Annotated in this window: 55 protein-coding genes, 1 other RNA gene and 1 pseudogene (1 of these 57 running past the window's edge); 3 read left to right on the top strand and 54 right to left on the bottom strand. The window is 35.1% G+C overall.

From position 1 onward, the window contains the following. The 12 genes from floA to lepA all read right to left on the bottom strand — a co-directional run. A protein-coding gene (gene floA / locus CD118_RS06015) for a flotillin-like protein FloA (protein ID WP_016425210.1) crosses the window boundary here: on the bottom strand, nucleotides 1–610 show its 5' portion. Its footprint begins 389 nt before the window's first position; 610 of the gene's 999 nt are visible here — the first part of the coding sequence; it begins with the start codon at nucleotides 608–610; its stop codon lies beyond the left edge, outside the window. Nucleotides 611–629: 19 nt separating this feature from the next. After that, the gene (locus tag CD118_RS06010; RefSeq protein WP_050330784.1) at nucleotides 630–1,301 is read right to left on the bottom strand and encodes an NfeD family protein; all 672 of its coding nucleotides are present in this window, start codon (nucleotides 1,299–1,301) and stop codon (nucleotides 630–632) included. A 188-nt stretch (nucleotides 1,302–1,489) separates the two neighbouring features. Beyond that, the gene (rpsU, locus tag CD118_RS06005; protein WP_002471046.1) at nucleotides 1,490–1,666 is read right to left on the bottom strand and encodes a 30S ribosomal protein S21; all 177 of its coding nucleotides are present in this window, start codon (nucleotides 1,664–1,666) and stop codon (nucleotides 1,490–1,492) included. 308 nt (nucleotides 1,667–1,974) lie between these two features. After that, on the bottom strand, nucleotides 1,975–3,324 hold the full coding sequence (gene mtaB, locus CD118_RS06000; RefSeq protein ID WP_103356390.1) for a tRNA (N(6)-L-threonylcarbamoyladenosine(37)-C(2))-methylthiotransferase MtaB: 1,350 nt from the start codon (nucleotides 3,322–3,324) through the stop codon (nucleotides 1,975–1,977). A gap of 4 nt (nucleotides 3,325–3,328) precedes the next feature. Continuing rightward, a complete protein-coding gene (locus CD118_RS05995) occupies nucleotides 3,329–4,081 on the bottom strand; it encodes a 16S rRNA (uracil(1498)-N(3))-methyltransferase (protein WP_060829836.1) in 753 nt (250 codons plus the stop codon). 1 nt (nucleotide 4,082) lies between these two features. Continuing rightward, nucleotides 4,083–5,015, bottom strand: coding sequence for a 50S ribosomal protein L11 methyltransferase (gene prmA, locus CD118_RS05990; RefSeq protein WP_060829835.1), 933 nt, complete (start codon nucleotides 5,013–5,015; stop codon nucleotides 4,083–4,085). Between the two features lie 3 nt (nucleotides 5,016–5,018). Then, nucleotides 5,019–6,149: a molecular chaperone DnaJ gene (gene dnaJ / locus CD118_RS05985; RefSeq protein ID WP_016425215.1), complete on the bottom strand. Its 1,131-nt coding sequence runs from the start codon at nucleotides 6,147–6,149 to the stop codon at nucleotides 5,019–5,021. A gap of 110 nt (nucleotides 6,150–6,259) precedes the next feature. Then, on the bottom strand, nucleotides 6,260–8,092 hold the full coding sequence (gene dnaK, locus CD118_RS05980; RefSeq protein ID WP_103356389.1) for a molecular chaperone DnaK: 1,833 nt from the start codon (nucleotides 8,090–8,092) through the stop codon (nucleotides 6,260–6,262). Nucleotides 8,093–8,155: 63 nt separating this feature from the next. Continuing rightward, nucleotides 8,156–8,761, bottom strand: a complete 606-nt coding sequence (grpE, locus tag CD118_RS05975) for a nucleotide exchange factor GrpE (RefSeq protein WP_050330779.1) — start codon at nucleotides 8,759–8,761, stop codon at nucleotides 8,156–8,158. 42 nt (nucleotides 8,762–8,803) lie between these two features. Continuing rightward, nucleotides 8,804–9,793, bottom strand: coding sequence for a heat-inducible transcriptional repressor HrcA (hrcA, locus tag CD118_RS05970; protein WP_050330778.1), 990 nt, complete (start codon nucleotides 9,791–9,793; stop codon nucleotides 8,804–8,806). A gap of 103 nt (nucleotides 9,794–9,896) precedes the next feature. Further along, complete coding sequence (hemW, locus tag CD118_RS05965; RefSeq protein WP_060829833.1) at nucleotides 9,897–11,018, bottom strand: radical SAM family heme chaperone HemW; 1,122 nt, start codon at nucleotides 11,016–11,018, stop codon at nucleotides 9,897–9,899. 63 nt (nucleotides 11,019–11,081) lie between these two features. Further along, complete coding sequence (lepA, locus tag CD118_RS05960) at nucleotides 11,082–12,905, bottom strand: translation elongation factor 4 (RefSeq protein WP_103356388.1); 1,824 nt, start codon at nucleotides 12,903–12,905, stop codon at nucleotides 11,082–11,084. A gap of 299 nt (nucleotides 12,906–13,204) precedes the next feature. Between lepA and rpsT the strand changes: the two genes are divergently transcribed. After that, complete coding sequence (rpsT, locus tag CD118_RS05955; protein WP_016425221.1) at nucleotides 13,205–13,453, top strand: 30S ribosomal protein S20; 249 nt, start codon at nucleotides 13,205–13,207, stop codon at nucleotides 13,451–13,453. 329 nt (nucleotides 13,454–13,782) lie between these two features. Here the strand turns inward: rpsT and holA are convergent, their stop codons facing one another. From holA to CD118_RS05790, 32 genes and pseudogenes are all read right to left on the bottom strand, one after another. Beyond that, the gene (holA, locus tag CD118_RS05950; RefSeq protein ID WP_060829831.1) at nucleotides 13,783–14,757 is read right to left on the bottom strand and encodes a DNA polymerase III subunit delta; all 975 of its coding nucleotides are present in this window, start codon (nucleotides 14,755–14,757) and stop codon (nucleotides 13,783–13,785) included. A gap of 71 nt (nucleotides 14,758–14,828) precedes the next feature. Further along, complete coding sequence (locus tag CD118_RS05945; protein WP_240621909.1) at nucleotides 14,829–16,940, bottom strand: DNA internalization-related competence protein ComEC/Rec2; 2,112 nt, start codon at nucleotides 16,938–16,940, stop codon at nucleotides 14,829–14,831. A gap of 119 nt (nucleotides 16,941–17,059) precedes the next feature. Beyond that, nucleotides 17,060–17,524, bottom strand: coding sequence for a ComE operon protein 2 (locus CD118_RS05940; protein WP_050330773.1), 465 nt, complete (start codon nucleotides 17,522–17,524; stop codon nucleotides 17,060–17,062). Between the two features lie 713 nt (nucleotides 17,525–18,237). After that, the gene (locus CD118_RS05935) at nucleotides 18,238–18,876 is read right to left on the bottom strand and encodes a helix-hairpin-helix domain-containing protein (protein ID WP_103356386.1); all 639 of its coding nucleotides are present in this window, start codon (nucleotides 18,874–18,876) and stop codon (nucleotides 18,238–18,240) included. A gap of 50 nt (nucleotides 18,877–18,926) precedes the next feature. Then, the gene (locus tag CD118_RS05930; RefSeq protein ID WP_060829828.1) at nucleotides 18,927–19,652 is read right to left on the bottom strand and encodes a class I SAM-dependent DNA methyltransferase; all 726 of its coding nucleotides are present in this window, start codon (nucleotides 19,650–19,652) and stop codon (nucleotides 18,927–18,929) included. Continuing rightward, nucleotides 19,649–20,005 (bottom strand): ribosome silencing factor, encoded by a 357-nt coding sequence (gene rsfS, locus CD118_RS05925; RefSeq protein WP_016425228.1) that lies wholly within the window; start codon nucleotides 20,003–20,005, stop codon nucleotides 19,649–19,651. The genes CD118_RS05930 and rsfS overlap by 4 nt, the downstream gene beginning before the upstream one ends. 3 nt (nucleotides 20,006–20,008) lie before the next feature. Next, nucleotides 20,009–20,589: pseudogene (gene yqeK, locus CD118_RS05920) on the bottom strand (bis(5'-nucleosyl)-tetraphosphatase (symmetrical) YqeK); the annotation flags it as partial. Then, entirely contained in the window at nucleotides 20,567–21,148 is a 582-nt protein-coding gene (gene nadD / locus CD118_RS05915) for a nicotinate (nicotinamide) nucleotide adenylyltransferase (RefSeq protein WP_060829827.1), read from the bottom strand. The pseudogene yqeK and the gene nadD, both read right to left, overlap by 23 nt. Before the next feature lies 1 nt (nucleotide 21,149). After that, a complete protein-coding gene (gene yhbY / locus CD118_RS05910) occupies nucleotides 21,150–21,443 on the bottom strand; it encodes a ribosome assembly RNA-binding protein YhbY (protein WP_050330768.1) in 294 nt (97 codons plus the stop codon). Between the two features lie 13 nt (nucleotides 21,444–21,456). Beyond that, complete coding sequence (gene aroE, locus CD118_RS05905; RefSeq protein WP_060829826.1) at nucleotides 21,457–22,266, bottom strand: shikimate dehydrogenase; 810 nt, start codon at nucleotides 22,264–22,266, stop codon at nucleotides 21,457–21,459. A 13-nt stretch (nucleotides 22,267–22,279) separates the two neighbouring features. After that, the gene (yqeH, locus tag CD118_RS05900; protein ID WP_060829825.1) at nucleotides 22,280–23,380 is read right to left on the bottom strand and encodes a ribosome biogenesis GTPase YqeH; all 1,101 of its coding nucleotides are present in this window, start codon (nucleotides 23,378–23,380) and stop codon (nucleotides 22,280–22,282) included. After that, nucleotides 23,381–23,908 (bottom strand): YqeG family HAD IIIA-type phosphatase, encoded by a 528-nt coding sequence (locus tag CD118_RS05895; RefSeq protein ID WP_050330765.1) that lies wholly within the window; start codon nucleotides 23,906–23,908, stop codon nucleotides 23,381–23,383. 69 nt (nucleotides 23,909–23,977) lie between these two features. Further along, complete coding sequence (locus CD118_RS05890; protein WP_050345559.1) at nucleotides 23,978–24,664, bottom strand: 5'-methylthioadenosine/adenosylhomocysteine nucleosidase; 687 nt, start codon at nucleotides 24,662–24,664, stop codon at nucleotides 23,978–23,980. A gap of 586 nt (nucleotides 24,665–25,250) precedes the next feature. Next, the gene (locus CD118_RS05880) at nucleotides 25,251–26,489 is read right to left on the bottom strand and encodes an NRAMP family divalent metal transporter (RefSeq protein WP_050330762.1); all 1,239 of its coding nucleotides are present in this window, start codon (nucleotides 26,487–26,489) and stop codon (nucleotides 25,251–25,253) included. A gap of 3 nt (nucleotides 26,490–26,492) precedes the next feature. After that, on the bottom strand, nucleotides 26,493–27,251 hold the full coding sequence (gene pxpA, locus CD118_RS05875) for a 5-oxoprolinase subunit PxpA (RefSeq protein ID WP_060829823.1): 759 nt from the start codon (nucleotides 27,249–27,251) through the stop codon (nucleotides 26,493–26,495). After that, entirely contained in the window at nucleotides 27,241–28,611 is a 1,371-nt protein-coding gene (locus CD118_RS05870; protein ID WP_060829822.1) for an acetyl-CoA carboxylase biotin carboxylase subunit, read from the bottom strand. The genes pxpA and CD118_RS05870 overlap by 11 nt, the downstream gene beginning before the upstream one ends. A 13-nt stretch (nucleotides 28,612–28,624) precedes the next feature. Then, nucleotides 28,625–29,065 (bottom strand): acetyl-CoA carboxylase biotin carboxyl carrier protein, encoded by a 441-nt coding sequence (locus CD118_RS05865; protein ID WP_060829821.1) that lies wholly within the window; start codon nucleotides 29,063–29,065, stop codon nucleotides 28,625–28,627. After that, nucleotides 29,056–30,081, bottom strand: coding sequence for a 5-oxoprolinase subunit C family protein (locus tag CD118_RS05860; RefSeq protein WP_103356384.1), 1,026 nt, complete (start codon nucleotides 30,079–30,081; stop codon nucleotides 29,056–29,058). Before CD118_RS05860 ends, CD118_RS05865 begins: the two co-directional genes overlap by 10 nt. Next, complete coding sequence (pxpB, locus tag CD118_RS05855; protein ID WP_060829819.1) at nucleotides 30,071–30,805, bottom strand: 5-oxoprolinase subunit PxpB; 735 nt, start codon at nucleotides 30,803–30,805, stop codon at nucleotides 30,071–30,073. Before pxpB ends, CD118_RS05860 begins: the two co-directional genes overlap by 11 nt. 303 nt (nucleotides 30,806–31,108) lie before the next feature. After that, nucleotides 31,109–31,585, bottom strand: coding sequence for a transcription elongation factor GreA (gene greA, locus CD118_RS05850; protein WP_016425242.1), 477 nt, complete (start codon nucleotides 31,583–31,585; stop codon nucleotides 31,109–31,111). A 24-nt stretch (nucleotides 31,586–31,609) separates the two neighbouring features. Further along, the gene (gene udk / locus CD118_RS05845; protein ID WP_060829818.1) at nucleotides 31,610–32,233 is read right to left on the bottom strand and encodes a uridine kinase; all 624 of its coding nucleotides are present in this window, start codon (nucleotides 32,231–32,233) and stop codon (nucleotides 31,610–31,612) included. A gap of 3 nt (nucleotides 32,234–32,236) precedes the next feature. Then, nucleotides 32,237–33,505: a peptidase U32 family protein gene (locus CD118_RS05840; RefSeq protein WP_060829817.1), complete on the bottom strand. Its 1,269-nt coding sequence runs from the start codon at nucleotides 33,503–33,505 to the stop codon at nucleotides 32,237–32,239. Nucleotides 33,506–33,524: 19 nt separating this feature from the next. Further along, on the bottom strand, nucleotides 33,525–34,454 hold the full coding sequence (locus tag CD118_RS05835; RefSeq protein ID WP_060829816.1) for a peptidase U32 family protein: 930 nt from the start codon (nucleotides 34,452–34,454) through the stop codon (nucleotides 33,525–33,527). Continuing rightward, nucleotides 34,447–35,091, bottom strand: a complete 645-nt coding sequence (locus CD118_RS05830; RefSeq protein ID WP_103356383.1) for an O-methyltransferase — start codon at nucleotides 35,089–35,091, stop codon at nucleotides 34,447–34,449. The genes CD118_RS05835 and CD118_RS05830 overlap by 8 nt, the downstream gene beginning before the upstream one ends. Nucleotides 35,092–35,536: 445 nt before the next feature. Continuing rightward, nucleotides 35,537–35,854 carry a DUF1292 domain-containing protein gene (locus CD118_RS05825; protein ID WP_050330752.1) on the bottom strand — a complete coding sequence of 106 codons (318 nt, stop codon included), beginning with the start codon at nucleotides 35,852–35,854 and terminating at the stop codon, nucleotides 35,537–35,539. Between the two features lie 13 nt (nucleotides 35,855–35,867). After that, nucleotides 35,868–36,296: a Holliday junction resolvase RuvX gene (gene ruvX / locus CD118_RS05820; protein WP_050330751.1), complete on the bottom strand. Its 429-nt coding sequence runs from the start codon at nucleotides 36,294–36,296 to the stop codon at nucleotides 35,868–35,870. Continuing rightward, a complete protein-coding gene (locus CD118_RS05815) occupies nucleotides 36,289–36,561 on the bottom strand; it encodes an IreB family regulatory phosphoprotein (protein WP_016425249.1) in 273 nt (90 codons plus the stop codon). Before CD118_RS05815 ends, ruvX begins: the two co-directional genes overlap by 8 nt. A gap of 62 nt (nucleotides 36,562–36,623) precedes the next feature. Beyond that, on the bottom strand, nucleotides 36,624–39,254 hold the full coding sequence (gene alaS / locus CD118_RS05810) for an alanine--tRNA ligase (protein WP_103356382.1): 2,631 nt from the start codon (nucleotides 39,252–39,254) through the stop codon (nucleotides 36,624–36,626). Between the two features lie 243 nt (nucleotides 39,255–39,497). After that, a complete protein-coding gene (recD2, locus tag CD118_RS05805; protein WP_103356381.1) occupies nucleotides 39,498–41,891 on the bottom strand; it encodes an SF1B family DNA helicase RecD2 in 2,394 nt (797 codons plus the stop codon). 2 nt (nucleotides 41,892–41,893) lie between these two features. Then, a complete protein-coding gene (locus CD118_RS05800) occupies nucleotides 41,894–42,565 on the bottom strand; it encodes a tetratricopeptide repeat protein (protein ID WP_060829813.1) in 672 nt (223 codons plus the stop codon). A gap of 14 nt (nucleotides 42,566–42,579) precedes the next feature. Further along, the gene (gene mnmA / locus CD118_RS05795) at nucleotides 42,580–43,692 is read right to left on the bottom strand and encodes a tRNA 2-thiouridine(34) synthase MnmA (protein WP_103356380.1); all 1,113 of its coding nucleotides are present in this window, start codon (nucleotides 43,690–43,692) and stop codon (nucleotides 42,580–42,582) included. Continuing rightward, nucleotides 43,689–44,837, bottom strand: coding sequence for a cysteine desulfurase family protein (locus CD118_RS05790; protein ID WP_050330746.1), 1,149 nt, complete (start codon nucleotides 44,835–44,837; stop codon nucleotides 43,689–43,691). The genes mnmA and CD118_RS05790 overlap by 4 nt, the downstream gene beginning before the upstream one ends. Nucleotides 44,838–45,044: 207 nt before the next feature. On the opposite strand from CD118_RS05790, the gene CD118_RS05785 reads away from it, so the two are divergent. Then, nucleotides 45,045–46,055 carry an LLM class flavin-dependent oxidoreductase gene (locus CD118_RS05785; protein WP_050330745.1) on the top strand — a complete coding sequence of 337 codons (1,011 nt, stop codon included), beginning with the start codon at nucleotides 45,045–45,047 and terminating at the stop codon, nucleotides 46,053–46,055. Between the two features lie 127 nt (nucleotides 46,056–46,182). Here the strand turns inward: CD118_RS05785 and CD118_RS05780 are convergent, their stop codons facing one another. The 3 genes from CD118_RS05780 to cymR form a co-directional block, all read right to left on the bottom strand. Further along, a complete protein-coding gene (locus CD118_RS05780; protein ID WP_016425257.1) occupies nucleotides 46,183–46,377 on the bottom strand; it encodes a CsbD family protein in 195 nt (64 codons plus the stop codon). Between the two features lie 66 nt (nucleotides 46,378–46,443). Continuing rightward, entirely contained in the window at nucleotides 46,444–47,274 is an 831-nt protein-coding gene (locus tag CD118_RS05775) for an aldo/keto reductase (RefSeq protein ID WP_060829811.1), read from the bottom strand. Nucleotides 47,275–47,315: 41 nt separating this feature from the next. Further along, on the bottom strand, nucleotides 47,316–47,735 hold the full coding sequence (gene cymR, locus CD118_RS05770; RefSeq protein WP_050330743.1) for a cysteine metabolism transcriptional regulator CymR: 420 nt from the start codon (nucleotides 47,733–47,735) through the stop codon (nucleotides 47,316–47,318). Between the two features lie 110 nt (nucleotides 47,736–47,845). Between cymR and CD118_RS05765 the strand changes: the two genes are divergently transcribed. Then, entirely contained in the window at nucleotides 47,846–49,126 is a 1,281-nt protein-coding gene (locus tag CD118_RS05765; protein WP_103356379.1) for a replication-associated recombination protein A, read from the top strand. A gap of 288 nt (nucleotides 49,127–49,414) precedes the next feature. On the opposite strand, the gene CD118_RS05760 is transcribed toward CD118_RS05765, so the two are convergent. From CD118_RS05760 to CD118_RS05730, 7 genes are all read right to left on the bottom strand, one after another. Beyond that, nucleotides 49,415–50,182 (bottom strand): tRNA threonylcarbamoyladenosine dehydratase, encoded by a 768-nt coding sequence (locus tag CD118_RS05760; protein ID WP_060829809.1) that lies wholly within the window; start codon nucleotides 50,180–50,182, stop codon nucleotides 49,415–49,417. 80 nt (nucleotides 50,183–50,262) lie between these two features. Beyond that, nucleotides 50,263–50,454: non-coding RNA, 6S RNA (ssrS, locus tag CD118_RS05755), on the bottom strand. A 73-nt stretch (nucleotides 50,455–50,527) separates the two neighbouring features. Further along, nucleotides 50,528–52,297 carry an aspartate--tRNA ligase gene (gene aspS, locus CD118_RS05750; protein WP_060829808.1) on the bottom strand — a complete coding sequence of 590 codons (1,770 nt, stop codon included), beginning with the start codon at nucleotides 52,295–52,297 and terminating at the stop codon, nucleotides 50,528–50,530. After that, entirely contained in the window at nucleotides 52,297–53,568 is a 1,272-nt protein-coding gene (gene hisS / locus CD118_RS05745; protein ID WP_050346217.1) for a histidine--tRNA ligase, read from the bottom strand. The genes aspS and hisS overlap by 1 nt, the downstream gene beginning before the upstream one ends. A gap of 356 nt (nucleotides 53,569–53,924) precedes the next feature. After that, on the bottom strand, nucleotides 53,925–54,800 hold the full coding sequence (locus tag CD118_RS05740) for an N-acetylmuramoyl-L-alanine amidase family protein (RefSeq protein WP_060829807.1): 876 nt from the start codon (nucleotides 54,798–54,800) through the stop codon (nucleotides 53,925–53,927). Beyond that, nucleotides 54,797–55,249: a D-aminoacyl-tRNA deacylase gene (dtd, locus tag CD118_RS05735; RefSeq protein WP_050330739.1), complete on the bottom strand. Its 453-nt coding sequence runs from the start codon at nucleotides 55,247–55,249 to the stop codon at nucleotides 54,797–54,799. The genes CD118_RS05740 and dtd overlap by 4 nt, the downstream gene beginning before the upstream one ends. A 12-nt stretch (nucleotides 55,250–55,261) precedes the next feature. Beyond that, nucleotides 55,262–57,451: a RelA/SpoT family protein gene (locus tag CD118_RS05730; protein WP_103356378.1), complete on the bottom strand. Its 2,190-nt coding sequence runs from the start codon at nucleotides 57,449–57,451 to the stop codon at nucleotides 55,262–55,264. Nucleotides 57,452–57,671: the final 220 nt, after the last annotated feature.

The raw sequence follows: 57,671 nt of genomic DNA, 5'->3' as shown, positions 1-57,671 counted from the left end.
TTTTAGAAATATTATCAGGATTTTCTAAAACTTGTGTATGGTGCTCACTTGAACCAATCGTTGAAACGATACCTTCACCGACACGTGCAATAATTGTGTCTTCTCCAGCACCACCGACTAAGCGTGAAATATTTGCACGTACTGTAATACGCGCTTTCGCTTTTACTTCAATCCCGTTCATTGCTACACCTGCGATAAATGGTGTTTCAATAACTTTAGGGTTTACAGACATTTGGACAGCTTGTAAAACGTCACGCCCTGCTAAATCGATAGCAGCACCACGTTCGAATGGTAAATTGATGTCAGCACGTTGAGCGGCAATGTTGGCATCAACAACACGGTCTACATTACCTCCAGCTAGATAATGTGATTCAAGTTGGTTCGTTGTAAGGTGTAAACCGGCTTTATGTGCTTTGATTAATGGACCAATGACTTTGCGTGGTGATACACGACGTAAGCGCATCCCAACTAAAGTTCCAATGCCGACTTTCACACCGGCTGCAAGTGCAGATATCCATAATCCTACTGGTACAAATGAGAATAATATGATAAGTGCGACAATTATAAGTGCAGCGATGATAATAAATGATATAAATCCAGTTGTTAACATTGCATTCTCTCCTTTATATTTAGTTTTCTCTTACTACAACACGCGTACCTTCGACTTCAATAATTGTGACTTCAGAATCCTTATTGATAAAAGAACCCTCTGAAACAGCATCTATACGCTCGTGATTGTATATAATAATTCCTGAAGGTCTCAAATCGGTATACGTAATGGCTTTCTTCCCCACTAAGTCTGATCGATCGTTGTGAGAAGTATAGCCAGATTCTTTATTCGTTGAATCTTTTAAAACAACCTTATCAAAGATAGAAATACTCTTTTTAAAGAATTTCACTAAAATCACCCATTCAATTAATGTCAAAATTAGTGCAACGACAACATTGAGCAGCATCATCGGCAAATCATTACCCATCGTAATCAAGCTGATAATGATTAAAATCATACCTATGATACCAAGAACTGCACCAAAAACAAATAGTTCTATGATTACTAAAATTGCTCCAATTGTAAATAACATAATCGTAATCACAGATAAACTACCTTCTATGATAAAACCTAAAAATATAAGTAATAAAGCGAACAAGGCAATAATACCAGCAAAATTAATTTTTCGAGAATAAAGTTGATATAAAAAACCAAGAAAGACTAGACAGGTTAGTACTAACGAAATACTTTGTGTGGTTAACCATGAGCCAATATGCTCAAAGCCACTTTGATTTGTTACCTTATCAATCATATTCAAATTATGTATGACGAATTTAATTGTTCATACACCTCACTCTCTTCTTTGTAGTATACATGAAATTACAGCTGACATGTAGTAGTTATGCATTTTTATTTTTTAATGTTAAAAAGCCTAGAACACGATGTTCTAGGCTTTTATATATCATTATTTGAACGTTGAGGGAGTTCAACACAATGAAATTATCTGAATTTACGTTTACGAGCAGCTTCAGATTTCTTTTTACGTTTTACGCTTGGTTTTTCATAGAATTCGCGTTTGCGAACTTCTTGAATTGTACCGCTTTTAGAAACTGAGCGTTTAAAACGACGTAAAGCATCTTCTAATGATTCGTTTTTGCGGACTACTGTTTTAGACATCTGTATTTCCCTCCCTCCAAATATCAAAAAAACTTTTATTCATCAGTACATGGCTATGAACCATATACACAATAGTATAAATTAAATCTCTATTTCGGTCAATCTTCAAATTTACATTTTTAAAGATAAACGAAATCTTTTTTAATATACGATTACAAAGGATATAGAAGATAAAAGGATAGAAACATGCTATTTTGATAAGGATAACGTCCATTGAAAACTGTATAAACGAACAAGATATATACTAAAGTTTTTAATAATCTGTGGAAATCTATAAATTAATGTTAGTTTGATATAACTTACTTTAATTAAATAAGTACATGCTCGTGTTCGGAAGCGTTTGAAGCATGCGTAACCACACGTAATAAAGAACCTTGATTTATAGGATAGCCGGCCTTTGTAATTTTAACCTTACAAATATGACCAATTAAAGAAGTATCTCCTTCAAATTCAACTTTCATATAATTATCAGCATAACCAACCAATACATTGTCGTGCGACCCTTTTTCTTCAGGGATTACTTCTAATACGTCATTTTCAAATTGAGAAGCATACGTTTTTGCGAGTTGATTACTCAATTCGATTAACTTATGAACACGTTCGTTTTTGATTTCTTCATCTATTTGATCGTCCATACGGGCTGCAGGTGTCCCAATTCTCGGTGAATATGGGAAAACATGTAGTTCAGAAAAATGATGATTAACAATAAAATCATAAGTTTCTTGAAACTCTACTTCCGTTTCACCTGGAAAACCAACAATAACATCACTTGTTACAGCTAAGCCTGGTAGTGCTTCGTGTAATTTTTGAATACGTTCAGAAAAATGAGACATAGAATATTTACGACGCATACGTTTTAATACACTGTCTGAACCAGATTGAAGTGGCACGTGCAAGTGTCTCACCACTTTATGTGACTGTTTTAATACTTCTATTACTTCATCAGTCAGCTGACTTGCTTCTATAGATGAGATTCGGATACGTTCAAGGCCATCAACAGTTTCAAGATCTCTAAGCAATTGTGCAAGGTTATAATCTTTTAAGTCTTGTCCATAACCTCCTGTATGAATACCGGTTAAAACAATTTCTTTATAACCGGAATTAACAAGCTGTGTTGCTTGTTCAATTACTTTTTTAGGATCTCTTGAACGCATTAAGCCACGTGCCCATGGTATGATACAGAAAGTACAGAAATTATTGCACCCTTCTTGAATTTTTAAAGACGCACGTGTGCGGTCTGTAAAATATGGGACATCTAATTCTTCATAAGTACGATTTTTCATAATATTACTTACGCCATTAATAGGTTGGCGTTCTTTTTGATATTCGTTTATATAACCAAGTAATTTATGTCTGTCTTGCGTACCTACAACAATGTCAACACCGGGAATTTCCATAATTTCGGCAGAAGAAGTTTGTGCATAACATCCTGTCACACACACGACAGCTTCTGGATTACGTCGAATGGCACGACGAATCACTTGTCTACTTTTTTTATCGCCTGTATTTGTTACAGTACATGTATTAATTACAAAAACGTCTGCATTTTGTTCAAAATCAACACGTTCATAGTTTTCTTCTTTGAATAATTGCCAAATTGCTTCTGTCTCGTAGTGATTTACTTTACAACCTAATGTGTGAAAAGCAACTGTACTCATATACTCACCCCATCAATTCTATTTCATAACTTATGGCACTTAATGCATATAATGGTGCTGTTTCAGCACGTAAAATTCTTGGGCCTAAACCAATACAAGTTGCAACTTTTTCAAAAGCTGCCACCTCTTCATCAGAAAAGCCACCTTCAGGACCAAATAGCATTAAGACACGAGCACCTGGCTTTAATTGTTGAATCTTAGTCTTAAAAAATGCCCGTTCATTTTCTTTTGCAGATGCCTCATAAGCCATAAGCACACAATCATATTGATTTATCATACCATAAATGTCTTTTAAATTCGAGGTAAAGTTAACTTCAGGGATGATTTGACGATAGCTTTGTTCAGCTGCTTCTTTAACGATTTTTTTCCAACGTTCTACTTTTTTATCGGCTTTTTGCTTATTTAATTTAACAATAGATCGGTCCATTTGAGTTGTGATGAATGCACTTGCACCAAGCTCAGTCGCTTTTTGTAACAACCACTCATATTTATCGCCTTTAATAAGACCACTACAAATAGTGATAGAAATAGGCAATTCACTCGCTATATCAACTTGTGCCTGACATTCGATTGAAATGTCGCTATCAGATATTGCTATAATTTTACAGCGAAACGTTTGAGCATCTAAAAAATTAACGATAATCTCATCGCCTATTGATAAACGCATAACATTTTTAATATGGTGTATATCATTTTTATCTGTGATAAAAAAACGCTGATGAAGTTCAGCGTTTTTATGAATAAAGTATCTTTGCATATTAAATCTCCTTACGCGCTATAATGCAAACCCAACCTTCTTGTAACTCAGTGTTAATAATTGTAAAACCAGCTGCTTTCATTTGCGCTTGTATTTCATCACGCTTTTCTTCAATAATACCAGATGCAATGAAATAACCGTTAGGATTCAATCGCGCATAAGCGTCTGTAATCATTTTTTCGATAATATGTGCCAATATATTAGCAATGATAACGTCATATTGTTCTGTTTCATTGACCAATAAGTTGCCTGTGCCTGTTTGTATAGCGTCAAGACAATGATTTTTTTCGAAATTTTCTTGTGCAACTTTTACAGCCATTTCATCTAAATCAATTGCTTTAATTGCTTTAGCACCAAGTAAATAAGAGGCGATACTTAAAATACCAGACCCTGTGCCCACATCTATAACGCGATGTTCAGGTTGTATTGTTGTCTCTAAAGCACTTAAGCACATACTAGTTGTTGGGTGATCACCTGTACCAAATGCCATACCTGGGTCTAACTCAATATAGAGATGATCAGATGTACGGTCTACTGACTCCCAACTCGGCACTATATAGAAACGATTTGAAGCTTGAAACGGATGAAAATAGTTTTTCCACTCATTCTCCCAATCTGATTCCTGAATAGTCTTTTCACTTAAAGCTAGGATGGATTGATCAATTAAAGGCGCATGCGTAAATTGGGATTTAATATTTTCTTTTAAGGTTTCATCATATTGAAAATCATTAAAATAGGCTTTAATAATCATGTGTCTCTCAGGGTAGTCTTCTGGATTCAGTTCAAAAATCTCTCCAAATTGATCTTCGCGTTCTTTTGAAAGCTCTCCCGAATCTTCAATCGCAACACCACTTGAACCGGCTTCTTGAAGAATTTCAGTAACAACGGCTTCTGCGTCTTGGTTTACGGTTACAGAAAGTTCAATCCATGTCATTGACTAATCTCCTTTGAAAAAGCGACGTGCTTTATCTTTAAAATTAGATGGCTGTTCAGTAATATTTTCTCCTGATTCACTCGCAAATTCTTTTAAAATTTCACGTTGTCTTTCAGTTAAGCGTGTAGGCGTTTGTACACGGATATTTACAAATAAATCACCGTATCCGTAGCCATGTACATTTTTAATCCCTTTACCTTTAAGTCTGAACTGTTTGCCAGTTTGTGTACCTTCTGGAATGGTTAACATGACATGCCCATTTAATGTTGGGATTTTAACTTCATCACCTAATGCAGCTTGTGCAAATCCAATATCATGGTGATATAAAATGTCATCGCCTTCACGTTGGAACTTATCAGATGGTTTAACGCGGAATACGACAAATAAATCACCAGCAGGACCACCATTTTCACCTGGTGAACCTTGACCTGCTAAACGAATTTGTTGATCATTATCGACACCTTCTGGAACAGTCACTTCAAGTTTGACGTTTTTAATTTCTGTTCCTTTACCTTTACAAGTTGGACATGGTTCTTCAAATTCTTCGCCAGTTCCATTACATTCAGGACAAACTTTCTCAGTTCTTACACGTCCAAGTATTGTGTTTTGCTCTACTGTTATATGGCCTTTACCTTTACAGTATGAACAAGTTTTCTTTTTAGTTCCTGGTTTGGCACCTTCCCCACCACACGTATGACAAGTAACTTCTTTACGGATAGAAATTTCTTTTTTCGTACCGAATACAGCTTCCTCAAAAGAAATAGTCATTGTATATTGAAGGTCGTCACCTTTACGTGGGGCGTTTGGATCACGCTGTCTTTGAGCACCACCAAAAAATGAGCTAAATATATCTTCAAATCCGCCACCAAATCCTGAAAAGTCCTGGCCACCAAAACCTTGACCAAATCCACCTTGAGGTCCAGAATGACCAAATTGATCATAATTTGCGCGTTTATTATCATCGCTAAGTACTTCATAAGCTTCACTTATTTCTTTAAACTTAGCATCTGCGCCCTCTTCTTTATTAATATCTGGATGATATTTTTTTGACAATTTGCGGTAAGCCTTTTTAATTTCATCCTTGCTTGCGCTTTTGCTTACACCAAGAACTTCATAATAATCTCTTTTTGCCAATGCCATCTCTCCTTTATATGCAAATTATGATTAAAAAGGGGCTGGGACGATTGAATGTCCTAGCCCCTTTGAGCGACTTTTTACAGTCAATATATACTTAGTGACATGACCTATTTATGTGATTGATCGTCGTCATTTACTTCTTTAAATTCGCCGTCTTCAACTGTGCTTCCTTGTTGAGATGCATTGCCTTGACTAGCTTGAGCTTGTTGCTGTGCTTGCTCATATACTTTCATAGAGAGTTGTTGTACAACTTGTTCTAAAGCTTCTTTTTTCGCTTTAATGTCTTCGATATCGTTACCTTCTAAAGCAGTTTTAAGCTCGTCTTTTTTCGCTTCAGCATCTTTTTTATCATCTTCGCTTACGTTTTCACCTAAGTCTTTTAATGTTTTATCTACTTGGAATACAAGTTGATCTGCTTCATTTCTTAAGTCTACTTCTTCACGACGTTTTTTGTCAGCTTCAGCATTTTGTTCAGCATCTTTAACCATACGATCGATTTCTTCATCTGATAACGCTGAAGAAGATTCGATTGTAATGTTTTGCTCTTTATTTGTACCTAAATCTTTAGCAGTTACGTTTACAATACCGTTTTTATCAATATCAAAAGTAACTTCGATTTGAGGTACGCCACGTGGTGCTGGTGGAATATCAGTTAATTGGAAGCGACCTAATGTTTTATTATCAGATGCCATCGGACGTTCACCTTGTAACACATGAATGTCTACAGCGGGTTGATTGTCAGCGGCAGTAGAATAGACTTGAGATTTTGATGTTGGAATTGTTGTATTACGTTCAATTAAAGTGTTCATACGGCCACCCATGATTTCAATACCAAGTGAAAGTGGCGTAACGTCTAGAAGTACAACATCTTTAACGTCACCAGTAATTACACCGCCTTGAATTGCAGCACCCATAGCTACAACTTCATCAGGGTTAACACCTTTGTTTGGTTCTTTACCAATTTCTTTTTTGATTGCTTCTTGTACTGCTGGGATACGTGTAGAACCACCTACTAAGATAACTTCATCAATATCAGCTTTTGAAAGACCAGCATCTTGCATTGCTTGACGTGTTGGACCCATTGTTTTTTGAACAAGTGAATCTGCTAATTCTTCAAATTTAGCACGTGTTAATGTTGTTTCTAAGTGTAATGGTCCAGATTCTCCTGCAGAAATAAATGGAAGTGAAATTTGTGTTGAAGAAACCCCAGATAAATCTTTTTTCGCTTTTTCAGCTGCATCTTTTAAACGTTGTAATGCCATTTTATCTTGAGATAAGTCTACACCGTTTTCAGATTTAAATTGTTGAACAAGATAATCAATAATGACTTGGTCAAAGTCGTCCCCACCAAGTTTATTGTCACCTGCAGTAGCAAGTACTTCGAACACACCGTCACCTAATTCTAAGATAGAAACGTCAAATGTTCCGCCACCTAAGTCAAATACTAAAACTTTTTCATCTTTTTCTGTTTTATCTAAACCATAAGCTAATGCTGCAGCTGTAGGCTCGTTAATGATACGTTCAACTTCTAATCCAGCAATTTTACCAGCATCTTTAGTTGCTTGACGTTCAGCATCATTGAAGTAAGCAGGTACTGTAATAACAGCTTTTTCTACTTTTTCGCCTAAATAGCTTTCAGCAGTACTTTTTAGATTTTGCAAAATCATTGCTGAAATTTCTTGTGGTGTATAATCTTTGCCATCAATATTTTCTTTGTGATCAGTACCCATGTAACGTTTAATAGATTGAATTGTATTTGGGTTTGTAATTGCTTGACGTTTAGCAACTTCACCGACTTGTGTTTCTCCACCTTTAAAAGCAACTACAGATGGTGTTGTACGCGCACCTTCAGGGTTTTGAATTACTTTTGGTTCGTCTCCCTCTAAAACTGATACACAAGAGTTAGTAGTACCTAAATCAATTCCAATAACTTTACTCATAGTCTAATTCCTCCTAAATTTCAAACATTGTTATTTTTACATAAATGGTATTTTCAGTCAAAATTATTGATTTACTTTTACCATTGAAGCACGTAATACTCTGTCATTCAATTTATAACCTGGTTGTAACTCTTCTGTGATTTGTCCAGATTCATAATCCGGATGATCATCTTGAATTACAGCTTGATGATAGTTCGGATCAAATTGTTCGCCTTCTGTTTTGATACGTTCTAATCCGTTATCCTCAAGTGCTTTAGTAAGGCTATCATAAACCATTTCTACACCTTTTTTAAGTGAATTGAATGATTCATCATCACCTTCTATTTTTAAAGCGCGCTCAAAATTATCTAATGCAGGCAATACATCAGTAAGTACACTTTGAGCTTGATATTTCTTTTGAATTTGTGCTTCATTTTGAATACGTCGTTTATAATTTTCAAATTCAGCATACAAACGAAGATACTGTTCTTCTTTTTCATCTAGCTTAGATTTTAAAGATGCAATTTCTTCATCTCTTGGATCTACTGTTTCAGTCTCTTCGCTATTTTCTGAACTACTTTCATTTTCAGTTTGAACATCTTCTACAGGTTCAGAAGATAAATTTTCATTTCCATTCTGTTCCGGTTCAATTTTTTCTTCGTTATCACGAATGTCTTTTTCCTCTGACATTTTCAAACCTCCATTACGTATAAGCATGCGTGTATGCCTATTTTATGATATTCGACTAAGCAATTGTATCACGTTTTGATAACGCATTGCTGTAGGACCGATGACGGCGATATAACCATTCAAATCTTTTTCGATTTGATATGGGCTAGTAAGAATGGCTACACCATGCAAATTGTTCTCAATTTCAGTACCAATGCGTATATTGATTGGATGATTAGAAACTTTATGAATAAATTCTGTAATCTGCTCAGACTCAATATACTTCAAGATAGGTTGAATGGATGCTACATTTGATTCATTTAACCCTTCAATTAATTGATGTTTGCCACCTAAGTAGACATGAGATGATTCGTCTTTATTGCATTGTTCAATTAACTGATAAATATGCATGATTAAGTTGATTTCTTTATCATCAAAGCCTAACATACGATACATTTCAAAATGATGATTTTGGCCATCGTTGAGAAATGTATGAATACTTTGAGAAAGATAATTTGAAACTTTGATAATAGATTGATCATCAATGGTTTGCTGTGTGGAAACATGTAAATGTTTAACATGTCCAGTTTTATAAACCAGTACAACAATTAAATGATGAGGGTTTACCTTCATTAAATGTACATCTAAAATGGTGGACTTTGAATGATCAGGTCCTATTACAAGAGTTGTGTAATGTGTTTGAATTGAAAACACTTTTGCAAAGTTATCTAATGTAGATGAAATATCATAATGATGATTGACAAACATTTCATGTAAACTGAGATGACTTTGCTCATCTGAATCTAATGACGCCTCTAACAATCGATTGGCATATAGCCTAAACCCTTGTTCAGAGGGCACACGCCCAGAAGAAAAATGTGTTTTTTTAATTAAATCATTTTCTTCTAAAGACTTCATGTCGTTTCTAATTGTCGCAGGACTAACATCAACATTATGTCTTCGTATTAGTGTATTAGAACCGATTGGTTGTCCTAATTCAACATAATCTTCAACAATCGCATTTAAAATGCTTAATTGTCTTCGTGTAATCATGTTTTTCACCTCATTAGCACTCTTTTGTTTCAAGTGCTAACTATAATCTATCAAATTGGTCAAAGTAAGTCAATGTTAAAGCATCAAATATCAAAAAAAGATTTTACACCTGTATAAATGCTTCAAAGACTTCATTTCCTACTATTCGACCTTTATCTGTAAGCTTTATTTCCGTAGGTGAATTTTCAATGAGTCCTTGTTTTTCCAATTTTAAAATTTCTTTAGAATATACGTCTTCTAAACGTCGTTGATACTTCATTTGGAATGTATCTTTATTGACACCTTGGTTCATTCTAAGTCCTAAAAACATTTCTTCTTCAATCTGTTCTTGTTCAGTAGGTTCTGTTTCAGATAACCTTGGTTTCAAACCTTGGTTGACTTTTTTAATATAATGATTAACGGGATTTACATTTGTATATCTAATCCCGTCAATATAGCCACTTGCGCCAGCACCAAACCCATAATAACTTTCATTTTTCCAATAAACTTTATTATGTGCAGATTCATGATTGTCTTTTGCGAAATTAGAGATTTCATATTGGTGTAATTCACTTTTTTTGATTCGATTCATCAAGAAATTATACATTTCAGCACCAATATCTTCATTAGGAAGCTTTAACTTTCCTTTTCGATATTGGTTATAAAATTGGGTCTGAGGTTCTAAAATAAGTCCATAACTTGATAAATGATCAATATTCAAAGATAAAGCTTCATCAAGACTAGTTTGAAATTGTTTTAAAGTTTGACCCGGCAAATGATACATCAAATCTAAACTAATAGATGGAATGTCATAATATCTTGCATTTTCAACCGCTTGATAAATATCGGATTTTTGATGACTACGCCCTAAAGTTTTGAGTAAATCATCATCAAACGTTTGGACACCAAGTGACAAACGATTTACCCCATATGATTTGAGTAAAGCTACTTTTTCAGCCGTTAATTCATCTGGGTTAGCCTCAAAAGTGTATTCTCCTAAAATTTTAAATTGTTGTTGAATCGTTTCTAATAGGTATGTGAGTTGCTCTACTGACAAAGCTGTAGGGGTCCCTCCGCCTACGAACAAAGTCTCTAATGTAGAGGCATTTGATTGCTTTATTTCCTCTCTTAAGCATTGTAAATAAGCATCAACTGGTTGATTTTGAATGAAATATTTATTGAAATCACAATAAGTACAGATTTTAACGCAAAAAGGAATATGAATATATGCACTTTTCACTATCATCATGCCACCCCATAAAATATGCCCCCTAAACACCTTAATGTATGGGGAGCATATAACAAAATTTTATTCTTCATCCATTTTTAATACGGCTAAGAAAGCGTCTTGAGGTATTTCAACATTACCTACTGCTTTCATTTTCGCTTTTCCTGCTTTTTGTTTTTCTAATAATTTACGTTTACGACTAATGTCGCCACCATAACATTTAGATAGCACGTTTTTACCCATTGACTTAATATTTGTACGCGCTACAATTTTATGGCCAATTGCAGCTTGAACAGGCACTTCAAATTGTTGACGTGGGATAAGCGTTTTTAATTTTTCAACTAAAACTTTACCTCGTGCATATGCAAAATCACGGTGAACGATAAAACTTAAAGCATCAACTTTATCTCCGTTTAAAAGGATATCCATTTTAACAAGGTTACTTTCTTTATTTTCGATAAACTCATAATCAAATGACGCGTATCCCTTAGTATTTGATTTGAGTTGATCGAAGAAATCAAATACGACTTCAGATAGTGGAAGTTCGTATACAATATTTACACGTATATCATCTAAATAATCCATGTTGATAAATTGACCACGTTTACGTTGACATAATTCCATAACTGCACCTACGTAATCGTTTGGTACCATCATTGTTGCTCTTACATAAGGTTCATATATTTTATCAATTTGATCTCTCTCTGGCATTTGAGCTGGGTTGTCGACTTGTAGCTGATCACCATTTCTCAACACCACAGTGTAAATAACTGAAGGCGCTGTCGCAATCAATTCAATTCCAAATTCTCGTTCAATTCGTTCTTGAATAATTTCCATGTGTAACATACCTAAAAATCCAGTTCGATAACCGAAACCGAGTGCCTTTGATGATTCGGGCTCAAATTCAAGAGAAGCATCATTAAGTTGTAATTTTTCTAATGCTTCACGTAAATCATTATAATCTTTATTATCAATTGGGAATAAGCCACAATAAACCATCGGATTCATTTTCTTATACCCTTTTAATGGTGTCTCAGCAGGGTTTTCCGCATGTGTGATAGTATCCCCAACTCGAGAATCGTCTACATTTTTAATGCTTGCAATAATATAACCTACATCGCCTACTGTTAATTCGTCTACAGGCAATTCTTTTGGTGTATTAATTCCGACTTCAGTCACTTCGAATGTTTTTCCTGTCGCCATCATCTGAATGCGGTCGCCTGCTTTAACGACACCTTCAACGACTCTAATAGATGAAATAACCCCTCTATATGGATCATACTCTGAGTCGAAGATTAAAGCTTTTAAAGGTGCACTAGGGTCACCATCTGGTGGTGGTACCATTTCAACAATTTTTTCTAAGATTTCATCTATACCTATGTTTGATTTTGCACTTGCTAATACTGCATCGTCTTTATCTAAACCGATGACGTCTTCTACTTCTTGTTTGACGCGCTCAGGTTCTGCGGCAGGTAAATCTATTTTATTAATAACAGGAATAAGCTCTAAGTCATTATCTAATGCTAAATATACATTCGCTAATGTTTGTGCCTCTATTCCTTGAGCAGCGTCAACAACTAAAATCGCACCTTCACACGCAGCAAGAGAGCGAGAGACTTCATAAGTAAAGTCGACGTGACCTGGTGTATCAATAAGATGGAAAGTATAAGTTTCACCATCATTGGCTTCATATTTTAAGCGAACTGCATTTAATTTAATTGTGATCCCACGTTCGCGTTCTAAATCCATTGAATCTAATAGCTGTGCTTGCATTTCGCGAGATTCTACTGTTTTCGTATTTTCCAGTATACGATCTGCTAAAGTGGATTTTCCGTGATCTATATGTGCTATGATCGAAAAATTCCTGATATATTTACGTCTATTTAAACGTTCTTGATTATCCATATCATCATACTCACTTTCATAAAATTACCCGTCAATTAACGATTACATCTTTGCTATAATAACGTTTTTAAGTTATAAATGCAACTGAGTCTAGAGGTGTTTAATGTTAATATTTCTATTATAACCTATTTTCTTAAACAATCCTGAATAGGCCTTATATTTCGTGAGTTTTTATTGAATTATCAAAAAATACAGCTACACTTGAATTAATCGTTGCACATTGATTTGAGTTTTGATAGAATGAATCTTGTTGTAATCAAATTATTTTGATACCAAGATGATTATAGGAGGTGTCTTTCATGCCCAATATTAAATCTGCAATTAAACGTGTGAGAACAACTCATACAGCTGAAAGCAAAAACATTTCTCAAAAGAATGATATGCGTTCTGCAGTCAAAAATGCTAAAAAAGCTATTGAGACAAATGCCGATAATAAACAAGAATTAGTAAGCAATGCAATTAAACGTATTGATAAAGCTGCTCAAAAGAATTTAATTCATTCTAACAAAGCTGATAGAATGAAATCTAAATTGATGTCAGCAAAATAATTCAATATTTGTTTGATAGTTATAGATTATGAGTGTGGGACATTCGTTCCCTCTAGCATTAATCATTAAAAGCTTTTATTAAGCATTAATGTGGTTATTTATTGCTGATTTCATTAATTTAATAACTTTCATAGGTTGAGACTTACCAATGTCTCAACCTTATTTTTTTGCAACAAAATCTTAGTCATTTAATCAACCATTAGAAAAATATTAACGGTTGATTAAATAAACACTTAAAATGTAACGTGGTTCGCCATAAAAAGTTGAATGAAGAAAACGCACCGTAGCACATAACTATTTGAGAGTGTCGCGGAACTGATCGCCATACGCTACAAGCTGAGTATAAATAATTCTAAAATTAAAACTTTATCCATATAGGAAGACTTAAGTTTATAATCTGTTTCAGCGCATCGATCAATAATCGATAATAATGATTCTAATTGATATCTTTTAACTTGGTTGAGTGCTAATTTAACTCGATAAGGGTGTGCACCAACAGTTTTAGCAATTTGTTGCCCAGAATATCCTTTTTGACTCAAAATTTTGGTTTGATAATACAATCGATAATTACTAGTGATAAGTGCTAATAATTTAATAGGTTCTTCTTTAAGCTGAATTAAATCTTTAATGAGTTGAATTGCCTTATCCTTTTGACCTTTTTGAATATATTCGGTTAATAGAAAAACATTTTGCTCAAGACTTCTATTAACAATCATTTGTATATCGTCTTTATTTATGACGGGGCGCTCTCCTACAAATAATAGCAACTTATCAAGCTCTTGTTTTATAACACGATATTGTACGCCTGTTAATGATAATAAGTGCTCTAATGCATCTTGTTTAATTTCCTTATAAGATGTATTTAGATACGTTTTAATCCAATTCAACATTTCTTGTTCTGACATTTGTTCAATTTTTTTAATTGATGCATGCTTTTTTAAAGTTTTTACAAGCTTCTTTCTCTCATCTAATTTCGCTGATTGGACTTGAAATATCAGTAAAGCCTCCCCATCGTATTTTTCTATAAATGCTTGTAACGCATCTGTATGAGCAATGTAATCTTTAGGTGGTTTTTCTCCTGTAAAAACGAAACTATTTTGAACAACAATCACTTTTTTATTTGAAAATAGCGGAAGTGTCAAAGCTTCTTCGATAATTGTATGAATATTGACCTCATATAAATTATACTTTACATAATTAAAATCATCCTTAGGTTCATTATCAAGATAATGATCGATGAGTTGATATGTTTCGCGGTCTATTAACTCAGGGACTTCCCCATGAATGACGTGAATGTTTGACATACATATACTTCCTCTCTTATTTCTCAATCGTATTTATACATTATATCATGAAAAGTAAAGGTGATTCCTATTTATGAAGCTTTCTCAGTATGAATTTGATACGATGTCTTACCTTTATCATTAAATTCGATATTTATATGATGATTATCAGCGGTGTTATATACTTTTGCATGAATGGCCCTTAGCTTTTGAATAGTAGTTGGATGTGGCAAATGATAGACATTATTTCTACCTGCTGATATCAGTGCGATTTGAGGTCGTATTTCATTGATAAAGGTTGTTGATGAACTCGTTTGACTTCCATGATGTCCTACCTTTAAGATTTGAATTTTCGGTAAGCGATAATTAGCGAGTAGCTTCAGTTCATTTTTTTCTGTAGCATCCCCCATTAGTAAGATATGGGTTTGATCAATCGATGCTAAAGTAATGATTGAATGTTCATTTGGGTCAGCACTGTTTTCAATATTTGTATCCAATAGAGTAAATTTAAATGCGCCTAAATCGATAAAAGAAATGTCTTTATAGGACAGTAATTTTGTATGTTGGCTTTTCGCAATATTTTGAATCCATTGCAACTTTTCTTGGTTAAAATGAGAAGGATTAATAATAATATTTTTGATTTTGATATACTTTGAAATATGCGCAAGTTCGCCTAAATGATCATTATGACCATGGGTGATAATTAAATAATCAACATGATGAATACCCCTCTTTTTAAATAACGGATAAGTTGATTTTTCCGTGATGTTGTAGTTTTGTTTTTTCATGCTCCTATGTTCAGCTAAACCGCCAGTATCAATTAGGAGTGTTTTACCATTTTTATTTTGGAAGAATATGGCATCGCCTTGTCCAACATCTAAAATCGTCATTTGGTTAGGATAATTTGGATGTAAGTGAGTCGCTATAAATAGGAAAGAAACAGCAGTCAAAAAGAACAAGAGATATTTTTCATTAGAAAGGAAGTAAAGAAGAATAAAAGTAACGATTGTAATCATTAAAAAGCCAACTTCTCCAAAATCTGCAATGGGAAAATGATACTGCGTAAGCGGTTGTAAACCTTTTAAAATGAAATTTTGTATCGTGAAAATAATCATCGACAAAGGCTTAAAAAGGAATAACAAAGAGGGATATATTAATGCACATAGACCTACAATGAATGAGAAAGGGATGATGACAAAACTATATAGTGGAATAAAGATAATATTGCTGATAACCCCCTGCCATTGTATTTCATTAAATTGGAGATAGTTGATTGGCAAAACAGCAACAATTGAAATCACAGATGCTAAAATAAGCGAATAGACGAACTGATACTTATTTAAAAGATCTTTCATCAAAATAAGAACACTACTAATGAGAAACGAATATATAAAACCTAGATGATGGTGATATTGAATATTCAAAAACGACATGAAAATATACACACATGCTAATGCTTGTATCGACGTGAAATGAAAGTATTTTGAAAGTATTAAAATTAACATTGTCATTAATACAGCTCTTTGTGCACTGGGGCTTGCATTAACAAATATAAGGAATAAGGGCAGAAAGAGAAGTAATAGAGATTCAATCACATAAATGGGAACGGGTAACCGCTTAGTGAACATATAAAAAAGCGCAATTAATATACTCACATGTGTCCCACTAATCGCATATAAATGTGATATACCCAAGTCTCTCGCTCGTGCCTTGATTTCACTAGACATATCATCTGTGGAGCCTGTAGCAATTGCTAATATTTCACCTTGTCCTATAAAATGATGCGCTCTAATGCGTTCAATCAAACTATTACGTGCATACATGATATAGTCTTTAAATTTGGGTTGCATGCTTATGCATCTATTAAAATCAATTTTTTTAACAAAAAGAACTTCCAATTGTGAAAGGTGTTGAGGATCACGATATATTCCCTTCACCGGACAAGCATGGTTCAGAAAGAAATTAGCATTTGGAACGTTGATTTTAGCTTTAAAAGGCGCTTTTAAAACTAACTGTTTATTAAAGTCTGATATATTTGCCGTAAGTAACCCTTCCTTGATTAAAGGAAGAGAAGAAAAATGAATCAATACGTTCTTTTTCTCATTTGGTTGTTGAGTATAGGAATGTTGAATATGTTCTAAAGGCGCATGTTGCTTTTTTTCAATTCCATACCCTATCGATACGATTAAAAAACTGATTACCATCAATAATTTGTTTTTTCTTTTCCTATACATAGTAATTAATATAATGAAAAATAGAAAAAGCGCAGCCATTAAATGATGATAAGCGATTTGACCAATAATATAGCATAATAACAGATAGGTCATTTTGTATTAAGAAGATAATTAGCAATAGTTTGAGCATTAAAGTCGATCTTTTCAAAATTAATTCCAGATTGCTTTAATAACTGGATTGCATAGGGATGATTATGGTAATCTTCGGCATAATAAACGGTTTTGATTCCGGCTTGAATTATAGATTTTGTGCAATTTAAGCATGGAAAATGCGTCACGTAAATTGTAGCCCCCTCTGTTGAGACACCTTGCTTGGCGCATTGCAATATTGCATTCATTTCTGCATGAATCGTTCTAATACAATGACCATCTTCTAACAAACAACCTTCATCAATACAGTGGACTTCTCCTGAAACTGAGCCATTATAGCCTCCAGCAATAATCCGATTGTCTTTAATAATAGTTGCACCGACTGATAATCGAGTACAAGTTGATCTCAATGCAAGTAAATGTGATTGTGCCATGAAATAGTCATGCCATTGAATACGTTTCAATTTAAGCCACTCCTCGAAGTTATTTCCAATGATTCTTTATTAAATTATAACTTTTTCTATAGTATTTCACTAGTTAGATTCTACAATCAGACTGAAAAGTAAGATTTGATTCTCTGGTTTTTACCTCAATAATCACCCGTTATAACACATCTGAATGAGATTTCAGCATATAGATAGGTTTTACATATGAATTCACCAAAAATGATAAAGTATAAAAACGGTTTCTATACGGTTCGATCTCATGCACTTTATGAGAGATTATTTAGGTTTGGATTGTTCAACGGTAGACGCTACACCACCGTCAGCACCTTTATGTGCATCTTGTATTTTCATACAAGCACAGACTATATCTTTTCCGTTGGCATTATCCAATACGGCGAAACCACTTCCACACGCTTGTGTGTACTTCCCTCAAGAGGAATAGTCGTTGAACCTTCCTATTTCTAGGCTTGGCTGCTAGTTGCCCATTGTAAAAACACTTAGGTTTTAACCTTATGTCATCCTGCTTATTTTTTCTGCAGTTTCGCAACCTTCACGCTTGAGTTTGATTATCTCTACGTTGTGGTCAAGCAGGCTTTAGGGTTTTCAAGCAATTCAATTTCTTTGTTGGACAGTCGTACTGTCACGATGTGCAGATTTCTCTACACACTGAATAAAAGAGGCGCTTTGACTTGAAAAATACATCTAAAATGTCAAAAGCTTAGGTCTTTTCATTATTCAAACGTTTTATCACCGATACCTTTAATTTCTTTCAATTCGTCAACAGCATTAAAGCCATTGTGTTCTTCTCTATATTTAATGATTGTTTGGGCTTTCGAAGGTCCAATTCCAGGAACTTGGGTCAAGTCTTTTTCTTCTGCTGTATTTAAATTAATGACTTGATTTGAATCTGAAGTCTCATGCTCTTTATCTAATGATTCAGCATGTGCCCCAACTTGTTGTTTATCGTTAACAGTTGGAATATAAATCATCTTTTGATCACGTAACTTTTCGGCTAAATTAACCGTTGATAAATCTGCGTTCTTAAGTGGCTGAGCTTTATCCAATAAATCCTTTATACGCGCGTTAGGTTTCATTTCGTATGTTCCCGCATGCTTTATTGCACCTTTTATATCGACTATGACGGTTGAAGGCATCGTCTGTTCATTTGGCTTGGATTGCTTATCTTTCCCAACACTTGACTCTATCAAATCACTTTGATGTGGCAGAGATATCTCATCTTTTGATTCTTTGCTGTCAAATCCCGTAAAAAAGAATATAGAACAAAGAATAATGATTAATGAAGAAATACATAGACATAAGTGAATCTTATAATGCTTAAGCAAATCAAAAACATGTTGTGTAGATCGCATAAAAAAACCTCCTTGCGTTTATTTACACGCAAAGAGGGATGGTTTTACTTCTATTTTTTTGCTATAAAAAAGAGTCGATCACTCTCACTATTTTTATTACTATAATCGAAATCATAAAATGTTTCAATATCTTTAAAACCAACTGCTTTAAGCATTTCTATATACTGGGCTTTTTCTAACGTCCGTTGAAACTGTGATTCATCTCTTCTTAAATATTGACCGTCTTCTGTTCGGATGAAAAATGTTAAATCATGCCAAACACTATGAGGTAACTCGCCAGTTTCGGTTTGCCATACGAGCGTTAAGTCTTCACGATCATCTAAATAAACTTGTTGGTTGAACTGTGTATCCATTTTATAAATACTGTGCACATCAAAGATAAAACTTCCTTGTTGGTTGAGATGATGGAAGACATGATTAAAAGTTGCCATTACATCCGCTTCTTCTACAACGTAATTTAAACTGTCACAAAGAATCGTCACTAAATCAAATTGGCGATTTAAGTTAAATGCTGTCATATCTCCTTGTATCCAGTTTACATGCTCAGATTTTTGCTGTGCACGTGCTATCATCTCAGGACTTAAATCCATTCCTACTACCTCGGTCGCTAGTTGTGGTAAAAACTGTGTTAAATTACCAGTCCCGCAACCAATATCTAAGATGGAATGAGCTTGAGCGGCATGAAGCGTATCCTTTATAATGGCAAGCCATTTATCATAAGGCTGATCCTCAGTTAATCGATCATAAAATACACTTAAATTCTCATATTGCATTATGAACTCATAACCTCTTTATATCCCATCATTTCTACATCTTGATAAAGTTTTTCTAAATTGTAATAACTGCGCTCATCTTTATGGAAAACATGAACAACAACATCTGCTAAATCAATTAAAATCCATCGGCCTTCATTGAAACCTTCTATACGTTTCACTGTAACGCCTTGTTCTTCCGCTTGTTCTTTAACAGCTCTTGCGATAGCTTGAACTTGTCTTTCATTGTTTCCATGACAAACAACAAAGTAATCTACAATATCAGAAATGCCATGCATATTAAGTGAGATAATATCTTCGCCTTTTTTATCGTCTGCAGCTTTAACAGCTAACATGAGTAAGTCTTTTACGTTCATTGAATCATCCTTTAATTAGAGTCGTTTAAATTGTAATAATTAAGACAATCAATAGTTGATTGAAAAACGTTAACATCTTTGTTCACAAGATACAATACTGTACGTTTGGATATTTCATATATTGTTTTATCTAAGCCTACACCATTATAGGCCATATCGCGTATTTCATCTACACCAGGTGTTTTACGTCCAGGTTCGATATAGTCAGCGATAAACACTAGTTTTTCAGTTTTCGTCATTTGTTTACGCCCTGTTGTATGATTATAGATTGCTAATAAAATTTCTTTATCGTTTACACCATATTGATGTTTCATCAATGCCGCACAAACAGGACCGTGTAAAATCTCAGAACCATAACCTAAAAGCTCGTGATCTAACTGATAGCGCGTCACTTGTTGATATAAAAAACTGAGGTCGTCATATTTACAAAAATCATGTAAAATACCTGCTAATTCCGCTTTTTCTTTATCCCCTTCATAAATATCTGCTAATTTAACAGCTGTTTCTGCAACACGCATTGAATGTTCAAATCTTTTTTTAGGTAACTTTTGCTTAACCAATTCAATTGCAAACGCTTGATCCATATAACCCCTCCTTAAAAATATACTGTTCGACATTTAACGGTACCCACATATGAATCGTTTTGTCTTGCTTACAACGTTCACGAATTTCAGTTGAGCTGATTTCGATATTAGGAATATCAATCGGTTGGATAGATTCTGATTGTGATTGGATTGGATAGCCTCTATTAACAACAATAAAAGTAACGATTTTCTTTAATTCCCCAATTTTATACCACTTGTCTAATTGTTCATATTGGTCAGTGCCAATTACAAAATAGAGTTGCGCGTCTGGCGCTTCATTTTTAATTGCGACTAATGTATCGTAAGTGTAACTTTTTCCTTTACGATGTATTTCGTCTAAACGAAGTGTGCCAAATCCCAGATTTTGAATGACAAGTTCGACCATTTTTAAACGATGTTTGACATCGATTAAACCGGTTGGTGTCTTTAAAGGCGACATGTAACTCGGTATAAAATAAAACGCATCTGGTCTAATCTGGTCATTCACCTCGCTCGCAACCATCTCGTGACCACTGTGAATTGGATTAAACTGTCCCCCATAAATAACGATTTTTTTCATATTAAGGGAGTTCAATCGTTTTATTTTCTTTAGATTCCTTATAAAGAACAATCATAGATCCAATCAGTTGAACCAATTCACTTTGAGTTTCATTTGCTATTGTTTCTGCAAGTGTGGCCTTATCTTCTAAATTATTTTGTAAAATATGAATTTTAATTAATTCTCGTTTTTCAAGAATATCTTTAATTTGAACAATCATATTTTCATTTATACCTGATTTTCCAATTTGAAATGTAGGGTCAACATGATGTGCTTGACTCCTTAAATATCTCTTTTGTTTTCCTGTTAACGCCATAATAGCCTCCTTATTAATTCGTTTCATTTAATTTCTTTAGTACAGCTTGTCTCATTTCTGAAATGTTACTTTCTAGACCCGTCCAAATCTTAAAACTTTCTGCGCCTTGAAAAACAAACATATCCAAACCATTGTATATCCTATACCCTTTTTGAGCAGCTTGCTTTAAAAATGAAGTTTGTAAAGGGTTATAAATGATGTCACATACAAGTACGCTAGGCTTTAATTTTTGAAAAGTAATGATACTATCAGTAGATTGATGCATGCCTACTGGGGTTGTATTAATAATAATATCAAATGTCTCCAATAGCGGATGAACCTCATTCAAAGTATACTTAAGCACATCAAATTTCCAACTGTCAAAGCGTGCCATTGTCCTATTGGCAACCGTAATTGGAAGTTTGCATACTTTTTTTAATGCATACGCGATTCCCTTACTCGCCCCACCTGCACCTAAGATAAGGATTTGTGCGTCACTTAAATCTCCATATTTTGATTGCAATCCTTTAACAAAGCCGAGGCCATCAGTATTGTGCCCAATCCACTGATTATTGATAATTTGAACAGTGTTCACTGCACCAATTGCTTGCGCCTCTTCAGTAAGTGAATCTAAAAAAGGGATGATACGCTCTTTATGAGGAATAGTGACATTAAAACCATCTAAATCTCTTTCGGAAATGATATCTTTAATATGGTGAAAATCCTGTTCTGGAATATTAAGCGCTTCATATTGATCGTTTAAATTTAAACTTTTAAAATTTGTCTGATGCATGATGGGTGATAAAGAATGGTCGATTGGATGCCCGATAACTGCAAATTTCATACATGCTCACTCCTTACATAATGGAAGGTCTTAATGTTACTTCAACATTTTTAGGAACCGTCACATCTAACTCTGCACCAGCGTCAACGGTAACGAAGCCTAAACCAGAAATCATGATGTCTTTTTTCTCATTTCCTGTATTCAAATGAATCGTATTGAGTTGTTCAAAATTAAAGTCTTGAGGTTGGGACGGTGGTGTTAATAGTGAACCAAGTTGAGTTTTCCATAATTGATCAGCTTTTTCTAGCTTAGTTCTGTGGATGTGAAGCTCATTAGAAAAATAACAAACTAGAGGTCGTTTTCCTCCTTTTAAATAATCGACACGAGCCAACCCTCCAATAAACAAGCTTTGTAATTCATTGAGTTGATAAACGCGCTGTTTAATTTCTTTTTTAGGCATAATGATATTGAGCTCTTTTGTTGTTACAAAATGTGTCATTTGATGTGCCTGTATAATACCTGGTGTATCATACATGTCACTTTGATCATCAATTGGGATATCTATCATATCAAGTGTTGTACCTGGTACTTTAGATGTTGTGACAACATCTTTTTCTCCTACGCTTTGTTCTATTAAGCGATTAATCAATGTCGATTTCCCGACATTTGTTGTGCCAACAATATACACATCTTGCCCGTCACGATGCTTTTCAATCGTTTGGAGAAGTTCATCAATACCGAACCCTTTATGTGCAGAAATGAGACATACATCTTCAGGATATAAGCCATAATTTTTAGCAGATTTTCGTAACCACTCCGTTACACGACGCTTATTAATTTGTTTTGGTAATAAATCAACTTTATTCGCTGCTAAAATAATTTTTTTATTTCCTACAATTCTTTTAATTGCATTAATAAACGAACCTTCAAAATCAAACACATCTACCAAATTAACTACAATCCCAGGTTTGTTCGATAGGCTATTCAATAATTCAAGAAAATCATCACTGTCCATACCGACATCTTGAACCTCATTGTAGTTCTTTAAGCGGAAACAACGTCGACAAATGACGTCTTCTTTTCCCATGCTTGCTTTTGGGACGTAACCAGGTTTTTGAGGGTCAGTCGATTGTAGGACTGCACCACAACCGATACACTTTAAAGTTTCAGTCAATTAAGATTCCTCCCATTTAATATAACCTTTTCGCTTAAAATGATTTAATAAGCGTCTCTCTAATAGCCGGTTAAACTTAGTGATAAATCCATCTGAATTTTTAACTGGGACAACCATAATTGTATATAAACCACTGCGATTTCCACCAAATACATCTGTTAACATTTGATCTCCAATGACTACGACCGTATCTTTCTCTAACCCCATTTGATGTGTTGCACGTCTTAGAGATTTTCCACGTGGCTTTTTAGCTTTAAAAATATAATCTACATTTAAGTTTTGGCAAAAAGATTTCACTCTTTTTTCATTATTATTAGAAACAATCGTTACTTTCATGTTTCTATCTTCAAGGCCTTTAAACCATTCCTGAACTTTAGGTGTGGGATCTGCTTCATCCCAACCTACTAATGTATTGTCTAAATCTGTAATGACACCTTTAATGTTTAATGCGTGTAATTGGTCAAAGTCGATTTCATGAATTGATTTGACATATTGGTTAGGCAAAAATAATCGCTTGATAATACCCATTATAATCCTCCATTTTAAAATACTTCATTCGTAGTATTATAACACAATATCTTCTTAAAAGCGCTTTGTTTATAATTCTTTGACTAATTCACTGACCATTTTGCTTGAAGACTGTGAGGCTACTTTTAAAAATGCTTCAAAAGTCATCCCAGCTTCTTCATCCGCTAAATCAGATATTGCGCGTGTGATGATAAATGGCGTATTAAATTGGAAACACGTTTGAGCGATGGCTGCAGCCTCCATTTCAGCTGCTAAAGCATGTGGGAATGAAGCTAAAATTGTTTGACGTTGCGCGCTAGTACCAATAAAGCTATCTCCAGATACAATGAGGCCTTCTTTACCATTTTGACTTAAAGATTTTAATACTTTATCTACTTTTTTAAATAATTCTTGGTCCGCTTTGTACGTTGCAGGCATACCAGGTATTTGCCCTATTTCATATCCGAAAGCGCGTGCATCAGCATCGTGATATGCCACTTCCGAACTAATGACGACATCCCCTAATGACAAGCCAGGCTGAAGTGCACCTGCAGATCCAGTATTTATAATATACGCTGGTTTAAATTCGTTGATTAATAATGCTGTTGAGATAGCGACATTGACTTTACCAATTCCGCTTTGTGTTAAAATAATTTCTTTGCCATTTAATAAGCCTTTATAGAAAACCGTGTGTGCGATTTTGATCTCTTCTAATTCCACCATCTGAGATTTTAAAATTTCTATTTCTTCTTCCATAGCACCAATAATACCAATCATAATATTTCCTCCTGTTACACATGTTGAATTATTACTATTTAATCGATAAAAGGTATAATTTTAATTATAAAAGTTTAAGTTGCTTATAAATTTAGGATGTCGAATAGTTTACACAATTCTCATCATTGTATCTAGTAAAGTGCCATTAATTCAAAACAAGAAATACACATCTATAAAATACAACACCCTAACTATCCTCACACATCCGATACCTTACCTTTGCTATTTTATCACACTTAGACCTACAACTTCATAATAAAAAATGGGAGCGGGACAGAAATCGAAAAGATTTCGTCGTCCCGCCCCGGCAAGGATGAGTAGGACTGTTCGAGCTTGAAAGCGAAGAAGCGTCCACTCATCTACTGCGCTTTTATGGATGACTGAAAACTTATCACGCGGGACAGAAATCGAAAAGATTTCGTCGTCCCGCCCCGGCAAAGATGAGTAGGACTGTTTGAACATAAATATATAAAAAAACAGGGTGACATTTGTCATCCTGTTAACACTTGTTTGCAAAGATTGTATTAAAATCATCGCATCCTAATTTTGAAACATTTTCTTATAACCTCAGATTTTAAATCCAATCTTATTGATTCCATAAAGCTGCTAAACCTTGTAAAGAGAAAAATCCTGTAAAAATGGTAACGACAACTGCTACAATCCCAAATATAAGCATCCAAGTTGGGTGTTTATAGTCACCTACGATTCGTTTATTTTTTGAAGCAATCAAAATTGTTCCCAATACAATTGGAAGAATTAATCCATTAAGTGCACCTGCAATAATCAGTAATTTTACAGGTTTACCAATAAATAAGAATATCAAAGTAGAAATAACTATGAAGGCTACAACAACATAGTTATCATAAGTTTTAATTTTATGATGTAATGTTTTTATGAAAGTTGTACTTGTATATGCAGATCCAATAACAGATGACATCGCAGCAGCAAAGAGAACGACACCGAAAATATTTTTTCCAATCGGTCCTACTGCATGTTCGAAAACTGAAGCTGGTGGATTATCTGGATTCAATGTCACACCAGTAACCACGACACCTAAAACAGCTAAAAACAAGAGCGCTCTCATCACACCTGTTGTGAGGATACCTGTTATTGCCGAACGGTTCACAAAAGGTAAATAATTTTCTCCTTTAATACCTGCATCTAATATTCGATGCGCACCAGCAAATGTAATATATCCCCCAACGGTACCCCCGACCAATGTAATGATAGGTAATACGAGTGACGAAGGATTTTCAGGTAAAATCATATGTTTTGCTGCATCAAGATAAGGCGGATGAGACTGCACCATGACATATGCAACAGTCGCAATCATCACGACACCTAATATCATTGTCACAACGTCCATAATCTTTTGACCATTTTTTGAGATAAACACTAATATCGCGATGGCAGCTGTAACCGCTGAGCCTACTCTAACATCGAGTCCAAAAATAGCATTAAGTCCTAATCCAGCACCAGCAATGTTTCCAATATTAAATGCTAATCCCCCTATAGCAATTAATATTGAGATGAAAGTTCCTAATCCTTTAATAACTTCATTCGCAATTTCTTGGCCACGATAACCAGTCACAACAAGGATACGCCAAATATTAATTTGTGCACCAATATCTATAATGATAGAGAGCAATATTGCAAAAGCGAAACTCGCCATAAATTGTTGTGTAAATACAGCAGTTTGCGTTAAAAAGGCAGGCCCAATTGCAGAAGTAGCCATTAAAAATACAGAGCCTAACAACAGTCTCTTATGTGTTTTTGTGAATTGAAAACTTTCATTATTCTCAATTTGATTTGGATCTTTATTCATTTATTAACCCCCTAATGTACTGATATCAACATTTTCATCTGAGAGATGCGATCGAATTTGTTTAACGAAATCCAGTGCATGAGCACCATCCCCGTGAACACAAATAGTATCTGCTTTGATATCTATTATTTCACCTGAAATCGTTTTAACAGTACCTTCTTTAACCATTTGTAAAACTTGTTCAATAGCCTCATGTGAATCTTCGATAACGGCGCCTTCCTTTTTACGACTGACTAATTGGCCGTCATTCTCATATCTACGATCGGCAAAAACTTCAGAAGCCACATTTAATCCTTGCTTTCTTCCCTCCTCAATCAAAATAGAATTAGAGAGCCCCATTAAATATAATTTTGGGTCTATTTGATGGATTGCAGAAGCAATCGCCTTTGCGATGTCTGCATTTCTAGAAGCCATTTGATATAAAGCCCCATGTGGTTTCACATGATTAAGTTTGACGCCTTGAATGTCGCAAAAAGTTTTTAAGGCACCAACTTGATAGACCACCATATTAAAAATTTCCTTTAATGACATGTCTAAGTTTCGACGACCAAAACCCTGCAAGTCAGGAAAACCTGGATGTGCACCGATACCTACATGATTTTGTTTGGCAAGTTTAACTGTTTCAGCCATAACATTTTCATCACCCGCATGAAAGCCACATGCAATATTTGCAGATGTAATTAAAGGTATGACAGATTGATCGTTACCAATTTTGTAATTACCAAAGCTTTCACCTAAATCACAGTTTAAATCAATTTTCATTTTCAGTGACCTCCTTAAATATGTTATGTCGGTCTAAAAATTTAATATCTACTTCTTTTGCATCTCCTTCAAAATATGGCGGATACGAAAGTAATGCATATAAAAAGTCTGCAGTCGTACTAAAACCATCTATAACGAGTTCATCTAATGTTACTTTTAATTTTTCAATCGCATGTTGTCTAGATTCACCTTTGACTATGACTTTAGCTACAAGTGAATCGTAATATGAAGATACAGTATAACCGCTGTATAAAAGCGAGTCAACTCGTATATTGAAGCCATGAGGGAAATGAAGGCGTTGAACTGTACCCGGTGTCGGACGGAACCCTTTTTCAGGATCTTCAGCGTTAATTCTTGCTTCTATGACATGGCCTTTAAACGAAATATCTTCCTGATTTAAATCGAGTTGACCGTTCTTCATTATTAATAATTGTTGGCGAACTAGATCAATATCCGTACGCATTTCAGTCACTGTATGCTCGACTTGAATACGTGCATTCATTTCAATAAAGTAATAAGCATCCTCCGTAACAAGAAACTCAATCGTTCCTGCACTTCTATATTGAGCAGCTTGAGCTACTTTGACAGCATCATTACAAATCTTTTCTCTTTTTTCATCACTTAAAGCGCTACATGGCGACTCTTCAATCAGTTTTTGGTTTTTTCTTTGTACAGAGCAATCTCTCTCGCCTAAATGGATATATTGTCCTTGTCCATCACCCAAAACTTGAACTTCAACATGTTTTGCTACAGGGATAAATGCCTCAACATAAACACGATCATCGTTAAAATATTTATTACCTTCGCTTTTGGCTTCTTTAAATGCGCGTTCTAATTGAGATTCGTCTTTAACAATACGAATACCTTTACCGCCTCCACCACTTGCCGCTTTAATAACAAGTGGATAACCAATTTCTTCTGCAAGTTTTTCAATTTCTTCAATATCTTCTACAGACGATTTTGAACCAGGAATGACTGGCACGCCTGCTTGGTCAACGGTTTGTCTCGCAGTAATTTTATCTCCCATTAATTTCATTGTTTCTTTAGTAGGGCCAATAAAATAGAGGCCTTCGCTTTCTACTTTTTCAGCAAAAACTGGGCTTTCAGATAAGAAGCCATAGCCCGGATGAATTGCATTTGCATTTGTAACTTCTGCGGCTGACAAGATTTTACGAATATGCAAATAACTATCAAGTGGATTAGGCTGCCCGATGCAGACGGCGTCATCAGCGAGTTTCACATGCAAACTATCTTCATCACCAACGGCATAAATCGCGACAGACTCCATCCCCATTTCTCTAAGCGCTCTTATAATACGCACCGCTATTTCTCCTCTATTTGCAACTAATACACGATACATGCTTTCACCCCCATTATTTTAAAGTTACAATTGCTTGATTAAATTCGACATTCTCACCGTGGCCAATTAAAATTTCTTGGATTTCTCCATCCTCATCAGCAGTAACTTCATTCATAACTTTCATCGCTTCAATGTAGCCGATAATGTCTCCTTTATTGACTTTGTCGCCAACTTTAATAACGGGTTTAGTTAATTCTTTTTCATCTTGCAAATAGAATGTTCCTATCATTTGTGAGCGAATCGCTTTTGATTCATTTTCTTCTTGCTTTTGTACATTCTCATTTGTGTTTTGAGCTACTTGTAATGGAGAAGCGTCAAATTGTTCAGTTGATTGACCGTTAGTATTAGTAAACAAGTCCAATTCAAGTTCAATATCATCATCTTTATATTTAAAGTGTTTCGCGCCGTAATGATTTAACAAGTTTAATGTTTGTTCGATTTGTTTTAAATCCATGGTAATTGATCTCCTTTAAGAACAGTTTTAATTTTTTGCTGTGTAGGTCGAATGTTTTTTAAGAAACGTTGCGGTTGTTTACGAATTTTAGCTTTTGCGTCATCAAGCTTACGTCGCTTTCTTGCTAAAATTTCGTTAGCTTCATTAAATGTAATCCATTCAAATTTTATTGTTTCTCCAGGTTGTTTTTGTGCAATATCAACGATGTCACAATCAATGACAGTACCAATTTTTGTGTACCCGCCAACCGTCTGTCTGTCATTTAATAAAATAATTGGATTGCCATCTTTAGGCACTTGAACACTACCTAATGCAACAGGTTCAGAAATAATATCGGCGCTTTGGAAGGGTTGAATCGATTGCCCTTTTAAACGATAGCCCATCCGGTCTGAACTTTCCGAAATTTTGAATTCAAATTGCTCAATCTCCTTAATTGTTCGTCTTGTAAAAGATTCAAGTTGTGGTCCATCCATGATGCCGATCGGTAAGTGTCTTGCTTTATTAAAACTAGAGTAATCACTTGAACGCCCGATTAAACTGAGATCTATACTACCTGGCATGGTTTTCAAAATATCATTTTCCTTTAATTGACGCCCTTTATAGCCACCAATTCGTGTCCGAGTATGTGTAGAATAGCTCCCTTCGACTTTTGGGATATCTAATATTTCAGCAAACCCGATATAGCCTCGCATTCCTTTTTCTACTTTTCCTACATCGAGTACGTCGCCCTTTTCTACCTTAATTACTGTTTGGTGAGGAATAGGTTCGTTATTTAAAGTAGCTGAAAATTGTGCTCCTGTTAATGCAATTAAATTTCTTCTTAAAAACTTGATTTTAGGTCCAATCATTGTCACTTCAATTGCGGGTTGGTTTTCCGTTTCTAATAAAGTATTTAATATTTCATAACTCGGCCTATCTAATACACCAGCAGGTGAATACCCTTCAAACTGATGACTATAACGTCCCATATCTTGAACTGTGGTAAATAATCCGGGCTTTAATATTTTAATCGACATCTTCAATCATCACCCATTCATCATAATCTAGCTGATTTTTTTGTACATATTTTTGTACATGCAGGAATTTTTCCTCATTAATGGAATAAAATTTTATTTTATCTCCAGGTTTATACAATATTTTAGGATCCCTATGGGGATTAAAAACATCAATAGGTGTTCTTCCTATAATTTGCCACCCACCGGGAGAATCTGAAGGATACAGACCTGTTTGATTATTTGCAATACCGACTGATCCCGCTTTTATTTTAATTCTTGGCTCTTCTTTTCTCGGAGTATGGAGCTTCTTGTTCAATCCTCCTAAAAACGGAAAGCCTGGCATAAAGCCAATCATATAAACGAGATAAAATGCTTCAGTATGATATTGAATTACTTGCTCTATTGACAATTGGTTATGGGCAGCAACGACGTCAATGTCAGGTCCCCATTTCCCTCCATATAGCACAGGTAAATTAATAATTCTACGCTGCCCTTGTGCGTTATGTTCATGATTATAATCCAGTTGATTGAGTTTAAGTTCTTCAATTAATGTTTCAAAAGTAATACGGATACCATCAAAATAAACTAAAATTGCTCGATAAGACGGCACAACTTCTTGTATATATGGATGGTTTTTTGAACGAAGATAATCAACCACAAAATTAACATTTTCAAAGACATCTTCACTTATTTCGGATTTAAAATAAATCATGAACGATTGCTCACTGATTTGACGAAAATTCAATTGTAGCCCCCCTTTATAAAAACCCTTACATAATTCCCATTTTATCATTTTGTAAAAGTCCATCGCAATGAAGCGTTGTATTAACAAATAGCTACGAAACGTTGTTATTCAAATTTAATTAAATAAAGTTATTTTTAAAGTTTTTAATTCAAAAAAAGAAACGGTGATTAAACCATACACCGAATCAAAAAAACAAATTTATGTAAATAAATCACTAAGGTGAGATTGAGGACATTGGTTCACTTCAAAATTCTAAAAGAGCAACTTAGATGCCAATGTCCTACTTATTACATTCATCTAAGTTTATTTAATATCTATAATTTTAACGTTCATTTCTCCACCATTTGGAAGAGGAACGCGTACTTCTTCATTTAATTGCTTACCAATTAAAGCTTGCGCCATTGGAGATTCGTTAGAAATTTTACCATTAAATGCATCTGATTCCGCAGATCCTACAATTTGGTAGCTTTCTTCTTCATCCCCAGGAAGTTCAACAAAAGTTACAGTTTTACCAATTTGTACAGCATGGTTATCGCCTGTATCTTCAATAATCAAAGCATGACGAAGCATTGTCTCAATACGTTGAATATCTTGTTCGATAAAACCTTGTTCGTCTTTAGCTGCATCGTACTCAGAGTTCTCAGATAAATCACCAAAACTACGCGCAACTTTGATTTTTTCAACGACTTCAGGACGTTTTACCGTTTTTAATTCTTCGAGTTCTTGTTCTAACTTTTCAAATCCTTCTTGCGTCATTGGATATTGTTTTTGGTTTTCCATTTTACATCTTCCTTTTACATGTATTTAATCTTGTTTACGAACGAGCGCTTGAATTTTCGTTGTCATGATATCAATCGCAACTTTATTAGAACCACCTTCAGGTATAATGATATCAGCAAACTTTTTCGTCGGCTCAATAAACTGATTATGCATTGGTCTCACGACATTGAGATATTGCTCGATTACAGAATTCATCGTACGTCCTCGTTCTTCAGTATCTCTAATTAAGCGACGTAAAATTCTCAAATCCGCATCCGTGTCGACAAAAATTTTCACATCCATCATATCACGTAGTTCTTTGTTTTCAAGCGCAAATATACCTTCTACGATAATAACATCTTTAGGTTGAAATGCAATTGTTTTATCACTACGTGTATGCTTCGTATAGTCATAAGTCGGTACTTCAACACTGTGTCCCGACTGTAAAGCTTTTAAATTTTGAATTAATAAATCATTATCAAATGCAAATGGATGATCATAATTTGTTTGTAATCGCTGGTCAAAAGTGAGATGTGACTGATCTTTATAATAGTAATCTTGTTCCATCAGTGCAACACTGTGGCCCTCTAAATTGTTCATTATTTCGTTTGTCACAGAAGTTTTTCCTGAACCTGATCCTCCAGCAATACCGATTATCGTTGTTGCCATGCTTTAAACTTCCTTTCTCATCATGTTGTTAGGATAAATTGGCTGGTCTACTTTAATTTGTATAATTTGTAATGGATGACGTGCAGCATCAAGTTCATTACCTTCTTCATCATAGATTTTATCTATAATTTGTGAAAAAGTTTGAATTTCCGGACCGAAAAATTCAATTTCTTGACCTGGCTTAAAGTGATTTCTTTGTTGGATTGTAGCAATTTGACTTTTTTCATCATAATCAAGAACTAGCCCAACGAAATCAAAAGGTGCTTTTTTAGAAGATTCATTACCGAACATTTGCTCTTCATAACCCGGTGTTCCTTTAAAGAATGCTGGTGCAGTATCACGGTTAGCACACTTATCTAGTTCAAAAAGCCATTCCGGTTTTATTTTGAAATTCTCTGGATCTTCCGCGTAAGCATCAATAACTTTTCTATATACAGAAACAACAGTCGCTATATAATGAATCGACTTCATTCTACCTTCAATTTTTAATGAATCAATACCTAAGTCCATCATATTGGGAATCGATTCAATCAATTTTAAATCTCTTGGACTCATTGCAAAAGGTGTTGCTTGTCCTTTTTCATCATAATAAACATCTAATTCACCGTCTTGATCGACAGTCAACAAATCGTAATCCCAACGACAACTTTGACAACATCCACCGCGATTGGAATCACGTGCAGTCATGTGATTGCTTAATGTACATCGACCTGAATAAGCGATACACATAGCACCATGAATAAAGGCTTCGATTTCAATATCAACTTTATCCTTAATCTCTTTCATTTCCATTGCACCTGTCTCACGGGCTAATACGACACGATCTAAGCCCTCTTCTTTCCAGTATTCAACAGCTTTATAATTACTTAATGATTGTTGTGTTGAAAGATGGATTTCTAGTTTTGGTGCCACACTTTTACATGTTTCTATAATGAGTGGATCAGCTACAATGATACCTGTTGCACCTGTTGATTCAAGTTGTTGTAAATATTCTTCAAGACCTTCTATATTTTCGTCATGAGCAATAATATTAGTTGTAATATAAACTTTTGCCCCGTATTGATTTGCAAATTCAACACCTTCACGAATTTCATCGATCGTAAAATTATCAGCATTTGAACGCAAACCATATTCTTGGCCACCTATAAAAACAGCATCTGCACCATAGTGAATTGCAATTTTTAATTTTTCTAGATTACCAGCTGGAGCAAGTAATTCAGGTTTTTTTAATTTAGGTTTTGAACCTGATTTAACTTCTTCAAGTACCTTCATCTTTAATCTCTCCCATAAATTAGTAGACTGTTTGCTTGTAATAAAAACCTTCATCAAATGGTCGGTGCTCAGGCTGAATTTCCTCAATTGGCTCTACAAGCATAAATTTTTCATCATCATACGCTTCTGGATCTTCGTTGTATAAATCAATAGCTTCTCGATATTGTTGCGTCACAGTATTGATATAGGCTTCATCATGCAACACACCATCAATTTTAAAACTATCAATGCCTGCTTCAAAAAGTGGTTCTAATTCTTCGATTAAACAAATATCGTTCGGTGACATAATATGTGTACCATTGTAATCCTCAAAAACAGGGTACTTATTCTCACGCTCTTCATCGTAAAGTAGAAGTTGCACATCATCTGCGATATTTTGGCGCTCTATTTTCATTTGTCTCTCTTGGAATGTGTAATAATTACCTAAAAGCATACGCTTAGATTGGAACATACATGTCATCCCGTGAACCTGCACTTCTATTTCAACATCACTATTTTCCTTAATATTGATAATTTCTTCAAGACTCAATTCTCTAGCTAATACGGCTCTTTTAGCGCCTCTTTTCCCCCAATAGTTACATTGAAAATGGTTCGTAACCAATGTTTCTGCATTCCAGTTCAAAGGGATTGGTTCGGCTTGCTGTTTGACAATCATCACGACAGCAGGATCACCGAAAATAATACGATCAACTCTAATTTCATGCAAAAATTCAATATAATCTTCAAGTGCAGGAATATGATAATTATGGAAAATGCCATTCACAGCTGCATATGCTTTTTTCCCTGCCGCATGAATGAGATTGACTGCTTCACGCATCGCATCACGATTAAATTCACCGGCAAGACGCAAGCCAAATTTTTCTTCTCCAATTACGAATGCGTCTGCCCCTTTTTCAATAAGTGTCTTTATATGTTCGATTGATTTCGGCGTCACTAATAATTCAGTCATTTTTACTCTCCTTTATTGAAATGGCTAAACCATCATCCATGTGAACAAAGTTGGTTGAGTAGTCTTCTCTTTGACTCAACCATGCATTATATTTTTGTACTTTTTTAACCATTTGTTTAACATTTCGACTCTTTACTACATCAATATTGGCAACAAAACCATGATATAAAACATTATCTGTTATAATAACACCTTTTTCACGAAGCAGTGGACTATAAAGCTCAAAAAATCGTTGCGATTGCGCTTTCGCTGCATCTATAAAAATCATGTCATAGATTCGATCATTTACAAGTTCCAATGCGTCTGCGGCATCTGCTTCAATCAATTGAATTTGAGACTGGTACCCTAAATTTTCAATGTTTGCTTTTGCTTCTTGTATCATGGCTTCGTTACGCTCAATTGTTGTAACTTGAATATCTGAATTAACAGAAGCAAATTGCATAGCACTATAGCCAATAGCACTCCCTATTTCTAATATTTGTTTAGAATTGTGAATTCGAATCAATTGTTTAATCAAATCTAATGATAATTGATCGATAATAGGTACTTTGTTCTTTTCAGCAATGCTACGTAATGCGTCTATTGGACTGTCATAATATTGCAAACTTAAAAGATAGTTTTGGTTGTAATCTTCCATTTATGTTAACTTCCTTTTAACATTAATCTAAAATTTATCAAAAAATAAACCAGTCTAACTGGACTGATTTTTTGAACACAGGTGTCATATATAAATGTATAGTAACTACATTTAATGCTTTAGTATAATTGAGCTATTGGTGTGTTTCTTTCACATATTAATCTAGCTTTGATTAACAAATAATATGAAAAACGCATACAAATAATAAAGCCAGACAGCTCAATACATCAAAATCACTTCTACATATTTTATCACAGAATTGAATTGTAGGTAAACAGCAAAATCCTTGCCTGTGGCTCTTATTTCATATTTTATTCATGTACGTTCTGTGCTTGATTCGACTCCAATAACAAAAAAGGGCAAAACCCTTAATCTGATTAATTAAAGGGTTTTGCATTTATTTTTCATATATCAAAATTGAGCTCGTCTTCGCTTATATTGGAGACTAAACTTCAGGATCTTCCATATTTGTGTTGACAATTTCTTCAATCATGTCCCACTCTTCATCTGTTTCTACAGGTAAGAAACGTCCACCTTCACCAGAATCATCAGGCTCATTAATCATCGGTACAAGCTCGATTAAGTCATCATCATCCGCTTGTGCGCCTTCTTCAGCTAGAATCACGTATTCTTTTTCAAATCCAGGGTGGTAAAATTCTAACATTTTACGATATAGAACTTCATTACCTTCTTCATCATAGAGTGTTAATAATGTTTCATCATTTTTAATTTCTATTTCTTGATTATGGTTTTCGTTTGTCATATTTTAGCTCTCCTTAATTAATTCTGTCTAAATAGCCTTGTAAAATGAATACAGCCGCCATTTTATCAATAACTTTTTTACGTTTTTGTCTTGATACATCAGCTTCAAGGAGTGAGCGTTCAGCTGCCATCGTGCTTAATCGCTCATCCCACATCACAATTTCTAACTCTGGCATTTGTTCAGCTAAAGCTTCTTTATATTTTAATGATGCTTCTCCTCGAAATCCGATTGTATTGTTCATATTTTTTGGTAAACCAATGACTACAGTACCCACATTTTCTTTTTTAATAATGTCAATTAAGGTTTCAATTCCGAGCTGATTTTCTTCTTCGTTAATTTGGAGTGTATCTAAACCTTGTGCTGTCCATCCCATTAGATCACTAATTGCGATGCCGACAGTACGACTGCCTACATCTAACCCAATAATTTTATGTTTAAGCATGGTCTTTCTTATTATGGTTTTGTAAATAATAAGAGACGAGCTCTTCCATAATATCATCACGATCGATGTGTCTAATTTGATTTCTCGCTTCATTATGACGTGGTATATATGCAGGATCTCCAGATAATAAGTATCCTACGATTTGATTGACAGCGTTGTAACCACGTTCTTCTAGGGTATGATAGACATTGTTTAAAACCGTTTCGACGTTTTCTTTTGGAATATCTTCATAGTTGAATTTCATTGTTTTATCAAAATTTGCCATAGTTTTAACACTCCTTAAACCATAATAGATTACACTTCCATTTTACATGAAACCTAATTGCATTATAAGGATTTAATATAGTTTTTAATAAATTGTAATGCTTCTGTTATCTTTTCAGGTTGTGTGCCACCGCCTTGGGCCATGTCCGGACGACCGCCACCTTTACCACCCACTTCAGGTGCAAGATGTTTAATCAAGTCGCCAGCTTTAACGCGATTTGTATACTGTTTTGGCACTGTTGCAATCAATGAAACTTTGCCTCCAACATCACTTGCTAAAATGATAATCGTATCTTGGAGTTTGGATTTAAAATCATCCATTGTTGTTCGAATTGCTTTTGCATTATCAACTTCAACTTCTGTAATCAGTACAGGGAATTCATTGATTTGCTCAACTTGGCTCTTAATATCGCCCATTTTGAGTTGGTTGAGTGCTTTATTTTTTTCTTCAATCGTACGTTGTAAATCTTTTTCATTATGTTGCAATTGCTCAATTTTTTCTGAAACTTGTTCATCTGATTTTGCTTTGACTAAAGCTTTGATTTCATTAAAGCGTGCGAGATATTGTTCTAAATACAAGAATGCTTTTTGTCCTGTAACAGCTTCAATACGTCTGACACCAGCGCCTGTTCCGGACTCACTTGTAATTTTAAAGAGTCCAATTTCAGAAGTGTTATTCACATGTGTTCCACCGCAAAGTTCAATTGAAAATGGGCTCATATCAACGACACGAACAACATCACCGTATTTTTCTCCAAATAGTGCCATAGCGCCTCTAGCTTTTGCATCTTCAATATTCATCTCTTGAATATCTACATTAATGCTATTCCAAATTTCCTCATTAACGAGTTGTTCCACACGTTCGATTTCTTCTTGTGTCATAGGTGCAATATGTGAAAAATCGAAGCGAAGTCGCTCACTGTCCACGAGCGAACCTGCTTGATTGACATGTTCGCCTAACACAGTTTTTAATGCAGCATGTAGTAAATGCGTTGCACTATGGTTTTTCATAATCGCATTTCTCGCTTGGCTGTTCACTTTAGCTGTAACATTTGCTGCTTCTTGTACTTCACCAAATTGAACAATACCTGTGTGTAAGTGCTGCCCATTTGGTGCTTTAATCACGTCTGTAACAGCGATTTCGAAATGGTCATTTGTAATTACACCTTTATCAGCAACTTGTCCACCACTTACAGCATAAAACGGTGTTTGATTGAGAATGAAATGTACTGTTTCACCGGTATCTGCAGAACTTACACGTGCACCATCTAAAATGATATCGGTAATCACCGCGTCTGTTTCAAATGTTTCATATCCTAAAAATTGACTTGGCGTTTTAATTGCTTTTAAGACTTCACTTTGAACTTGCATTGATTGATTATTTTGTCTCGCTTTTCTTGCACGTTCACGTTGTGCATCCATATGAGATTCAAATGCATCCATATCAATTTGCAAGCCTTCGTTTACGGCAATTTCCTCTGTTAATTCGATTGGGAAACCGTACGTATCATATAATTTGAAAGCATCTTCACCATTGATGATACGATCTGATGCTTTCGCAGTCTCAATGAACTGATTAAGTATAGAAAGACCTTCTTCGAGTGTTTCATGAAAACGCTCTTCTTCAGATTTAATGACACGCGCAATAAAATCTGCCTTTTCTTTAACATTTGGATAATAAGGTTCCATAATTTCTGCCACAATGTCGACAAGTTGATACATAAAAGGTTTATTGATGTCTAATGACTGACTAAAGCGAACAGCACGACGTAATAAACGGCGCAATACATAACCGCGTCCTTCATTCGCTGGAAGTGCACCATCAGAAATAGCGAAAGCAATCGTACGTATATGGTCTGCAATCACTTTAAATGCAACATCGTGTTGCGCATTGACAAGATATTTTTTTCCTGAAACAGCTTCAACTTCTGCAATGATTGGAATAAATAAGTCTGTTTCATAGTTTGTACGTACATTTTGGGAAATCGATGCCATACGCTCTAATCCCATGCCGGTATCAATATTTTTACTTGGTAGTGGTGTATAAGTATGGTCTTTATTGTGATTATACTCACTGAACACTAAATTCCATACTTCTAAATAACGTTCGTTTTCTCCACCAGGGTACATTTCTTCAGCTGGATCATCTTGTCCATATGCCTCTCCACGGTCATAAAATATTTCAGTATTAGGTCCAGATGGCCCTTCCCCAATATCCCAGAAATTCCCTTCAATTCGGATAATGCGATCTTCCGATAAACCTATAAGATTAGACCAAAAATCATATGCTTCCGTATCTTCAGGATGAATTGTCACATAAAGTTTTTCAGGTTCCATTGCCATCCATTTCGGACTCGTTAAAAACTCCCAAGCAAACGCAATCGCTTCTTTTTTAAAATAATCCCCAATTGAAAAGTTTCCAAGCATTTCAAAAAATGTATGGTGACGGGCTGTAAAACCTACATTTTCGATATCGTTTGTACGAATAGATTTTTGTGCATTAACGATACGTGGCTTTTTGGGTATTTCACGGCCATCAAAATATTTTTTCAAAGTGGCTACCCCTGAATTAATCCATAACAGAGAATCATCATCAATGGGTACAAGGGGAGCTGATGGTTCAACCATATGCCCTTTTTCCACAAAGAAATCAATATACATTTGTCTAATATCACTAGCTTTTAAGTTTTTCATCTTTACAACTCCTCATTTCATAAATACAAAAAAACATTCGTCGCAGAAAGGGACGAATGTTCGCGGTACCACCCTAGTTACAGTATGAATCCATACTATCACTCTTTGTTTTTATTATTAATGATACATAGTAGCGTTCGATGTAACGACTCGTACTTTTCCAGCAACAGTACGTCTCTTTAAAAATCAATTAACACCTACTCGGCTATGCATGTGAACTTAATATGATTATATAAAAAAGAATTAAGCTTTGTCAATTTCAAGAAAATCGTATGGTGTGACTTCGCCCATATTAATCATAGGATTGATTTTAAACATGGTTGCTTCGGTCAATTCTATTGGTAAGTCATCTTGATCGCCTTGATTATTTTCATCGGTTTCGTTGTTAAAATATTGTGTTAAAAACGAATATAATTGTGTTAAACGTGCCTTACCCTCTGTAGCTAGCCCCATATTGAAGGCTTCTGAATCGCCTAAAAACACAAGAGATTGTTTAGCGCGTGTCAGCCCCGTATAAAGAATCGGCTTTTGAAGCATTCGATAATACTGCTTGACAATCGGCATAAGCACAATTGGAAATTCTGAACCTTGCGCTTTATGAATAGAGGTACAATAAGCATGTGTGAGTTCCGTTAAATCAGATTTCATATATGTGATTTCATTACCATCATAATCTACTACAACGACATCTTTGTTAAGGGCGTTTTCTTTCGCCCAAAATATGCCGACAATAATACCAATATCACCATTAAAAATATTGTCATTCGGTCTATTGATAAGTTGTAATACTTTATCGCCTTTACGATAAATCACATCACCAAATTCAATTTCTCGTTTAGACTTATCTTGAACTGGATTAAGAATAGATTGTAATATTTGATTTAATCTTTTAATACCAGCATTTCCTCTATACATAGGTGCTAAAACTTGAATGTCAGCCATCGTATATCCTTTTTGGACTGCATTATTTACAACCTTTTCAACGACATCAGGTATCTGTTCGGTGCTACAGGGTATAAAAGAACGGTCATGGAAACGCTGTGTAATATCAACAGGCTCACCTAGTTTCATTTTGTGGGCAAGTTCTATAATACTCGATCCCTCTTGTTGTCGGTATACTTCAGTTAAGTTAATTCTAGGTAGCACATTTGAATCTATGAGGTCTTTAAAAATTTGCCCCGGACCAACGGATGGTAACTGGTCTTCATCACCAACAAAAATGATTTGTGCGTCTAACGGCACGGCAGCCATAAATTGATGGAATAACCAAGTATCCACCATAGACATCTCATCTATAATAATCAGTTTGGCATTAATTTCATTATCCAAAATATCATCAGGCTTCGTTTCTTGATTCCATCCTATTAAACGATGTATCGTCATGGCTTCTAAGCCCGTTGATTCATGTAATCGTTTCGACGCACGACCTGTTGGCGCTGCTAAAACAATAGGATAGTCGTTATTATGGTAATCATCATAATCAAGGGACACACCATGAATCTCTGAATAAAGTTGAACAATACCTTTAATAACCGTTGTTTTCCCTGTTCCTGGACCGCCTGTTAATAACATAACTTTATGATTGATTGCGCATTCTAACGCTTCTTTTTGAGAGGCAGCGTAATGGACTTCATTCATCTCTTCTATTTCACCAATATGCAGTTGAATATCCGAACGTTCAAATTGCGTCAGTGCTTCATTATGACTATAAACTCTGAATAAATTTTGTGTACTTTTAATTTCAGAATAATACAGACTTGGTATGGCAATCATGTGATCAACTTCTATTAACTTTTTTTCTTCGGTCAATTGCGCCATGATGTCTTCAATGGCTTCATAACGAACGTCTTCACCCTCATTTTTAGAAAGAAGTTGTATGGTCTCATTGATAAGTGCCTCTTGTGGTAAGTACGTATGGCCTTGTTTAATACAAGTTTCTTCAACCAAGAATAATAGTCCTGCTTTTAGACGATCAGGATGATTCGGATGAATACCTAACTGTTGTGCAAGTTGGTCCGCTTTTTGAAAACCAACCCCCTTAATATCGTAAACCAATTGATAGGGATTTTGATCTAATACATTGAGCGTTTCATGTTGATAAAATTTATAAATATCCATCGCTAATTTTGAACCAAATCCTAATTCATTGAGGCGTATCATCACTTGTTCACTTTCTTGATTGGAGATAATTTGCTGCACAATTTGTTCTTGCTTCTTTTTAGAAAGTTTTGGCACCTTTTCAATGACTTGATTATCTTTCAATATTTCATTAATCGCATTTTCTCCAATTGTTTCGACAATCAGTTCTGCTGTTTTTTTACCAATACCTTTGAATAAGTCGCTTGATAAATATGCAATTACTGCATCTTTAGTTTGGGGAATTTCTTTCTGGAAAGTTTCGGCTTTTAACTGTTTACCATACTTTGGATGTTGGACAACGCTTCCTTTAAACAGATACGTTTCATCTTCGACCATATTAGGAAAATATCCAACGACTGTGACCATGTCATCGAAGTCGCCATTTGATTCTTGTACATCGACTTTCAGCACTGTATAGTAGTTTTCGTTATTTTGGAACAATATCATTTCAACTGTTCCTTTTACATAGGTTTGATCAAACAGTGTTGGATTATCCATCATTAGTCCTCCTTATCTTGTATAGAACGAAACGTTTTAATTGCATGATGACTTAACAAATGATTTTCATCCATTGTGATTGCACGTTCAAAACCTTGAATTGCCGCTTCAACATTACCATTTAGCATAAATAATGCTAACGTAAGATTATATTGCGCATCTGCATGACGATTGTCTTTTTCTAAAATTTGATTCAGAACTGGCACAGCTTGCTCAAACATTTCTAAGTCACACATTAATAATGCAAATTGAAATTGTACCTCTATATCTTCAAATTCAGTATCTAATTCAGCAGCACGCATTAAATATGGTAATGCTTGTTTTTTCGCATCTAATTCAATAAAAGAACGACCAAGCATATAATTGGTGTCTTTATTATTTAATTCATTCGACATGGCTTGTTGATATAATTTAATGGCTTCTTGATATCGCGCTTCATTAAAATACACATTAGCTAGATTGTAGTAAATCACACCATGATTCGGATTAATCGTAATGGCCTTCTGGAAAAACCGTTCTGCTTTTTCGACTTCACCCGCTTCAGCAAGTAGTATCCCTGAATTGATATAGTTTTCTACTTCTTCTGGATGCGCTTCAATATTATCAAAGCTCGCTTGTAACGCGTCTTCATATTTGCCTTCTTTTATTAATTGATGAATTTTTTCTTGATCCATAATTTCACCTTTTCTTATACAACGTAATCAAGCTGTCTTTCATTTTTGTATACATCGTCAATCGTTGCACCACCTAAGCAAACTTCCCCATCATAGAGAACAACGGCTTGGCCAGGTGTGATGGCACGAACAGGAGTGTCAAATGTGACTTTGATAGCATCTTCTGAGTGCGCTGTAACGGTCACGCCAATGTCTTGTTGTCGGTATCTAAATTTTGCTGTACATTTAAGTGGAACTGACAGATCAACTTGATTTACAAAGGATACATCTGAAGCAATTAAATAATCGCTATATAAAGCATCATGGTGGAATCCTTGTTCAACATATAAAATATTTTGTTCTAAGTTTTTACCTACTACAAACCAAGGCTCTCCGTCTCCGCCAATACCAAGTCCGTGTCTTTGACCAATTGTATAGTACATTAAACCCGTGTGTTGACCTTTTTTCGCACCTGTTAAAGTTTGCATTTCACCAGGTTGTGCCGGTAAATATTGAGATAAAAATGTTTTAAAATTACGTTCACCAATGAAGCAAATGCCAGTAGAATCTTTTTTCTTAGCCGTTGCCAAATCTTGTTCTAAAGCAATTTCTCGTACTTTTTTCTTATCTATATCACCAATTGGAAACATAACTTTCTCTAATTGTTGATTTGTTAATTGATTTAAGAAATAAGTTTGGTCTTTATTATTATCTACACCTCTAAGCATTTCTACTGAACCGTCATCATTTCTTCTTACGCGCGCATAGTGTCCTGTTGCCACATAATCAGCGCCAAGCTTTAATGCATGCTCTAAAAATGCTTTGAATTTGATTTCTTTATTACACATGACATCAGGATTAGGTGTGCGTCCTTTTTTATATTCATCTAAGAAATAAGTGAACACCTTGTCCCAATATTCTTTTTCAAAGTTGACAGCATAATAAGGAATACCGATTTGGTTACATACAGCAATCACATCATTATAATCTTCAGTGGCAGTACATACGCCATTCTCATCAGTATCATCCCAGTTTTTCATAAAAATACCGATTACATCGTAACCTTGCTCTTTGAGTAAATGGGCTGTCACAGAACTATCTACGCCGCCTGACATCCCCACTACTACACGTGTATTTTGATTTGTCACGTATTTTCCTCCTTAAATTTTAAATAGATTTTTTGAATTTCAGTTGCAATCAATTGCATATCTCTAGCAGTCAATTGTTCGTTGATACTAATGCGAACGGATTGATTCACTCTTGGACTATTTTCCCCAAACATTGCTAACAGCACATGTGAGGGTATAGTGGATCCTGCGGTACATGCCGAACCAGATGATACATAAATGCCAGCAAGATCTAGCAAAGTAAGTAACGTTTCTACATCTATAAACGGAAAGTATAAGTTAATAATATGATTTGTACTGTCAATCATAGAGCCATTGTATTCAAAAGGGATAGCACGATCTTGAAGCGCAACAAGTAAATGCTCACGTAATTGTGCTAGATGTACATTGTTATCATCACGTGATGATTCCGCAATTTTGAGCGCTTCTGCTAACCCAACGATTTGTGCTAAGTTTTCAGTTCCAGCTCTCCTTTTTGTTTCTTGTTCTCCGCCTAATTGAGAAAAAGTAACACGTGTCCCATTTTTAATATAAAGTACACCGACGCCTTTGGGTCCCCCAAATTTATGTGCAGTCATACTGAGCGCGTCTACCTTTAAATCTTCTACATCAATCGGCAAATGTCCTACAGCTTGTACAGCATCCATATGAAAATACGCTTGATAAGGTGCCAGCACTTGCTGAATATCATATACGTGTTGAACTGTGCCAACTTCATTATTAACAAACATAATCGACACAAGCGTCGTGTCCTCTCGCAAACTTTTACGCAATTGCTCGATATCAACTAGGCCCTCAGGCGTTACATCTAAATAAGTAACTTCGAATCCTTGTTGTTCTAAGTACTCAAAAACGTTCAACACAGAATGATGCTCGATTTTTGTTGTAATCAGATGTTTACCCTTATATTGATTTGCGTATGCGATGCCTTTGATGATTGTGTTATTGGATTCAGTTGCACCACTCGTAAATACAACTTCATTGGGTTGTGCATTTAAATAGTTTGCTACCGTACGTCGAGATGCATCAAGCAAGCTTCTCGCATCACGTCCTTGTGAATGAATAGATGAAGGGTTACCAAAATGCGTTTGGTAGACGGTCATCATTTTATCAACAACTTCTGGTTTAACAGGTGTTGTTGCAGCATAATCTGCATATACGCCCATAATCACGTCAATCCTTTCTCATAATCAATGTTCCTATTTTAGCATTTGCGGTATAAAAATTCTAGTACGTCGTTTTACTGATTTCACGTTGTTTTATCTTCATTGTAATCTTTAAAACAAGAGAGTTCAACGATAGCATTAAGCAGTTTTCATGAGTTCACTATTTAGAAAATGTTATACTCTATTCTGAAAAGGAGTGTTTTAGATATGACAAAACAAATGAAATACTCTGCCTTAAATCTTGTTCCTATACGTGAAGGCAGTTCTGATATAGATGCAATTGAGCAAATGGTCGATCTTGCTAAGCATCTTGAGCAACAAGAATATGAACGTTTGTGGATTGCAGAACATCACAATGCTCCAAATTTAGTCAGTTCAGCAACCGCGATACTTATTCAGCATGCATTAAGCCAAACAACGCACATGAGAATCGGTTCAGGTGGTATTATGTTGCCTAATCATGCACCATTAATTGTTGCCGAACAATTTGGAACACTAAAAACGATATATGGAGACCGTGTCGATCTTGGTTTAGGACGAGCACCAGGAACGGATATGGCAACAGCTAGCGCCTTAAGAAGGGATCAACATGATGGTGTGTATAAATTTCCTGAAGAAGTTCAACAATTATTGAAATATTTTGGACCCGATTCCAATCAAGGATACGTTAAAGCGATTCCCGCTGTTAATAAAAATGTGCCGCTGTATATTTTAGGATCATCTACCGATTCAGCACATGTAGCTGCTCGAGAAGGGTTACCTTATGTTTTCGCTGGGCATTTTGCACCACAACAAATGAAAGAAGCTCTTGCAATATACAAAGAACTCTTCCAACCTTCAGCCTATTTAAAAGAACCTTACATTATTGTTGCTTTAAATGTTATAGTTGCCGATACTTTTGAAGAATCACAATATTTAGCTACAACACAAGCGCAAGTTTTTGCAAGCATTTTAAATGGACGTATGCGTAAAATGCAACCACCAATAGACGATTTGGGTGATGTTTTATCACCTCGTGAAGTCGCTCTTGCAAAAGCACGTTTACAAGATTCCATTATTGGAGATAAAGCTTCAGTTAATCAGCAATTAGATGCCTTTATTGAACAGTATGGAGAAATTGATGAGATTATGGCAGTTAGTTATATTTATGATACAAAACTACAACACCGTTCATATCAGTATTTTAAAGAAGTAATGGATGAAAGAAATCAACAATAAGATTCAACTGCAATTTGTATCATTTTTGTAGATATTGAATAGAAACGTCTATCTAATATTTCACAAAAAATAAGCTTCCGAGGTTTCCCTTGGAAGCTTATTTATATGAAAATGTTTAATTAGATTCTTATTTATCGTCGCCAGTAAACTTGTTTAAAGCGTCTTTAGCTTTTTCTTTAACGTTATCAATGGCTTCTTTAGCTTTACCTGAAGCTTTGTCACCTTTACCTTCATTTTCAAGTGACTTATTATCTGTTACATTTCCTACTGTTTCTTTAACGTTACCTTTTGCTTGTTCAAATTTATTTTCACTATTTGACATTTAAAGGCCTCCTTTATTAATAACTACTCTATTTATTCCACAAATCATGGAATTTAAACATCGTCATTAAAATTCTTCGTAAACAGCTGGATGTTGTCCTTTTCGTCTTCCATCTTTTTTAGTTAATTGATTAATTAATTGGATGTCTTCATCTGTAATATAGAAATTAAACACATTTAAGTTTTCTTTCTGACGTTGAGATGATGTCGCTTTTGGTATTGGCATTACACCATTTTGAATATGCCATTTTAAAATAATTTGCGCTGGTGTTTTATCATATTTTTCGGCTAGTTGTCGTAAAATCGTTTCTTCCATAACGCCGTTATCCCGGCCTAAAGGACTCCAAGCTTGAGTCAAAATCCCTTTTTGCTGATGAAATTGAATCATCTCTTTTTGGTTAAAGTAAGGATGTAACTCAATTTGGTTGACGACAGGCATTACACCTGTTTCTTTTTCAAGCTGTTCTATATGCTCCGGCAAGAAATTACACACACCAATTTGACGTATTAAACCTGCTTTTTGTGCTGCAATCATTGCATTCCAAGCCTCAACGAATAAGCCTTGCTTTGGATTTGGCCAATGAATTAAATACAAATCAATGTAATCTAAATGAAGGCGATAAAGTGACTCTTGAATGGTTTCATAAACATCTGCCTCTTTTTGATAACGGCCTGGTAATTTCGAAGTCACATAAATTTGATCTCTACCTACTTGACTATTTTGTATTGCTTTACCAACGGCACCCTCATTTTCATAGTTATATGCTGTGTCTAATACACGATATCCTAACTTGAGTGCTTCAGTTATCGCATGTGCACCTTGAGTGCCATTCAATTTATATGTCCCAAAGCCCAATTGATCAATATAATTACCGTCTCTTAATTGAAACTGTTCCATAATTTGTAGCCTCCTTAGAATAACGTCGATTAAATCGTATTTTAAATATAGAACATATAGCCTTCGAGTTCGTCTCTATCTTTATCATCTGCTAAAGATTGTAACGTTGTTTGATCAAGGACCTCTTTAACAGCATTTCTCATTCGTAACCACAGTTGTTGCTGGGCAGGTGGTTCTGATTCCATTCGTTCAACAATAGTCAGTGGCCCTTCTAATAAACGAATGATATCCCCCGCTGTAATTTCATTTGCGGGCATTTTTAACTCGTAGCCCCCTTTTGCACCTCTAACGCTTCTAATTAAGCCTGCATTACGCAAAGGGCCTACAAGTTGTTCTAAATATAAATCACTCAAATGATTTTCTTCAGCAATTGTTTTAAGCGACACACACCCAGTCCCTTGACGTTTTGCTAAGGCAATCATTAATGTTAAACCATATCTTCCTTTAGTCGATATTTTCATATTTTTACCTCACCTTATATAATCCGATTTAGTTTGATTTTATCATTATTTATATTATTATAATACCAATGCAATCAGAGTACAAAACAAATCTTAACGGAGGGATAAAGATGTTAACCGAACCGTTAGCTTCGAGAATGAGACCTAGAAATATAGATGAAGTGATAGGACAAAAGCATCTCGTTGGCGAAAAAGGGATTATTCGACGCATGGTGAATGCAAAAAGACTGTCTTCTATGATTTTTTATGGTCCTCCTGGCATAGGAAAAACGAGTATTGCTCAAGCTATTGCGGGAAGTACCGCATTTAAATTTAGACAACTGAATGCTGTGACTAATACTAAAAAAGATATGCAAATGATCGTTGAAGAAGCAAAAATGTCCGGACAAGTCATTTTGTTATTGGATGAAATCCATAGATTGGATAAAGCGAAGCAAGATTTTTTATTACCGCACTTAGAAAATGGGAAAATTGTATTAATAGGCGCAACAACTTCTAATCCCTACCACGCAATTAATCCTGCGATTCGCTCACGTGCACAAATTTTTGAATTATATCCTCTTGATAAAGACGATATCAAAGTAGCGTTGACACATGCGCTAGAAGATGAGGAGAGAGGATTACTTAGCTATAAGCCTAAGGTGGATAACGATGCTTTTGAATATTTTGCTACTCAGAGCCAAGGTGATGTACGCAGCGCTTTAAATGCTTTAGAGCTTGCCGTACTAAGTTCTAGTGAGAAACCTCCACATATCACAATTCAAGATGCTGAAGATTGTCTCCAACGTGGGGCTTTTCTGAGTGATAAGGATGGTGATATGCATTATGACGTGATGAGTGCCTTTCAAAAGTCAATACGCGGAAGTGATGTCAATGCGGCATTACATTATTTAGCACGTTTAATTCAAGCTGGAGATTTACCAACGATTGCTAGACGTTTACTAGTGATTAGTTATGAAGATATAGGTTTAGCATCTCCTGGTGCAGGACAACGCACACTCGCAGCTATCGAAGCGGCTGAACGACTTGGCTTTCCCGAAGCAAGAATTCCATTGAGTCAAGCGGTTATCGAACTTTGCCTATCACCAAAATCTAATTCTGCTATTAAATCTATTGATGCTGCACTTAGTGATATCCGTAAAGGTCATGTTGGACAAATTCCTGATTACTTAAGAGACGGTCACTATGAAGGCGCGAAATCTCTTGGACGCGCGATAGGTTATCAATATCCTCATGATTTCTCTAATGGTTTTGTCGCCCAACAATACTTGCCTGATTCATTAGCAAAGCGGGAATACTACGAGCCAAAAGACACTTCTAAAACAGAACACCATTTCAAACAAATTTATGACAATATTAAAAAGCAACAGAATCAACTTCATCAAAAGTAAAATGCTCACGTGTTATTAGTCACTATTAATTCATAAACTATATTTGTAAAGCACCTAGGACATTAATCCCTAAATAAATAGCGCTAAGATGATTTTCTATTAATAATTCATCTTAGCGCTTCTTTATTATGATAAAACTTTGTATAGTCTGGCTTCTATTTCCGAGAAGGTAGCCTCAGCCAGTAAACTTCGATTCGTCCTATTCCCTCAGTCGTCTCGTCATCAATCACTATCTATGACACTTAAAAAATTGATATAATTAACTTCTTCAGTGTGCAATTTCTATACTTAACGATCTTTAATACGTTGTAATGGAATAGATTTAAGTATATCGTTACAAACATAACTTGCACATATTAAACCGACGACACTTGGTACATATGCATTAGAAGATGGTGGCATTTGTGCTTTTCTATTTTTGCCTTGAGCATCGCCTACCACTGCTTTGACATCTTCACGAATCACGATAGGACTTTCACCTGAGAAAACTACTGAGATGCCCTTTTTAATGCCTTTTTGTTTTAATTTATTTCTTATTACTCGAGCGATTGGATCTGTATGTGTTTTTGAAATATCAGCAATTTCAAATTGTGTAGGATCTGTTTTATTGGCAGCACCCATGCTTGAGATAATTTTAATACCTCTCTTAAGACATTGTTCCATAAGATGAACTTTATAAATAATCGTATCACTTGCATCAACAATATAATCAATATCATAGTCATTAAATAATTGTTCATACGTTTCTTCAGTATAGAACATATGTAGTGGTGTGACTTTACAGTCAGGATTGATCAGTTTAATGCGCTCTTCCATCAAAGCAACTTTACTTTTTCCAATTGTTGTTGTCAGTGCATGTATTTGACGATTCACATTTGTAATATCAACATCATCTTTATCAATTAAAATAATGTGACCAATGTTCGTACGTGCCAATGCCTCTGCTGCAAAAGAACCTACACCACCAACACCTAATACAGCTACTGTCGATTGTTTCAACTTGTCTAATCCTTCTTGGCCGATTGCAAGTTCATTACGAGAAAATTGATGTTTCATATTAATCTCCTTCATAGCTAAGTTATACATTTATATGTGAAAGCATAAAAAATACGCAAGACAAAGTGTCTTGCGTACCGATAGAATCCGTCATGCCGTAGTTGAAAATGCTTGATCATTTTGGCCTGCTATATACAGGTGGGTGCCCTGTTTCTTGTTTTGCAAGTCCTCCTTGAGAGGCGTGTGCGCTGCAAGAAAACCCATTGGGCTCCCTGATCAAAGAGTGTTAGGTCAAAATACAAAAAGCGAACTTACGAACATTGCAGACGACTATCTTATGAATTCATCATATCACAAATCAGTGATTTAGCAAATAATAAGTTTATCACCCTGTGAAATGATATTTTAAATGTTTTTAATACGCAAAGACAGGTCATCTAATTGTCGGTTAGAAACAGGACTCGGCGCATCTGTTAATAAATCTGTAGCCGATGCAGTTTTAGGGAAGGCGATCGTATCACGTAAATTTGTACGACCTGTCAATAGCATCACAAAACGGTCCAATCCTAATGCGATGCCCCCATGTGGAGGTGCGCCATATTTAAATGCATCTAATAAAAATCCGAATTGCTCTTGCGCAGCTTCATCAGAAAAGCCAAGCGCTTTAAACATTTTTTGTTGTAATTCTCCATTATGAATACGTATAGAACCGCCACCTAATTCATAACCATTTAAAACGAGGTCATAAGCTTGCGCTTGCGCTTTTTCAGGTGCTGATTCTAACAATTCGATATCTTCTACTTTTGGTGAAGTAAATGGATGGTGCGCCGCTACATAACGACGTGCTTCTTCATCATATTCAAGTAATGGCCAGTCAGTAACCCATAAGAAATTCAATTTTTCAGGATCAATCAGACCTCTTTCCTTTCCTAACTTATTTCGTAAAGCGCCTAAACTTTGTGCAACGACCTCTTTTGTATCAGCAACAAATAACACAAGGTCTCCATCTTTAGCATTTGTGAGCGATTGTAATTTCTCAACATGCTCAGCTGCGAAAAATCGTGCAATAGGTCCACTCAAGCCATCTTCTACAACTTTAACCCATGCTAATCCTTTAGCGCCATAAATATTGACAAATTCAGTTAAACCATCGATGTCTTTTCTTGTGTAATCTTTAGCACCATTTTCAACGATGATGGCTTTCACTTGACCCCCACTTTCAACAGCACCTTTAAACACTTTAAAGTCCATGACTTCACCTAACTCTGAAACGTCAATCAATTCCATACCGAATCGTGTATCTGGCTTATCTGTACCGTATCTTTCCATTGCTTCAGCATAAGTCATACGCGGAAATGCATCTGTCAAAGTAACCTGTTTAACATCAGATACAACTTTTTTAGCCATTGCTTCGCCTAATTGAATGACATCTTCTTGTTCAACGAAACTCATTTCAATATCTATTTGTGTAAATTCAGGCTGACGGTCAGCACGTAAGTCTTCATCTCGGAAACATTTAACAATTTGATAATATTTATCGAATCCACTAATCATAAGCAATTGTTTAAATAACTGTGGTGATTGAGGAAGTGCATAAAATTCACCCTCGTGTACACGGGATGGGACGAGGTAGTCACGTGCCCCTTCAGGTGTAGACTTTGTTAAAACAGGCGTTTCCACATCATAAAAACCTTGATCATCTAGAAATGTACGAATTGATTTTGTAATTTGATGACGCATTTTAAATGTTTGAGCTAACTTTTCACGTCGTAAATCTAAGTAGCGATATTTAAGTCGAATATTTTCATCTACATTGATGTTATCTTCATTGATAGAAAATGGCGGTGTCTCGGATTGATTAATAATTTCAATGGATTTTGCTTGTACTTCTATTTGCCCCGTTTTAAGTTTAGGGTTAACCGTTTCTGGATTTCTTTTCGTTACTGTACCCGTTATTTCAACAACATATTCTGAGCGAATACGTTCAGCAACTTTTAATGCTTCTTCAGAGAAATCAGGATTAAATACGACTTGTACATAGCCTTCTCTATCGCGAACATCTACAAAGATAAGCCCCCCTAAATCTCTACGGTTGTGGACCCAACCTTTTAATGTAATCTCTTGTCCTAAATATGCTTCTGTGACTAAACCACAGTACGTCGTTCGTTTGTTCATTACTTTCTGCCTCCATTAATATAGCTTTCAATTTCTTCAAATTTCATTGTTTTTGACTCCCCGGTTGCCATATGTTTCACTGCAACTTCGCCATTTTCTAGTTCTTGATCCCCTATTACGATCGTATAGGTTGCGTTAAGACGGTCAGCTTGTTTCATTTGTCCTTTTAATTTACGTGACAAATAATCTTTATCAGCTGAAATACCATCATATCTCAAACGATTAAGTAATGTTACAGCATATCGATCAGCTTTTTCTCCCATAGTTGCAATAAATAAGTCAATTTGGTTCTCTTCTGGAAGTTCGATTCCTTCTTCTTCTAAAGCTAATAGTAAACGTTCAATACTTAATGCAAACCCAATACCTGTTTCTTTAGGTCCATCCAATAACTCTAACAAGCCATTGTAACGGCCACCACCACAAAGCGTAGTAATTGCGCCATCATACGCTTCGTTATCCATCATCAATTCAAACGCTGTGTGCGTATAATAATCTAATCCACGAACAAGCGTTGGATCCACTTCATACGGGATACCTAAACGATCCAAGTGTGCTTTCACTTCTTCAAAATACGATTTTGAATAATCATTTAAATAATCAATGATCGAAGGTGCTGTTTTCATCTCTGGTTGATTGCGATCGACTTTACAATCTAAAATACGCATTGGATTGGTCTCAATTCGATTTTGGCAATCTTGACAATAATTATGGATGACAGGTCTAAAATGTTCGCGAAGTGCTTCTTGATATTCTTTACGTGATTCTGCATCACCAACACTATTAATGACAAGTTTAAGTTTTTTCAAACCAAATGATTGGTAAATATGCATGACTAATGCTAAAACTTCAGCATCAATACTTGGATTTTCAGCACCAATCACTTCAACGCCAAATTGGTTAAATTGGCGATAGCGTCCTTTTTGTTTTCTTTCATAACGAAACATCGGCCCATTATAATACAATTTAACAGGTTGATTAGGGTTGCCCTGCATTTTGTTTTCGATATAACTTCTTACTACAGCAGCTGTTCCCTCTGGTCGTAATGTAATACTACGATCCCCTTTATCTTTAAATGTGTACATTTCTTTTTGCACAACGTCAGTTGAATCACCAACGCCACGTGCAAATAAATCTGTACTTTCAAAAATAGGTGTTCTAATTTCTTGATAATTATACAGTTTCATTAATTCATCTAATTTTGATTCAATATACTGCCATTTTGAAGTATCTTGAGGTAATATATCTTGCGTTCCACGCGGAATGTGAATCATCTTCATCTCTCCTTTATCATTGATTGCACCAGTCATCAAATTTTGAATAAAAAAAGCCCCTTGTATGACTTTTGCATACAAGGGACGTACTTTAAGCCGTGTTGCCACCCTAATTAAGCACAATCAACTGTCACGATTGTACTTCACTCTATAGCCAGTAACGTTGGCTGTACGACTTTATTTTCATAAAGTACCTCTTCTTGTGTTCAAAAACTTAACTTGAAGGTTTATCTTTCAGCCTAGGATAAACTCTCTGGATTTCTTCAGGAATCTAAAAGTCACTTCAAGAATACTAACGGTGATAAATATAAAATTCATTCATTATCATAACTGTTTTTGTGTTGAGTTTCAAGATGTTAACTTAAAAAATAATTTTTTAATCCATCAACGATGGCAGTTTCAACTATCTTTCTATGATTTACATCTCTAATCAACACTTCGTCAGTTGGATTACTAATATAGCCAAGCTCGAGTAAAACAGCAGGCATTTCTGTTTGACGTAGTACTTGATAGTTTTCTTGCCTTGGACCACGATCAGATAATATCGCTTTCTTTTGAATACTTGCATTTAAGGTTTCCGCAAGTACTTGTTGCTGTTCGTGGAACCAATAAACAGTTGCGCCATTCGCATTAGGTGAGTCAAGGGCATCATTATGAATACTGATAAATACATCGCCTTTCAAATTTCTATCTTTTAATTTAACGTACTCATCCTTAGTGCGCGTTAATTTGACTTTTGCCCCTTCTTTTTCAAGCAGTTCTTTTAATTCTAAACCTGTTTTTAGAGTCATATTTTTTTCTAAAGTTTTCTTACCCGTTTGACTAGCAGCGCCTTGATCTCCACCTCCGTGCCCTGGATCAAGAACGATAACTTTGTTCTTTAATGGATGAGCATAAGGGTTTTCGTCTTCTTTAATGTCTAGATTAGTATGCCAACCAGCAATCCAACCTTTTTCATTGCCATCTGGTGAGCGAACTTCAATCCACTTGCCACTTTGTCCTATTTTGACAAAACTGTCGCCTTCTTTAACTTTATATATCACTGGAAATGCAGCATTAGGACCCGTTCTAATTTCTGCATCTTCCACAACATGAATTTGGCTCGTATGACTCTCTCTAATTAAGATAAAAGAAATAACGATTGCAATGAAAACAGCCAAGATGAGTAACGCTAAATAAAATCTATGCGGTTTGATTCTTTTTTCCTTTAACCATTGATCTACTTTTTTCATAGGATTTTGCCATCAATACTTTCATAGATTATCGTCACGGGTCCATCATTTTGAATATCTACAATCATATCTGTTCCAAATTGACCTGTTTCAACAGCTAAATGATAAGTGCGTAATTGCTCATTAAAATATAAATATAATGCATTGGCTTCGTCAGGAGACATTGCTTTACTAAATCCTGGTCGATTACCTTTTCGCACATCAGCATACAAGGTAAATTGTGAGATTGACAAAATATGCCCTTCGATTTGTTGGACATTTAAGTTTAATTTGCCATTTTCATCCTCAAAAATGCGAGAATTAGCAATCTTCTTAGCGAGTGCATCTGCATCCGCTTTTGTATCATTTTCACCAATGCCTACGAGTAAGCATAATCCTCGATCTATAGAACGCGCTATTTGGCTGTTTTTCACACTAGCAGATTGCACACGTTGTACAACGATTCTCATAATTAAGCACTCCTAATTCCAAACTCGTGTTACTGTATAGATATCGCCGAGTTGTTTGATTTTATCAGCAACTTTATACACTTCATGTACATTTTTTACCATAATACTCAAATTAATGACAGCATTTTTATCAATATCAGATTTACCTGCAACTTTAATTAATTGACTAGAGGTGCTATTCACTGCTTGTAAAACCTCATTTAATAAGCCATTTCTGTCGTAAGCAGTGACTTCTAAATCCACTTGGTATTTCTGAGCTGCATTTTTAGATTTGACCCATTCCACATCAATTAAACGCTCTTTTTCGTTTTGAATATTTGGACAATCCGTGCGGTGCACCTTAATACCGTGACCCTTTGTAATATAGCCTAATATTTTATCACCCGGTATCGGATTGCAACATTTTGATAACTTTATTAAAACATTATCTAAACCTTCAACATATACACCTGAATCTGTCGTAATATGATCTTTAATAGGTGCTGATTTCGTCACTTGTTGTGCTTGATTCAACGCTTTTTGCTTGTTTTCAATGCGAATTCTTTCAGTAAGTTTGTTGACGATTTGAGCTGATGTTACACCACCAAAGCCAACTGCGGCATATAAATCATCTTCATTCGCAAAATTATACTTATCATTTACAATTTTTAAATTGCGTTCAGTTAACAGTTCGTCAGGTTTAAAGCCTTGCTCTTTAAGCTCAGCTTCCACCATAAACTTACCTTTTTCAATATTTGAAGAGCGATCTTGTTTTTTAAAGAAACTTTTAATTTTACTCTTAGCACTTGATGAACGTACGATTTTTAACCAATCACGACTTGGGCCATATGAATGCTTACTCGTTCTAATTTCAACGATATCACCGGTTTGTAAAACGTAGTCAATCGGAACAATTTTACCGTTTACTTTTGCACCTATCATTTTATTACCGACTTCACTGTGAATTGCATATGCAAAATCAATCGGTACCGCGCCGTACGGTAACTCAATCACATCACTCGCCGGTGTAAAAGCGTAAACTTTATCGCTTTGCAAATCAAATTTAAGTGACTCAATAAATTCTTGTGCATCAGAAGAAGTATGGTCAGTTTCTGCAATATCTTTTAGCCAATTTAGCTTTTTATTATACGTTTCACTATCTTTATCAACTTGTTTTCCTTCTTTATAAGCCCAATGCGCTGCAACCCCATGCTCTGCAATTTCATGCATTTCAAAAGTACGAATTTGGATTTCTAATGGGTCACCATTCGGACCAACGACAGTAGTATGCAATGACTGATACATATTTTGTTTTGGCATTGCAATATAATCTTTAAAACGACCTGGCATCGGTTTCCAAAGGGTGTGGACGAGTCCTAAAACAGCGTAACAGTCTTTTATAGAGTTAACGATAACACGTACAGCAAGCAAATCAAAAATCTGATCGAACTGTTTCTTTTGCTTCATCATTTTACGATAAATACTGTAGATATGTTTGGGGCGACCACTGATTTCACCACTAATTTCCATAATATCCATTTCTTTACGTATATTTTGAATTGCATTTTCAATATAAGCTTCACGTTCACTTCGTTTCTTTTTCATGAGATTAACAATTCTGAAATATTGAACATTATCAATATATCTTAATGCAATATCCTCTAATTCCCACTTAATTGTATTGATCCCTAAACGATGGGCAAGCGGTGCATAAATTTCCAATGTTTCTTTTGAAATTCGAATTTGTTTCTCACGAGGCATCGCGCGCAAAGTCCTCATATTATGTAATCGGTCAGCTAATTTTACTAAAATGACACGTACATCTTTAGCAATTGCAATAAATAATTTACGATGATTTTCAGCTTGTTGCTCTTCTTTCGAACGGTATTTTACCTTTTTTAATTTCGTAACCCCATCGACAATTGTCGCAATTTCCACATTGAACATTTCTTCAACATCATCAAAAGTATACGGCGTATCTTCAATCACATCATGTAAAAAACCTGCAACTATCGTTGGTCCATCGAGATGCATTTCAGTTAATATACCTGCCACTTGAATAGGGTGCATTATATATGGTAAACCGTTTTTACGAAATTGTCCTTCGTGTGCTTGGTAAGCAATGTGATAACTTTTTAATACATATTCATATTGTTCATTGTCTAAATATGTTTTTGCTTTATGCAATACCTCATCTACACTATATGGATATTCGTTATTCATTTTGGTCACCCCCACGTTATAAATAATAATTCTATCATACTACATGATTAAAAATAATTGAACCGTATCACAACGCATAATTTTATTACAAAATAATAATAAAAGTGTCAATAATTTTAGTTTTTCAATACTTGATTACATTTTAAAATGTTTATTCAGTTTATTTAAAATATTGAAGCAACAAAAATGGTATCATCAACTTCAAAGTAACATTTAAAAT

It is taken from the genome of Staphylococcus coagulans, assembly GCF_002901995.1.
Classification (GTDB): Bacteria; Bacillota; Bacilli; order Staphylococcales; family Staphylococcaceae; genus Staphylococcus; species Staphylococcus coagulans.
The sequence above is the reverse complement of the archived record's forward strand: the minus strand, read 5'-3'. Positions and strand labels throughout refer to the sequence as shown.

Excerpts from the sequence above, each read along its gene's own strand:
- CD118_RS06010 (WP_050330784.1), bottom strand. The coding sequence starts at position 1,301 with ATGATTGATAAGGTAACAAATCAAAGTGGCTTTGAGCATATTGGCTCA.
- rpsU (WP_002471046.1), bottom strand. The coding sequence starts at position 1,666 with ATGTCTAAAACAGTAGTCCGCAAAAACGAATCATTAGAAGATGCTTTA.
- mtaB (WP_103356390.1), bottom strand. The coding sequence starts at position 3,324 with ATGAGTACAGTTGCTTTTCACACATTAGGTTGTAAAGTAAATCACTAC.
- CD118_RS05995 (WP_060829836.1), bottom strand. The coding sequence starts at position 4,081 with ATGCAAAGATACTTTATTCATAAAAACGCTGAACTTCATCAGCGTTTT.
- prmA (WP_060829835.1), bottom strand. The coding sequence starts at position 5,015 with ATGACATGGATTGAACTTTCTGTAACCGTAAACCAAGACGCAGAAGCC.
- dnaK (WP_103356389.1), bottom strand. The coding sequence starts at position 8,092 with ATGAGTAAAGTTATTGGAATTGATTTAGGTACTACTAACTCTTGTGTA.
- grpE (WP_050330779.1), bottom strand. The coding sequence starts at position 8,761 with ATGTCAGAGGAAAAAGACATTCGTGATAACGAAGAAAAAATTGAACCG.
- hrcA (WP_050330778.1), bottom strand. The coding sequence starts at position 9,793 with ATGATTACACGAAGACAATTAAGCATTTTAAATGCGATTGTTGAAGAT.
- hemW (WP_060829833.1), bottom strand. The coding sequence starts at position 11,018 with ATGATAGTGAAAAGTGCATATATTCATATTCCTTTTTGCGTTAAAATC.
- lepA (WP_103356388.1), bottom strand. The coding sequence starts at position 12,905 with ATGGATAATCAAGAACGTTTAAATAGACGTAAATATATCAGGAATTTT.
- rpsT (WP_016425221.1), top strand. The coding sequence starts at position 13,205 with ATGCCCAATATTAAATCTGCAATTAAACGTGTGAGAACAACTCATACA.
- holA (WP_060829831.1), bottom strand. The coding sequence starts at position 14,757 with ATGTCAAACATTCACGTCATTCATGGGGAAGTCCCTGAGTTAATAGAC.
- CD118_RS05945 (WP_240621909.1), bottom strand. The coding sequence starts at position 16,940 with ATGGTAATCAGTTTTTTAATCGTATCGATAGGGTATGGAATTGAAAAA.
- CD118_RS05935 (WP_103356386.1), bottom strand. The coding sequence starts at position 18,876 with ATGCGATCTACACAACATGTTTTTGATTTGCTTAAGCATTATAAGATT.
- rsfS (WP_016425228.1), bottom strand. The coding sequence starts at position 20,005 with ATGAACGTAAAAGACTTACTCATGTTAGCTGTTAAAGCTGCAGACGAT.
- nadD (WP_060829827.1), bottom strand. The coding sequence starts at position 21,148 with ATGAAAAAAATCGTTATTTATGGGGGACAGTTTAATCCAATTCACAGT.
- yhbY (WP_050330768.1), bottom strand. The coding sequence starts at position 21,443 with ATGGCGTTAACAGGAAAACAAAAGAGATATTTAAGGAGTCAAGCACAT.
- aroE (WP_060829826.1), bottom strand. The coding sequence starts at position 22,266 with ATGAAATTTGCAGTTATCGGGCATCCAATCGACCATTCTTTATCACCC.
- CD118_RS05895 (WP_050330765.1), bottom strand. The coding sequence starts at position 23,908 with ATGGGTATTATCAAGCGATTATTTTTGCCTAACCAATATGTCAAATCA.
- CD118_RS05890 (WP_050345559.1), bottom strand. The coding sequence starts at position 24,664 with ATGATTGGTATTATTGGTGCTATGGAAGAAGAAATAGAAATTTTAAAA.
- CD118_RS05880 (WP_050330762.1), bottom strand. The coding sequence starts at position 26,489 with ATGAATAAAGATCCAAATCAAATTGAGAATAATGAAAGTTTTCAATTC.
- pxpA (WP_060829823.1), bottom strand. The coding sequence starts at position 27,251 with ATGAAAATTGATTTAAACTGTGATTTAGGTGAAAGCTTTGGTAATTAC.
- CD118_RS05870 (WP_060829822.1), bottom strand. The coding sequence starts at position 28,611 with ATGTATCGTGTATTAGTTGCAAATAGAGGAGAAATAGCGGTGCGTATT.
- CD118_RS05865 (WP_060829821.1), bottom strand. The coding sequence starts at position 29,065 with ATGGATTTAAAACAAATCGAACAAACATTAAACTTGTTAAATCATTAC.
- CD118_RS05860 (WP_103356384.1), bottom strand. The coding sequence starts at position 30,081 with ATGTCGATTAAAATATTAAAGCCCGGATTATTTACCACAGTTCAAGAT.
- greA (WP_016425242.1), bottom strand. The coding sequence starts at position 31,585 with ATGGAAAACCAAAAACAATATCCAATGACGCAAGAAGGATTTGAAAAG.
- udk (WP_060829818.1), bottom strand. The coding sequence starts at position 32,233 with ATGGCAACAACGATAATCGGTATTGCTGGAGGATCAGGTTCAGGAAAA.
- CD118_RS05840 (WP_060829817.1), bottom strand. The coding sequence starts at position 33,505 with ATGAAGGTACTTGAAGAAGTTAAATCAGGTTCAAAACCTAAATTAAAA.
- CD118_RS05835 (WP_060829816.1), bottom strand. The coding sequence starts at position 34,454 with ATGACTGAATTATTAGTGACGCCGAAATCAATCGAACATATAAAGACA.
- CD118_RS05830 (WP_103356383.1), bottom strand. The coding sequence starts at position 35,091 with ATGGAAGATTACAACCAAAACTATCTTTTAAGTTTGCAATATTATGAC.
- CD118_RS05825 (WP_050330752.1), bottom strand. The coding sequence starts at position 35,854 with ATGACAAACGAAAACCATAATCAAGAAATAGAAATTAAAAATGATGAA.
- ruvX (WP_050330751.1), bottom strand. The coding sequence starts at position 36,296 with ATGCTTAAACATAAAATTATTGGGTTAGATGTAGGCAGTCGTACTGTC.
- CD118_RS05815 (WP_016425249.1), bottom strand. The coding sequence starts at position 36,561 with ATGGCAAATTTTGATAAAACAATGAAATTCAACTATGAAGATATTCCA.
- alaS (WP_103356382.1), bottom strand. The coding sequence starts at position 39,254 with ATGAAAAACTTAAAAGCTAGTGATATTAGACAAATGTATATTGATTTC.
- recD2 (WP_103356381.1), bottom strand. The coding sequence starts at position 41,891 with ATGGATAATCCAACACTGTTTGATCAAACCTATGTAAAAGGAACAGTT.
- CD118_RS05800 (WP_060829813.1), bottom strand. The coding sequence starts at position 42,565 with ATGGATCAAGAAAAAATTCATCAATTAATAAAAGAAGGCAAATATGAA.
- CD118_RS05790 (WP_050330746.1), bottom strand. The coding sequence starts at position 44,837 with ATGGGCGTATATGCAGATTATGCTGCAACAACACCTGTTAAACCAGAA.
- CD118_RS05785 (WP_050330745.1), top strand. The coding sequence starts at position 45,045 with ATGACAAAACAAATGAAATACTCTGCCTTAAATCTTGTTCCTATACGT.
- CD118_RS05780 (WP_016425257.1), bottom strand. The coding sequence starts at position 46,377 with ATGTCAAATAGTGAAAATAAATTTGAACAAGCAAAAGGTAACGTTAAA.
- CD118_RS05775 (WP_060829811.1), bottom strand. The coding sequence starts at position 47,274 with ATGGAACAGTTTCAATTAAGAGACGGTAATTATATTGATCAATTGGGC.
- cymR (WP_050330743.1), bottom strand. The coding sequence starts at position 47,735 with ATGAAAATATCGACTAAAGGAAGATATGGTTTAACATTAATGATTGCC.
- CD118_RS05765 (WP_103356379.1), top strand. The coding sequence starts at position 47,846 with ATGTTAACCGAACCGTTAGCTTCGAGAATGAGACCTAGAAATATAGAT.
- CD118_RS05760 (WP_060829809.1), bottom strand. The coding sequence starts at position 50,182 with ATGAAACATCAATTTTCTCGTAATGAACTTGCAATCGGCCAAGAAGGA.
- aspS (WP_060829808.1), bottom strand. The coding sequence starts at position 52,297 with ATGAACAAACGAACGACGTACTGTGGTTTAGTCACAGAAGCATATTTA.
- hisS (WP_050346217.1), bottom strand. The coding sequence starts at position 53,568 with ATGATTCACATTCCGCGTGGAACGCAAGATATATTACCTCAAGATACT.
- CD118_RS05740 (WP_060829807.1), bottom strand. The coding sequence starts at position 54,800 with ATGAAAAAAGTAGATCAATGGTTAAAGGAAAAAAGAATCAAACCGCAT.
- dtd (WP_050330739.1), bottom strand. The coding sequence starts at position 55,249 with ATGAGAATCGTTGTACAACGTGTGCAATCTGCTAGTGTGAAAAACAGC.
- CD118_RS05730 (WP_103356378.1), bottom strand. The coding sequence starts at position 57,451 with ATGAATAACGAATATCCATATAGTGTAGATGAGGTATTGCATAAAGCA.